Here is a 52,310-nt window from a genome sequence, read left to right on the forward strand (position 1 = left end):
GCGGCAACCGGATTGCGAAAACTTCCGATTGTCCGACCCTGAAATTGCGCGTGGCTCTTGGAAATTTGCTGGGTGAGGGTTTACCGTGTGCACTAGTCGGTTCAAACAGAGGACCACTAGCGTCGGAGGGATTGGATGAATAAGGCAGAGCTCATTGATGTGCTCACACAGAAATTGGACACCGACCGTCGGCAGGCAACCGCGGCTGTCGAGAACGTTGTGGACACCATTGTGCGTGCCGTGCACAAGGGTGACAGCGTCACCATCACTGGGTTCGGTGTGTTCGAGCAGCGGCGTCGCGCGGCCCGGGTGGCCCGCAACCCGCGTACCGGCGAGACGGTGAAAGTTAAGCCGACTTCCGTGCCGGCGTTCCGGCCCGGTGCTCAATTCAAAGCGGTTGTGTCTGGGGCACAGCGTCTCCCGTCGGAAGGACCTGCAGTGAAGCGTGGTGTAGTGGCAAGCGGTGCGGCCAAGAAGACGGCCGCCAAGAAGGCTCCGGCGAAGAAGGCGGCCGCCAAGAAGGCTCCCGCCAAGAAGGCCGCCGCCAAGAAGGCTCCCGCCAAGAAGGCTCCGGTCAAGAAGGCGGCGACCAAGGCCCCGGCCAAGAAGGCCGCAACCAAGGCCCCGGCCAAGAAGACCGCGGCGAAGAAGGTCGTGGCGAAGAAGGCTCCGGCCAAGAAGGCCGCAACCAAGGCTCCGGCCAAGAAGACCGCCGCAAAGAAGGCTCCCGCCAAGAAGGCCACCGCGCGTCGCGGTCGCCGCTGAGGCATCGGTCGAGTTCTAGACGCGAATACCCTTCGGGGCGCAGCGATGCACCCGAAGGGTATTCGCGTGTTATGCCCGCACGTTGGCGGCCAGGGCGCCGCCGATGTGGTCCGCCGACACCAGCCGGCCGCCCGCGAGCGAGAGCACCCAGGTGCTGCCCTTGTGGTTGCGTGACTTGTCCGGGCGTACCCCGTCGCGTTCGCACCACCACGCGATCAAATCCGGGATCACCTTGCCCTGGGTGCAAATGACCGGTGTGCCTTGCTGCTCCGCGATGGCGAGCATCCGGTGCCGGCCGCGTTTGGGGCTCTTGGCGTAGGACTCTTCGGTGAGGGTGGGCTCGTTGTGCACCGGCACACCCAGCTCCTCCGCGAGGGGCTCCACCGTCTGGTGGCAGCGCAGCCGGTCGGCCGCATAGACGTCGGTGGCGCCGAAGGCCAGCAGCTGCGGCACCAGCGCCTCGGCCTGCGCGCGGCCCCGTTTGTCCAGCGGCCGTTGGGTGTCGTCGCCCTTGAAGCGCGATTTACGGCCCGCCGTCCCGTGCCGGACCACCACCACCGTGTGCGTGTCCGCGGGATGTTTGGTGAAGTGGCGCAGCATCTTTCGGTCGTGAGAGTAGCTGATTTTCTTCAGCGCGTCGGAAATCGGTAGCCACACCAATTCGTCGACCTCGTTGCCGGGGGTGAAGTCACCGCCGGTGCTGCGCGCGGCCCAGTAGTAGACCTTCTTGACCCCGGCATCGATCGGGTAGCTCACCATGTCGAGCCGCCTGCCCAGGATGGAGTGGTGCCCCGTCTCCTCGCGTACCTCCCGCACCGCGGCGACGGGCGCCGTCTCGCCCGGGTCGACCTTGCCCTTGGGCAGCGACCAGTCGTCGTAGCGGGGGCGGTGGATCACCGCGATCTCGAGGCCGGGGTTGGTCGAATCGGTCGGCCGCCACAGCACGGCTCCGGCGGCATACACGATCCGGCTTCCCGAACGCGAGCTCTTGGTCGGCAACTCAACTCCTGCAGGTCAATTCGGTGCGGGGTCGCGCGCACGGTCGCGGTGCGGCCGGAGACAACCGTAAAGCACCACGCGGAGGGTTACGGACTGCGGTGCCGCTCCATCAACGACACTTGGTGATCGCGCACGGTGTGGCCCTCTTGCGGCGACGCGGTCCACTGCCCGTCGGGCCCCAGCTCCCAGCATCGAGTGGAGGGGTCGAGTGCGGACTCGAACAGGTCGTCCAGGTATGAGGTGAGCCTCGGATCCTTGACCTGAACCAACGCCTCGACGCGGCGGTCGAGGTTGCGGTGCATCATGTCGGCGCTGCCGATCCAGAACTCGTTGATGCGATTGAAATGCATGATGCGGGAATGTTCGAGGAAACGACCGAGGATCGAGCGGACCGCAATGTTCTCCGAGAACTCTTCGGCGCCGGGGCGCAGCGCGCAGATGCCGCGCACCACCACCTCCACCCGCACGTCCGCCATCGATGCGCGATACAGCGCGTCGATGACCTGTTCGTCGACGAGGGCATTCATCTTGAGCCGGATCCGGCCGCCGCCGTGCTCGCGGTGCGCGGCGATCTCGCGCTCCACACGGTCGATGATGCCGGTGCGAATGCCGTGCGGGGCGACCAGAAGGTTGCGGTAGGAGACCTTGCGCGAGTAGCCGGTCAGCGAATTGAAGAGGTCGGTCAGGTCGGCCCCGATTTCGGGAGACGCGGTCAGCAGCCCGACGTCCTCGTAGAGTCGCGCCGTCTTTCCGTTGTAGTTGCCGGTGCCGATGTGGCAGTAGCGCCGGATCGTCGAACCCTCGCGGCGGACCACGAGGCAGGTCTTGCAGTGCGTTTTGAGTCCGACGTATCCGTAGACGACGTGCACGCCCGCCTGCTCTAGCTCGCGCGCCCAGCGGATGTTGGCCTGCTCGTCGAAACGCGCCTTGATCTCCACGAGCGCCACCACTTGCTTGCCTGCCTCGGCGGCGTTGATAAGCGCTCGAACGATCGGCGAATCACCGCTTGTGCGGTACAGCGTCTGCTTGATCGCCAGCACATTCGGGTCGGCGGCCGCCTGTTCGATGAATCGCTGCACGCTGGTCGAGAACGACTCATACGGATGATGAAGCAGCACATCGCCTTCGCGCAGCGTCGCGAAAATGCTCCTCGGCGTCTCGCGGTCGACGAAGGCGGGGCTGGTGGCGGGGACGAAAGCCGGGTCTTTGAGCGCCGGCCGGTCGATGCTGTAGACCTGCCACAACGACGACAGGTCCAGCAGGCCTGGCACTTCGATGACGTCGCCGGGGTTCACGTCCAGTTCGCGCAGCAGCAATTCCAGCATGCTCTCGGTCATGTCGTTGGCGACCTCGAGTCGCACCGGTGACCCGAACCGCCTGCGCGCCAACTCCCGCTCCAGCGCCTGCAGGAGGTCTTCGTCGCGGTCCTCTTCGACCTCGTAGTCAGCGTTGCGGGTGATGCGGAACGCGTGGTGCTGGACGATCTCCATGCCCGGGAACAACACCGGCAGGAAGGCCGCGATCAACTCTTCCATTGGCAGATAGCGGATTATGGCGGGACCCTCGCCGTCGTCCGGATGTCCGGGGCCGCGCAGTTCGACGAAGCGATCCACGTTGTTGGGCACCTTCACCCGCGCGAAATGCTGGCCGCCCTCCTCGGGTTGGCGCACCATGACCGCCAGGTTCAGGCTCAACCCACTGACGAAGGGGAACGGGTGCGCGGGATCGACCGCGAGGGGGGTCAGGACGGGGAAGACTTGTTCGTGGAAATAGGTCGACAGTTCGTCGCGCTCACCCTGATCCAAATCGGCCCACGTGACTATATGTATGCCTTCCTCGGCGAGCGCCGGTCGCACCGAATCGAGGAAGACCCGCGCGTGCCGGGTCGCGATCCGTTGCGTCTGCTCACCGATGAGGGTCAGTTGCTCGCGCGGGGTCAGTCCGTCGGCGGACCGAACCGACAGACCCATCTCGTCGCGGCGCTTGAGGCCGGCGACGCGGACCATGTAGAACTCGTCGAGGTTGGACGCGAAGATGGCCAGGAACTTGGCCCGTTCCAACAACGGCAACGAGTTGTCGTCGGCCAGGGCCAGCACGCGGGCATTGAAGTCGAGCCAGCTCAGCTCGCGGTTGAGGTAGCGGTCCTCCGGCAGGTCGGTGAGGGCGGACGGCGTCGCGGCGGGCGGCGCTGCCACGGCCGAGTCGCCTTGATGCCACAAGTTCTGGTCGGGGCGTGCCTCAGCTTCGGTTTCAGTCACCCTGCGATCATCGCCTATCACTCGCCGATGCTGCTAGCGCTCGACGGACATCCATTCGCCGTTGGGACGACGTTCACCGCGAGGACAGGTTCGCCGGTCCGCGCCGATGTCACTGATGGGCGAGGGCGCGCGCGGTCGCGGCGCCCACCCCGAGGCGGCGCGCGGCGGCGAGATCGTCGGGAGTGTCGACGTCGCAACGCAGCCCCGGCCATGCGCCGGTCAGTTCGATCGCACCCGAACGTCGATGCCGCGCCGACGAATCGGCGCCGAACTGCGGATCGAGCGGGGCGCCGAACGCGAACAAGGCGGCGGTTCCCGTCGCCAGCCGGTCGGCGACGAAGCTGCGGCGGTGCTGCCGCGCGGCGGCGATCGCCTCGGCCAGCTCCTGTGTCTGCAGCGCGGGTAAATCGCCTTGCAGCACAACGATATTCGGGAAGAATCCGCCCACGGCCCGTTCCGCGGTGGCGATGGCGTTGTTCAGCGGGTCGCCGTGCCCGTCGGGCGTCGGGTCGGCCAGCACCTCGGCCCCCAGCTCCGTGGCCGCCGCGGCCGCGGCGTCATCGGGCGTGACGACGGTGATCGAGCCCAACGCATCAACGCGTCCCGCCGCGGTCAGGGTGTCGATCAGCATGGCGAGCACCACGCCCTCCCTGGTGCGTGCCGAAAAAACGGGGGCCAGCCTGGTCTTGGCCGCGGCCAACCGCTTGACGGCGACGATCAGGGCGACGTCCTTGCCCGCTTCGTCGGCTCGTGTGCCGCTCATGAGATCTCATCCTGCCAGCGACCGCCGACGGCGGACGCGCTAGCTCGCGTGAGCTCCGCTGATCTAGGGTGTAGCGGCTGCAACTCGCTTGGGAAGACAGACGGGGGTGGTGGATGACCGGCTCGCAGGGCGCCGTCGCGGTGATGGGTGCCGGGGCGTGGGGCACGGCGCTGGCCAAGGTGCTCGTCGAGGCCGCGGAGCCGGAATCCGACGTCACGCTGTGGGCGCGCCGGTCCGACATCGCCGACCAGATCAACACCACCCGGTCCAATCCCGACTATCTGCCCGGCGCAACGCTGCCGCCGGGCATCCGTGCGACCACCGACGCGGCGGAGGCGCTGGCCGGCGCCACGACGGTGCTGTTGGGCGTGCCCGCGCAGACGATGCGTGCCAACCTGGAAGGGTGGGCACCGCTGGTGCCCGACGGCGCCACCCTGGTCAGCCTGGCCAAGGGCATCGAGCTGGGCACCCTGATGCGGATGAGTCAGGTCATCGTGTCGGTGACGGGGGTGGACCCGGCTCAGGTCGCGGTGGTTTCGGGGCCGAACCTGGCCAGCGAGATCGCCGAATGCCAGCCCGCCGCCACGGTCGTCGCGTGCAGCGACTCCGGTCGCGCCGTCGCGCTGCAGCGCATGCTCAACACCGGGTACTTCCGCCCCTACACCAATAGTGATGTCGTCGGCACCGAGATCGGCGGGGCGTGCAAGAACGTCATCGCGCTCGCGTGCGGCATGGCGGCCGGCGTCGGGCTCGGGGAGAACACCGCGGCGGCGATCATCACCCGCGGCCTGGCCGAGATCATCCGGTTGGGGATAGCGCTCGGCGCCAAGGGCGCCACGCTGGCCGGCCTGGCCGGGGTCGGCGACCTGGTGGCGACGTGCACGTCGCCGCAGTCGCGGAATCGGTCCTTCGGCGAACGCCTGGGCCGCGGCGGCACCATGGAGTCGGCCATGCAGGCCGGCGGCGGCCACGTCGTCGAGGGCGTGACGTCGTGCGAGTCGGTGCTGGCGCTCGCGTCGAGTTACGACGTCGAGATGCCGCTCACCGACGCCGTGCACCGGGTCTGCCACAAGGGCCTGTCGGTGGACGAGGCGATGGCACTGTTGCTCGGCCGCCGGACCAAGCCCGAGTGACCGCCATCGAAACCGCAGCCAGCGGCGTCGCCCGGCCCGAGCGCCGCGCAACCGGTAGCCTCTTTAGGTTGTGAGTGCCAGCGGGAATCGCGTGCGCGTCGCCGTCGTCTTCGGCGGGCGCAGCAACGAGCACGCCATCTCGTGCGTGTCCGCGGGCAGCATTCTGCGCAACCTCGATCCCGAGCGGTTCGAAGTGCTGGCGATCGGCATCACCCCGGAGGGATCGTGGGTGCTCACCGACGGCGACCCGGACGCGCTGGCCATCAGCAACCGGGAGCTGCCCGAGGTGACCGCGCAGTCGGGCACCGAACTGGCCCTGCCGGCCGATCCGCGCCGCGGCGGCCAACTGGTCGCCCTTTCGCCGGGGGCCGGCGAGGTCCTGGCGTCCGTCGACGTGGTGTTCCCGGTGCTGCACGGCCCGTACGGGGAGGACGGCACTCTGCAGGGCCTGCTGGAACTGGCCGGGGTGCCCTATGTCGGGGCCGGCGTGCTGGCCAGCGCGGCGGGCATGGACAAGGAGTTCACCAAGAAGCTGTTCGCTGCCGAGGGGTTGCCGGTCGGCGCGTACGCGGTTCTGCGCCCGTCGCGGTCGACGCTGCAGCCCGAGGAGCGCGAGCGGCTGGGTCTGCCGGTCTTCGTCAAACCCGCGCGGGGCGGCTCGTCGATCGGGGTCACCCGGGTGGCCAGCTGGGACGACCTGCCGGCCGCCGTGGCGGCCGCGCGCCGGCACGATCCGAAGGTGATCGTTGAGGCGGCGATCACCGGCCGCGAGCTGGAGTGCGGCGTGCTCGAAATGCCCGACGGCACAATCGAAGCCAGCACGGTGGGCGAGATCCGTGTGGCAGGAGTGCGGGGACGTGAGGATTCGTTCTACGACTTCGCCACGAAATATCTCGACGATGCAGCCGAATTGGATGTGCCGGCTAAGGTGGACGACGACATCGCTGATGCCATCAGGGATTTGGCGGTCCGGGCATTCAAGGCCATTGACTGCCAGGGCCTGGCCCGGGTCGATTTCTTCCTCACCGATGACGGACCGGTGCTCAACGAAATCAATACGATGCCCGGGTTCACCACGATCTCGATGTACCCGAGGATGTGGGCGGCCAGCGGCGTGGACTATCCCACCCTGCTGGCGACCATGGTCGAGACGGCGTTGGCCCGCGGGGTGGGTTTGCGCTAACCGGCGGCCGCCGGGTTGATGGGCACCGCCGCGATGGTGCGGTCGATCAGTTCCGAGAGCTGCTGGATCGGCGTCGGGCCCGACCCCGACGGCAGCGTGAGCGCGACATACACCGGCCGATCCACCGTGTACCAGGTCGACCTGCCCGCGTCACCGGCGGACTGCTGTTCGGGATGCACCTCGAACCACTGCACCCGGTCGACGACCTGGATCGGAGAGCCCACCACGAACTCGGCGGGGCGGTCGAGCCCGCAGCGCAGCACCAGGGGCTCGCTGTCCGGTCCGGCCCGCCACGCGGTGGCGCCCTGGGGCGCAGGCTGTGCGACGGGCGCGCGTTGATAGTCGCCGAGCCGCTGAGGCAGCGCCCCGGCCAGCGCCCGGCATGCGGGGCTGTCGGCCTGGGGCGCCGGGGCCGCGGGGACGGCGACCGGTTGCGGCGGCGCCTGGCGGTTGGCCGCGATCACCAGGATCACCCCGATCGCGACGACGGCCACGGCGACCGCGGCGATGATCAGCGCGGGCGGCGGCCCCTCGTCGACGGCGGGGCGGGTATCGGGGTCGGTCGTCACCGCCCGCGCACCTCCTATCTCGGGCCGCGAGCGGTCCGCATCGGGACAGGGCTCTAAACTGGCGCGGGCCGCTCGCGCGGGCAGTAACCCAACTTACCGCAGGTCGGCGGCTCCGATAGTGGCCCGGACAGGGCGGGACGCGCCGGAGGAGGTGGCGTGGGCGACGACGGATCGAATTCCACACTGCAGCAGCTCGGTGAGTTCGCGGTGATCGACCGATTGGTGCGCGGTCGCCGGCAGCCGGCCGCGGTGGTGGTCGGGCCGGGCGACGACGCGGCGGTGATCCAAGCCAGGGACGGCCGCACCGCGGTGTCGACCGACATGCTGGTGCAAGACCGGCACTTTCGGCTGGACTGGTCGAGTCCGCACGACGTCGGCCGCAAAGCCATTGCCCAGAACGCCGCGGACATCGAGGCGATGGGCGCGCGGTCCACGGCCTTCGTCGTCGCCTTCGGCGCCCCCGGCGACACACCGACCGCCGCCGTCGACGGGCTGGTCGGCGGGATGTGGGACGAGGCGCACCGCATCGGCGCGGGCATCGCCGGCGGCGATCTCGTCAGCTGCCCACAGTGGGTGGTCTCCGTGACGGTGCTGGGCGATCTGGACGGGCGCGCTCCGGTGCTGCGGTCCGGCGCCAAGGCGGGATCGGTGATCGCGGTCGCCGGCGAGCTGGGCCGCTCGGCGGCCGGCCTCGCGTTGTTCGGCAAGGGTATTGAAGGTTTCGACTCGCTGCGCCGCCGGCATCTGGTGCCCCAGCCGCCCTACGGTCAGGGCGTCGCGGCGGCGGCCGGGGGAGCGCAGGCGATGATCGACGTCTCCGACGGCCTGGTCGCCGACCTCAGGCACGTCGCCGAGGCGTCGGAGGTGGCGATGGATCTGTCGACCGCTGCGCTGGCCGCGGACCACGACGCGCTGACCGCGGCCGGCAACGCGGTGGGGGCCGACCCGTGGTCGTGGGTGCTGGGCGGCGGCGAAGACCACGCCCTGGTGGCCTGTTTCGCCGGCCCGGCGCCGGCCGGGTGGCGAATCATCGGGCGGGTCCTCGAGGGCAAGGCCGACGTGCTCGTCGACGGACAGGCGTGGACCGGCTATGCGGGCTGGCAGTCATATGACGGTTAGGGTGGCGCGGTGAGCATCGATGCTACGAAAGGACCGGCGATGACGGCGCGGCCGTTGACTGAACTCGTCGAGCGGGGCTGGGCCGCCGCGCTGGAGCCGGTGGCGGATCGGGTGGCCGCCATGGGCCAGTTCCTGCGGGCCGAGATCGCCGCCGGGCGCAAGTACCTGCCGGCCGGCCAGAACGTGCTGCGCGCCTTCACCTTTCCGTTCGACGACGTCCGGGTGCTGATCGTCGGGCAAGACCCGTACCCAACGCCGGGACATGCAGTGGGACTGAGCTTTTCGGTTGCCCCCGACGTGCGTCCGCTGCCGCGCAGCCTGGCCAACATCTTCGACGAATACTCCGCCGACCTCGGCCATCCGCAGCCCTCGTGCGGTGACCTGACACCGTGGGCCCAGCGCGGGGTGATGCTGCTGAACAGGGTGCTCACCGTGCGGCCGAGCAATCCAGCCTCGCACCGGGGCAAGGGCTGGGAAGCGGTGACCGAGTGCGCGATCCGCGCGCTCGCGGCGCGTTCGCAGCCATTGGTGGCGATCCTCTGGGGCCGCGACGCGTCCACACTGAAACCGATTCTGGCCGAAGGCAATTGCGTGGCCATCGAGTCCCCGCATCCGTCGCCGCTGTCCGCCTCTCGGGGGTTCTTCGGGTCGCGTCCGTTCAGCCGCGCCAACGAACTGCTGACGGGTATGGGCGCCGACCCCATCGATTGGCGGCTGCCGTGACCGAGATGACCGCATTGCGGGCCCACCACCGGGGCGGCCCGGAACAACTCGTGGTCGAGCGGGCGCCCGTACCGGTTCCTGCCGCAGGTGAAGTTCTGGTGAGCGTCCACGCCGCGGCCATCACGTTCGACGAGCTGACCTGGGACGAGACCTGGACCCGAGACGGTGTGAGCCGCACACCGGTGATCCCGTCGCACGAAGTCTCGGGCGTCGTTCGCGAGGTGGCCGCGGGTGTGGCGGATTTCGCGCCCGGCGACGAGGTGTACGGCCTGGTCCCGTTCGACCGCGACGGCGCCGCGGCCGAATTCGTCTGCGTGCCCGGGGCCGATCTGGCCGCCAAGCCGTCGTCGGTGTCGCACGTCGTCGCGGCCGCGCTGCCGCTGGCCGGCCTGACCGCCCTGCAGGCGTTGGTCGATCACGCGAACGTGCGGGCCGGCGAGGACGTGCTGGTGCATGGCGGCGCGGGCGGGGTGGGCGCCTTGACCGTTCAGCTGGCCGTGATGCTGGGCGCGCGTGTCACCGCGACCGTGCGCAGCGACGCCGGCGAACTCGTCCGCGGGTATGGCGCCGCCCGGGTGATCGACGTCCGCACCGAGACATTCGACGACGCCGCCTACGACGTCGTGATCGACACCGTCGGCGGTGAGACGTTGGACCGGTCGTTTCCCGTGCTGCGCCCTGGTGGTCGGCTGGTCACTCTGTCGGCGCCGCCGCCGGCGGGCAGGGCCGACGAATACGGCGTCACGGCAACCTTTTTCATCGTCACGCCGGACCGCGACCAGCTGAGGAAGCTCGCCGCGTTGGTCGACGGTGGACGGTTGCGCGTCGACATCGCGGAGACCTTCCCGCTCGAGCGGGGCCGCGAGGCGTTCGAAAGCGGCCGGCGCCCGGGCCATCGCCCCGGCAAGACGGTCATCGTCGTCGGCGACTAGGGCGTTTCGGCGCGATTGCTTTGTAATCCCTTGTGCCACTTTGGTTTCTTTAGTCACAGAGCGGGCTTTTTTGTCGGTGGGGGTTTCTAGAGTTTGAGGTATGGAGGCCAGTCGTGAGGAGATCGTCGACGCTATCGACGCGCTCGACGGCGACGCGGACCGCCTGTGCGCCATGTCTTTTGACGTGCTCACCACCCCGGAACGGTTGCGGGCTTTGGAGCGGGTGGAAAGCGTCGCCCGCCGGCTGCGTACACCCCAGCACGCGTTGATCAACCAGCTCGACGCGCAGGCCAGCCCCGAAGAGGTGGGTGGCTCGCTGCGCATGGGGTTGGCCGACCGGTTGCGCATCACCAAGGCCGAGGCCGCCCGGCGCATCGCCGAAGCCGCCGACCTCGGCGAGCGCCGGGGGCTGACCGGTGAACGGCTGGCACCCAAGCTGACTGCGACCGCGGCCGGCCAGCGCGCCGGGCTCATCGGCGAGGGCCACATCAACGTGATCCGCGGCTTCTTGGCCCACCTGCCGGATGCCATCGACGCGTTGACCCGCCAAGCCGCCGAGGCTGACTTGGCCGCCAAGGCCGCCGGGTATCGGCCCGACGAGCTAGCCAAATACGCCCAGCGGCTGAGGGAGTGGCTGCACCCCGACGGGGAGTTCAGTGATGCCGAGCGGGCCCGCAAGCGCGGGATCGCCCTGGGCGCTCAGGACTTCGACGGCATGTCGCGCCTCAGCGGGCTGGTCACCCCGGAGTTGCGGGCCGCCATCGAGGCCATGCTGGCCAAGCTGGCCGCGCCTGGGGTGTGCAACCCCGACGACGAAATCCCGGTGGTCGACGCGACGCCCGATCAGGACGCGGTGCGCCGCGACACCCGCAGCACGGCGCAACGCCACCACGACGCCTTCCTGGCCGGGCTGCGCGGACTCTTAGCATCGGGGGACTTGGGCTCCCATAACGGGCTGCCGGTGTCGATCGTGGTGAGCACCACGTTGCAGGAGTTGGAGGCCGCGGCCGGTAAGGCCCTGACGGCCGGCGGCACGCTGGTGCCCATGTCCGATGTGATCCGCTGGGCCGGCCACGCCCACCACTATCTGGCGATCTTCGACAACGGGCGGCCCCTGGCGCTGCACCACACCAAACGGCTGGCTTCCCCGGCGCAGCGAATCATGCTCTACGCCAAGGATCGCGGATGTACCAGGCCGGGCTGTGACGCCCCGGCCTACCATAGCCAGGTCCATCACGTCCGAGGCTGGCAAAACACCCGGCGCACCGACATCGACGACCTCACGCTGGCCTGCGGGCCCGACAACCGCCTCGCCGAACAAGGCTGGACCACCCGCACCAACGCCCGCGGCGAAACCGAATGGATCCCCCCACCCCACCTCGACCACGGGCAACCCCGCACCAACACCTACCACCACCCCGAACGCTTCCTCCGCGACACCGACGACGACGACCCCGTTTGACGTCAGGAGGGATCTTGAATGCGGCGACCCGCTTCGCCTTAGGCTGGCATCACCCGGCGTACGTCGGGGCCCCACAGCGGCTGCACGGCGGGCAGCGCCAGCTGCGTGGTGGTGATGACCTCGGCCAGCTCGCGCAACTGCGTGTGCACCGAATCGAGTAGCTCGGCCAGCTCCGTGCGCAGCCCGTCCTCGCCGAACTCTTCCAGCTCGGCGGGATGCGAGCGGCGCAACAGGGTGCCGATCTCGTCCACCAGCCGCTCCGGCCGCGACGATCCCGATGCACCCGGCAGGTCTTTGAGGTTGGCCCGCAGCCGCTCGACCTGGTACAGCAACGAGCGCGGGTTCTGCGCGTCGAACAGCATCAGCTCGGCCACGGCGGCGACGCTCACCTTGCCCACGGTGCGGCGTCGGTAGATCACCGAGGACTCGCACGCCACCAGCGTCGCCTCGATGATCGTCTGCTCGGCGATGGCGCCGCGGACGGCGGTCAGCGTCGCCCGCAGCAGCGCGGTCAGCCACAGGCCGCGTTCGATGCGCTTGCCGATGTCCATCATCGACCAGCCCACGTCGCGCACCATCGACTCACCGGCCACACCCGCAAGGGTCAGCATCCCGGCCAGCGTCTGCGCCTGAGCCGACGCGAGGAGCGCGTCGGCTTCGGCGAGCGAGTCCGGCGGCTCGCGACGCTGCGCCAGCGCTCGTTCCACCCCGGCCAGGACCATCCAGGTGTCGTTCGACATCTGGTCTCGCACCGCCCTGGCGGCCAGCGCCAGACCTTCCACCGACTGCACCAGGGACCCGGGGCGATCGGGGTCCACGGTCAACGACCACAACGTCGAGGGCGCGACTGCGATCATTTCGGCTGCGTCCCTGGCACTCTCGTCGGTCCAGTCGTCGGCGCTCGTGTCGGTCCCGGTGATCAGGCCCAGCGCGGCCATCAGCACCGGCACACACGCGCTCTCCTCGGTGTGCTGCTGATGCCGGTACACGTGGAACCTGTCGCGGGCGACCAGCAGCAGCCGCGCCATGTTCTCCGCGCGCTCGCCGTAGCGGCCGATCCAGAACAGGTCGGACAGCACGCGCGGCGAGCTGACGCCCCAGGTACCGGCCGCGGACTTCGCCGGTGGCGGCGGGGACGGCAGACTCACCGCCTCGGCCCGCGCACGCTCCGTCGGGCGGACCCAGACATCCTTAGCGGCAACGGTTTCCAGCGTGTACGCGGCGGGACCGGGTGCCAGCACGTAGCCGACCCCGCCAATCATGGGGGCGTACCCGCTGCGCTGGGCGACGTTGAACAACCGGATCCCGACGCCGGCCGACGACAACACCCCGGCGTGGTCGGTGGGCGCCGACGAGAACTGTGGCAGCTCCTGGCCGATCCACTGCCACGGCATCTTCTCGATCCGGCCGGCCAGTTGTGTCAGCTGATACGACGAAAGCGTCGGCCCGACAAGGGCTTTCCCGCCGACGGTAGACTTCACCAAAAGTGACGACAGGTTCGCCAGCAGGTGCGAGCGTTCGCTGGCGATGCCGCCCCAATAGACCGGCGCGGTGTGCAGCAGCGGGGCCTCGGACAGCAGGCGCTCGGACAGCTGGGGCAGAAACCGCAGCAGCCCGGGGTTTTCCAGGATGCCGCTGCCAAACGTGTTGACCACGGTCACCGTCCCGCGGTGGCACGCCTCCACCAGACCGGCCACCCCGAGCCGGGAGTCGGCGCGCAGATCCAGCGGGTCGGCGTAATCGGCGTCCACCCGACGCAGGACGACGTCGACCCGTTTCAAGGTGCCCAGCGAGCGCATCCACAATTTGCCGTCGCGCACCACCAGGTCCGCGCTCTCCACCAACGGGAAACCCAGGAGCGTGGCCAGATACGCCTGATCGAAGGCGGTTTCGGAAAAGATACCCGGGCTGAGCACCACCACCACGGGATCCTGGGCAACGTCGGGCGCGGCATCGATCAGCGCCAGCCGCAAGGCCTGGGCGAACGGCGTCGTCGGTCGCGGTGCGATCCGCTCGTAGAGGTCGGGAACCGAGTGCGCGACGACGCGCCGGTCGGCCAGCGCGTAGCCGGCGCCGGACGGTGCCTGCGTCCAGTCGGCGTTGACCTGAAAGGCTCCGTCCGGCAGCCGGCTGACGTCACAGGCGTGCAGGAAAAGCTGGTGATGCCCGGGTATTTCGATGCCGTTGGCGGCCCGCACGTAACCCGGATGGGCGAACAGCAGCTCCGGCGGCAGCACGCCCTCGGTGAGCAGGCTGCGCGATCCGTACAGGTCGGCGAGCACGGCGTCGAGCAGGCGGGACCGCTGCACCAGACCGGCCTCCAGCAACTCCCATTCCGCGGCGGACAGCACGATCGGCAGCGTGTCGAGGATCCACGGCCGAGGCTCCAGGCCGTGCCCGCCGGGTTCGACGTCGGTGTAAGTGATGCCGTCGCTGTCGATCAGGCTGCGCACCACCGACCGCAGCCGGTCCAGCCCCGCCCGGCCGCGCTCGGCGATGGTGTCGGCCAGCTCCGCCCAGGCCGGTCGGACATTCCCGTCCTGATCGACGAATTCGTCGTAACCGGCGGCGGGGCCGTGCCGCAGATCGAACAGCGCCTCCTGGGCGCGTGCGGCGCGATACCCGGCAAGCAGGCGGTCCGCGTCTTCGTAGCGGTCCTCGTGACGCCCGCCAGCGGCCGCCGGGGGTGCACCGGTGCCGAATGTCATGTCCGCAAACGCCATTACTGCTGAACGGTACGCACGCGGCGCAGGTCTAGGATGCCCGGCGCGCCGATGTCGGTGAAGATGCGTGCCTGCTTTTCCCGGATGTCCGACAAGTCGAGCTTGCCGGGGGTGAAGCCGGTGGCCTCGAACCGGCGGGCGCGGCGCGCCTCGGCCTCGACGGCGTTGACGGGCGGTTCGTCGTAGGCCCGCCCGCCGGGGTGCGCGACGTGATAGGTGCACCCGCCGCGCGACGTGCCCGTCGTCAGGTCGATCAACTCGAACTGCAGCGGGACGTCGGTGCTGATCGTCGGGTGCAGCGCGCTGGGCGGCTGCCACGCCTTGAACCGGACCCCGCCTACGTGGATGTCGGGGTTGTCGGTGGCCAGCAGCGGCACCGGGTAGCCGTTGACCGTCACCACGTAACGGTGGCGGTCCGCGCCGATGATCCGGATCTGGATGCGCTCGACCGACGAGTCGACGTAGCGGGCGGTGCCGCTGGCCGTGGCCTCCTCGCCGAGGGTGTTCCACGGTTCGATCGCCCCGCGCAACTCGATCTCGACGCCGTCGAACACCGCGGTGCCGATGCGCGGGAAGCGGAACTCGGTGAACGGGTCCAGCCAGCTGGTCTCGAACGCGATGCCGTGCGCGCGCAGGTCGGCGGCGACATCGGCGATGTCGTGAATCAGGAAGTGCGGCAACAGGTATCGCCCGTGTAGGTTGGCGCCGTGGCGGATCAGCGGGGCGCGCAGCGGCTCGTCCCAGAACCACGCCACCAGCGAGCGCACCAGCAGCGATTGCACCATCGCCATGCGCAGATGCGGGGGCATCTCGAACCCGCGCAACTCCAGCAGGCCGAGCCGGCCGCGGGGGCTGTCGGGGCTGTAGAGCTTGTCGATGCAGAATTCGGCGCGGTGGGTGTTGCCGGTGATATCGGTCAGCAGGTGGCGCAACGCGCGGTCGATCACCCAGGGCCGGGGGGCGTTGCCCCCGAAAGGTCCGGAGAGCCGGGTGATTTCGGCGAACGCGATCTCGAGCTCGTAGAGGGCCTCGGCGCGGCCCTCGTCGACGCGGGGTGCCTGTGAGGTGGTGCCGACGAACCGGCCGGCGAACAGATAGGACAGCGACGGGTGTCGTTGCCAGTACGTCAGCAGCGAGACCAACAGGTCCGGGCGCCGCAGCAGGGGCGAGTCCGCGGGGGTGACGCCGCCCAGCGTGATGTGGTTGCCGCCGCCGGTGCCGCCGTGGGTGCCGTCGACGTCGAAGGACTCGGTGGACAGCCGGGCCAATCGCGCTTGCTCGTAGAGGGTTTCGAGCTGCTGGCTCTGTTCGGCGAAGCTGGCGGTGGGCGCGACGTTGACCTCGATGACGCCGGGGTCCGGGGTGATCGTGGTCGACCTCAGCCGGGGGTCCGGCGGGGGATCGTAGCCCTCGATCACGACCGGGCAGTCAGCCTTGGCCGCGGCGGCCTCGACGCGGGCGATGAGGTCGACGAAGTGTTCCAGTGCCTCGGTGGGCGGCATGAAGAGGTAGAGCAGCCCGTCGCGCACCTCGGCGACCATCGCGGTGGGCGGGGCGGTGTCGGAGTCGTCCACCACCGCCTGGTCCGATTCCGTCGTCAGCGCATCGCCGGCGGCGTGGGGATCGGCGTCGAACGACGGGCGCGGCGGTCGCCAGCTGATCGCGTCCAGGGGCAGGCGCAGACCCGCCGGAGAATCGCCGTGCAGCAGCACGATTCGGCCCCGGCGCAGCCGCCAGTCCGCGCTGGCCCACCCGGCGCCGTCGTCGCGGCGGTGCAGCGGCAGCACGAAAGCCGCCGGGGCCGTTACGGATTCGTCGAGGCGGGCCAGCAGCGCCGCGCGACCGGCGGGGGTGTCCTCCTCGAGGTCGTCGGCCGGGTCCACCGGGTCGCCCTCCGGTTGCCGGACCTTATCCGCCAGCCGGTGCAGCGGGTCCTCGTAGGCGGGCCGCACCTGCGAAAGTGGCAGCCCCAGCCCGTTGGCGAGGCCGGCGAGCACTTGGCGGGCGGCCTCGCCGTCGACTGCTTCCGGCCGGTCCCCCCACGGGTCGGCCAACAGCGCGCCGTCGTTCCACAGCGGCCGCCCGTCGGTGCGCCAGTAGAGCGCAATCTGCCAGCGCGGCAACGGTTCGCCCGGATACCAACGGCCCTGCCCGCGCTGGATCAACCCGTTCGGCGCCCACACCTCCTTGAGGCGCGCGGCCAGGTCGGAGGCGCGCTGCCGCTTGTGCGGCCCGTCGGCGGCGGTGGTCCACTCCTTAGCGACCTGATTGTCCACCGAGACGAAGGTCGGCTCACCGCCGATGGTCAGCCGCACGTCGGCGGCGGCCAGCCGTTCGTCCACGCGCCGGCCGACGTCGCAGATCGTCTGCCACGCCTCGTCGGTGTAGGGCAGCGTGACGCGGGGGTCCTCGTGGATGCGGGTGACGGTGTTGGAGAACTCCAGCACCGATTCGCAGGGCTCGGTGCCGCCGCTGATGGGTGCCGCGGACGCCGGGTGCGGCGTGGCGGCCAGCGGGATGTGGCCCTCGCCGGCGAACAGCCCCGACGTCGGGTCCAGCCCGATCCAGCCCGCACCCGGGATGTACACCTCGGTCCAGGCGTGCAGGTCGGTGAAGTCGGCGGCGGGGCCCGACGGCCCGTCGAGCGCCTCCACGTCCGAGGCGAGCTGCACCAGATATCCCGACACGAAGCGGGCGGCCAGGCCGAGCTGGCGCAGGATCGACACCAGCAGCCACGCGGAGTCGCGGCACGAGCCCACCCCGGTGCGCAGCGTGTAATCCGGTGTCTGGACACCGGGTTCCATCCGCAGGCTGTAGGCGACGTCGGCGTTGACCGCGTGGTTGAGCGCGACCAGCAAGTCGATGGTGCGCGTGCCGTCGTCCACCGAGAAGTTCTCCACCCACGCCCGCGTGAGCTCACCCGGCCCCGATCCCTCGCCCGCTTCGTCGACGGGGCGCAGGTAGGGCTCCAGGTCGTCGGCCAGATCCTTGGGATAGGTCAGCCCGGCCCGTCCGGTGGAGGGGGCCCAGGTCTCGGCCCAGTCCTCGATGAAGAAGTCGAACGGGTTGATCACCTTGAGGTCGGCGATGAGTCCCACCGTGATGGTCAGCCGGCGCATCGGATTCGGAAAAACAAGGCGCGCAAGGAAATTGCCTACCACGTCCTGCTGCCAGTTGATGAAGTGCTCTTCCGGCTCGATGCGCAGCGAGTAGGCCTCGAGGGGCGTGCGGCAATGGGGCGCCGGTCGCAGCCGAACGACGTGCGGGAACACCCGGACCGGCCGGTCAAAGGTGTAGCTGGTGCGGTGCTCCAGCGCGACTTTGATGCTCATAACAAGGTGATTGCATCACAAGCGCCACAAGGCCGCAGCGCACCACAGCCGCGGCTAACAGCGCCGTAACTTCGGGCGTGGCTTTGAGGTCAGACCTGCTGCGGCCCGGACGGTGGGCCCGGCTGGTAGCCCGACTGCGGCACGGGAACAACCTGGCCGCCGGTCAGCTTGCGGTAGGCGTAGGTCAGGATCAGCGCGTCGAGCGGCGCCGTCACCAGCAGGCCGACCCCGCACGCCAGCGCCCCGGCGAAGATCAGGGCCATCACCACCAGCCACACCAGCAGCGCGTTGGCGAAATTCGACCCCACCAGCGAGAAGCTGGAGGTGAAGCCCTTGATCGCCGACTCCGAACGATCGACGACGAACAGGATGGTGAACTGCACGAACAGGCTCAGCACCAGGCCCGGAACGAAGCACAACGAGTAGCCGATCGAGGTGAGGACACCGACGATCAGCGCGGCCAGGAATGCCATCCCCAGGTTGCGGGGCCTGAAGAACGACGCGATGGTCACCGGCCGCCCGTCGGCGATGTCCAGGCAGCCGGACAGGAAGCCGGCCTGGGCGAACGCGGTGACCAGGTAGGTCAGCAGGGTGCCGATGATGAAGACGACCAGGGCGGCGCCGGTGAGGTTGGTCGTGAAATAAAAGCCGTAGTCGTCACTGGTCGCCGTGTTCGGCGACATGTTCTGGCCCGCGATGTTCACCCCGGTGGCCACGCCGAACAACAGGCCGTACACCAGCGCCGGCACGATCAACACCAGCGCGTTCTTGGTGAACGTGTTCCAAGCCCAGCTGAAGGCGTCACCGACGCTGAACCCCGGGGCGGCGGGTGCCCCATAGCCGGGCTGGGGGTAGCCGCCGTACCCCGGCGGGGGCGCGCCATAGCTGGGCGGCGGGCCGTAGCCGGGCGGCGGGGTGCCGTAGCCCGGGGGCGGGCCGTAGAGGATGGCCGACGCCACGCCGGATCCCTCGACCAGGCGGCGCAGCGGCGACCCGGGCGCCAGCAGGTGCTCCTGGCCGACCACCTCGTCCAACGAGGCCGGCCGCATGCGCACGGCCAGCGGCGCACCGGCCGACACGCCCAGGCCGTGATCGCTCGTCGGCGCCGCGCCGGGCAGGTCAAAAAGACCGTCGGACACGGCATCAGGCATACCACGAAAACGAATCCGGGCGCCGCCCCGACATCTTTGCTAAGTTCCCGTGTGCGCGTGCCCACAGGTTGAGTCAACAGCTAGGACGGACATGAGCCAGCCTCCCGAATATCCAGGCACCCCGGCCGACCCGTACGGCAGCGAGCACAACCCTCCGGGCTATCCGCCCCCGCCCGGCTACGGCGCGCCTCCCCCGCAATCACCCGGCTACGGCGCACCTCCCCCGCAATCACCCCTCTACGGCCCGCCCGGCAGCGGCAAGACGACGCTGGCTGCGCTGATCTCCCAGGCGACCGGCCGCCGGTTCGCGGCGCTGTCGGCGCTGTCGGCCGGGGTCAAAGACGTGCGCGCCGTCATCGACCAGGCGCGGCAGGCGTTGTTGCGCGGCGAGCAGACGGTGCTGTTCATCGACGAGGTGCACCGCTTCTCCAAGACCCAGCAGGACGCCCTGCTGTCCGCCGTGGAGAACCGGGTGGTGCTGCTGGTGGCCGCGACCACGGAGAACCCGTCGTTCTCGGTGGTGGCGCCGCTGCTGTCCCGCTCGCTGATCCTGCAGCTGCGCCCGCTCAGCGCCGACGACATCCGCGCCGTGGTGCAGCGGGCGATCGACGATCCGCGCGGACTGGACGGCCGGGTCGCGGTGACGCCCGAGGCCGTCGACCTGCTGGTGCGGCTGGCCGCCGGCGACGCCCGGCGGGCGCTGACCGCGCTGGAGGTCGCGGCCGAAGCCACCGAGTCGGTGAGCGTCGAGACCATCGAGCAGTCGCTGGATAAGGCCGCGGTGCGCTACGACCGGGACGGCGACCAGCACTACGACGTCATCAGCGCCTTCATCAAGTCGGTGCGGGGCTCGGACGTCGACGCGGCGCTGCACTACCTGGCCCGCATGCTCGTCGCGGGGGAGGACCCGCGGTTCCTCGCGCGGCGGCTGATGATCCTGGCCAGCGAGGACATCGGCATGGCCGACCCCAGCGCGCTGCAGATCGCGGTGGCGGCCGCGCAGACCGTGCAGCTGATCGGCATGCCCGAGGCGCAGCTGACGCTGGCCCACGCCACCATCCACCTGGCCACCGCGCCCAAGTCGAACTCCGTGACCACCGCGCTCGCCGCGGCGATGGACGACATCAAGGCGGGCAAGGCGGGCCTGGTGCCGCCCCACCTGCGCGACGGGCACTATTCCGGCGCGGCGGCGCTGGGACACGCGCAGGGGTATCGGTATTCGCACAACGATCCCGACGGTGTCCTGGCCCAGCAATATCCGCCGGACGAGTTGGTGGACGTGGACTACTACCGGCCGACCGGCCGCGGCGGTGAGCGGGAGATGGCCGGGCGGCTGGAGCGGTTGCGGGCGATCATCCGGGGAAAGCGGGGGCGGTCATGAAAACCTTCACCGACGACGAGATGGGCCGGCTGCTGGCCACCACCCAGCCCTACAGCGTCGTCATCCTCAAGCAGGGGCCGCGGTTCGGCGACGAGACGACACCGGGGACCGTCTGGGAGCACGGGCGGCGCAACTTCGGGCTGCGCGACGACGGCGTCATGCCCATCGTGTTGCCGGTCACCGACGGCTCCGAGATCTGCGGGATCGCGGTGTTCGCGGCCTCGGTCGACGACACCGCCGCGATCATGGCCGACGACCCGGGTGTGGCCGCGGGCGTCTTCACCTTCGAGGTGCATCCCTGCCGGGGATTCCCGGGCGACGCGCTGCCCTGAACGCATCGAGCGTCACGCTGGCGTGACACTGGACGGCAGCCGCCACGCTGGCGTGACGCTCGGCGAAAGAAGCGTTCTAGCGCTAGACCAGCTCGGGCACCCGCAGGTGGGCGATCGCCAGCTCGAATTCGGCGACGTCGATCACCTCGGCGCCCAGCTCCCGGACGCGCCTGCTGCGCAATTCGTTCGCCCGGTCGCTGTTGCGGGCCATCGCGTCCATCGAGTCGAACGTCGAGCACGACACCGCCCGTCGGCACGCCGGATGGTCGACCAGCAGGCTGGCGCTGCAGAACCCGTCGAGCTCCTCGAGCTCCGGCAGCACCGACGAGCGGTAGAAGTCCAGGGACCGGGTGAGCTGGTCCGGCACCACCTTGAGCCAGGTGGCCCGCACGCAGGCACCCTGCCGCGACGGATGGTCGCGGTGCAGCAAAGCGATGTCCCACTCCTCGACCCGCGCGCTGCCGTCGAACATCAGCGCGGCCTGATCGCGAATCGGGGCGACCCGTTCGGCGCTGGCGCGCATCGCGTCGATGCTGTCCCACGAGCTGGTGGCGATGCAGGTCCCGGACTGCCGGTCGACCAACAGCGACAGCCCGACACACCCCTCGATCTCGGTGAGGGCGGGCATGACGACATCGCGAACGTGCGCGATCCCGATGTCGACCGACAAGGGTTGCGCCTGGATGGTGGTGGAGCGTGCGTACACGGCCGACCTCCTCTGTAGGGCTTATATCCAAGGAGCCCGTGGCGCCACCGGCCCCACCAGTTACCTTCCTCCTGCCCAATGCGCCCCGCAATGCCCAAATGTGGTCGCGCTCACAATCGATTGGCTGCCCGCAACGTGTGCGCCGTAGGCTGGTTCGGATGCATACCGACGTGCTGGACGTGGACACAACACGACGCCGCATCGTCGATCTGACCGAGGCGGTGCGGGGCTTCTGCTGGTCGAGGGGCGACGGGTTGTGCAACGTGTTCGTCCCGCACGCCACCGCGGGCGTCGCCATCATCGAAACGGGGGCCGGCTCCGACGAAGACCTGCTCGACACGCTGGAACGGCTGCTGCCGCGCGACGACCGGTATCGGCACTCGCACGGCTCGCCGGGCCACGGCGCGGATCACGTGATGCCGGCGCTGGTCGCGCCGTCGGTGACCGTGCCGGTCTCCGGGGGCGAGCCGATGCTGGGCACCTGGCAAAGCATCGTGCTGGTCGATTTGAACCGGGACAACCCACAACGCTCGGTGCGGCTGAGCTTTCTGGAGGGTTAGCGGCCCGGTAGCCAGCTACTCCAGCGAATACGCTGGAATAGACGTTCACGCGACAAAGCAACACGCGACAAAGCAACACGCGACAAAGCAAAAGGAAGAAGCGGACTCCAAGTGCAGACACACGAGATCAGGAAGCGATTCCTTGATCATTTCGTGAAGGCGGGCCACACCGAGGTGCCGAGCGCATCGGTGATCCTCGACGACCCCAACCTGCTGTTCGTCAACGCGGGCATGGTCCAGTTCGTGCCGTACTTCCTGGGGGCGCGCACGCCGCCGTACTCGAGGGCCACCAGCATCCAAAAGTGCATCCGAACGCCCGACATCGACGAGGTGGGCATCACCACCCGGCACAACACCTTCTTCCAGATGGCCGGCAACTTCTCGTTCGGCGATTACTTCAAGCGCCGCGCCATCGAGCTGGCGTGGACCCTGCTGACCAACGGGCTCTCCGAGGGCGGCTACGGCCTGGACCCCGAAAGAATCTGGACCACGGTCTATTTCGACGACGACGAGGCCGTGCAGCTGTGGCAGGAGATCGCCGGGCTGCCGCCCGAGCGGATCCAGCGCCGCGGCATGGAAGACAACTACTGGTCCATGGGGATCCCCGGCCCGTGTGGCCCGTCGTCGGAGATCTACTACGACCGCGGCGAAGAGTTCGGGGTCGGCGGTGGCCCGGTGGCCAACGAAGACCGCTACATCGAGATCTGGAACCTCGTGTTCATGCAGAACGAACGCGGCGAGGGCACTTCCAAGACCGACTTCGAAATCCTGGGCCCGTTGCCCCGCAAGAACATTGACACCGGCATGGGCGTCGAGCGCGTCGCGTTCATCCTGCAGGGCGTGCACAACGTCTACGAAACCGACCTGCTGCGGCCGGTCATCGACGCCGTGGCCGCCCGCGCGCCGCGCGGGTACGACGTGGGCAACCATGAGGACGATGTGCGCTACCGGGTCATCGCCGACCACAGCCGCACCGCGGCGATCCTGATCGGCGACGGCGTCACGCCCGGCAACGACGGCCGCGGCTACGTGCTGCGCCGGCTGCTGCGCCGGGTGATCCGTTCGGCGAAGCTGCTCGACATCGACGGACCCATCGTCGGCGAGTTGATGACCACCGTGCGCGACGCGATGGGGCCGTCGTATCCCGAACTGGTCGCCGACTTCGACCGGATCAAGCGCATCGCCGTCGCCGAGGAGACCGCGTTCAACCGCACGCTGGCCGCCGGCTCCAAGCTGTTCGACGAGGTCGCCGGCACCACCAAAGCCGCCGGCGCCAAAGCGATCTCGGGCTCGGACGCCTTCACGCTGCATGACACCTACGGCTTCCCGATCGAGCTGACCCTGGAGATGGCCGCCGAGGCGGGCTTGCAGGTCGACGAGATCGGCTTCCGGGAACTGATGGCCGAGCAGCGCCGCCGCGCCAAGGCGGACGCCGCGGCCCGAAAGCACGCGCACGCCGACCTGAGCGCCTACCGGGAGCTGGTCGACGCAGGCCCGACAGAATTTACCGGCTTCGACGAATTATCCTCCGAGGCAACGATCTTGGGCATTTTCGTGGACGGCAAGCGGGTCCCGGTCGTCACGCACGGCACCGAGGGGGCGCAGCAGGTCGAACTGGTGCTGGACCGCACCCCGCTCTACGCCGAGTCCGGCGGGCAGATCGCCGACGAGGGCACCATCAGCGGGACGGGCGCCGGCGAGAGCGCCCGGGCGGCGGTCACCGACGTGCAGAAGATCGCGAAAACCCTGTGGGTGCACCGGGTCAACGTCGAATCCGGGGAGTTCGTGGAGGGCGACACCGTGGTCGCCGCGGTCGATCCGGAATGGCGCCGGGGCGCCACCCAGGGCCACTCGGGCACCCACATGGTGCATGCCGCGCTGCGACAGGTGCTGGGCCCCAACGCCGTTCAGGCGGGATCGCTGAACCGCCCCGGCTACTTGCGGTTCGACTTCAACTGGCAGGGTCCGCTGTCCGACGAGCAGCGCACCCAGGTCGAAGAGGTCACCAACCAGGCCGTCCAGGCCGACTTCGAGGTGCACACGTTCACCGAGCAGCTGGAGAAGGCCAAGGCGATGGGCGCAATGGCGATGTTCGGCGAGGCCTACCCGGACGAGGTGCGGGTGGTCGAGATCGGCGGGCCGTTCTCGCTCGAGCTCTGCGGCGGGACCCACGTGCACAACTCCGCTCAGATCGGGCCGGTGACGATCCTGGGCGAATCGTCGGTCGGCTCCGGCGTGCGCCGGGTGGAGGCCTACGTCGGGCTGGACTCCTTCCGCCACCTGGCCAAGGAGCGCGCGCTGATGGCGGGGCTGGCCTCGTCGCTGAAGGTGCCGTCCGACGAGGTGCCCGCCCGGGTGGCCGGACTGGTGGAGCGGCTGAAGGCGGCCGAGAAGGAACTCGAACGGGCCCGGCTGGCGAGCGCGCGCGCCGCCGCGACCAACGCGGCGGCCGGCGCGGAGCGTATCGGTAACGTCCGTGTGGTGGCGCAACGCATGTCGGCGGGGATGACGGCCGGCGACCTGCGCTCCCTGGTGGGCGACATCCGCGGCAAGCTGGGCAGCGACCCCGCCGTGGTGGCGCTGATCTCCGAGGGCGAGGGGGGCAGTGTGCCGTACGCGGTCGCCGCCAACCCCGCCGCCCAGGACCTCGGGCTCCGCGCCAACGACCTGATCAAGCAGCTCGCCGCGACGGTCGACGGCCGCGGCGGAGGCAAGCCGGACCTGGCGCAGGGTTCCGGAAAGGACCCCAGCCGCATCGACGCGGCGCTGGAGGCGGTCCGCTCCGAGATAGCGCGGGTCGGCTGAGTGGTCCCCGCACAGCATCGCGTGCCCGACCGGCCCGGCGACCCTGACCAGGATCCCGGCCGGGGGCGGCGGCTCGGCATCGACGTCGGCAGCGTGCGCATCGGCGTCGCCAGCAGCGACCCCGACGGCATCCTGGCCACCCCGGTGGAAACCGTGCGCCGTGACCGCGCCGGCAAGCACGTGCGCCGACTGGCCGAGCTGGCCGCCGAACTCGGCGCGGTCGAGGTGGTCGTCGGGCTGCCACGCACGCTGGCCGACCGCACCGGTCCGTCGGCGATCGACGCGATGGAGCTGGCCGACACGCTGGCCCAGCGGATCGCCCCCACGCCCGTGCGCCTGGCCGACGAGCGCCTGACGACCGTGAGCGCGCAGCGCTCGCTGCGCGCGGCCGGCGTCCGCGCCCGCGAACAGCGGGCCGTGATCGACCAGGCGGCCGCGGTGGCCATCCTGCAGAGCTGGCTCGACCAGCGCCGCGCCGCCCTGACGGCGGGGGAGCCCGCCGATGGTTGACAGCGCACGACGGCAACGCGCCGAGCCCGAGGCGGTCGGCACGTCGCGGAAGCGCAGCCGCGTCGCCCGGAACCGGGCCGAACGGGGCCGACGCCAGCGGCGGTTCGCCGGCAAGATCGTGCTCGCGGTCGTCGCCGTCGTCGTGCTGGTGGCCGTGTTCGTCGGCGCCAAGCTGTGGCACACGGTGTTCGGAGCCGGCGACGACTACGCCGGAAATGGCAAGCAGGACATCGTGATTCAGATCAAGGACGGTGACTCGACCACCAACGTCGGGGAGACGCTGCAGCACGAGCAGGTGGTCAAGACCGTCCGGGCATTCGTCAACGCCGCGCACGGCAACAGCAAGATCTCCTCGATCCAGCCCGGCTTCTACCGAATGCGCACCGAGATCCCGGCGGCCGACGCCGTCGCACGGCTGGCCGACCCGAACAGCCGGGTGGGCCGGCTGGTCATCCCGGAGGGCCGTCAGCTCGACGACACCACCGACATGAAGACCAACGTGGTGACCCCGGGGATCCTGACGCTGATCTCCCGCGCCACGTGCGTGACCCTCGACGGCAACCAGCACTGCGTCGCGGTGGAGGAGCTGCGGGCGGCGGCGACCAACAGCGCGCCCGCCGCGCTCGCGGTGCCGCCGTGGGCCGTCGAACCCTTCACCGAGCTCGGCAAGGACCATCGCCGGATCGAGGGGCTGATCGCGCCGGGAACCTTCAACGTGGACCCGTCCGCCTCTGCCGAGACCATCCTGTCGAGCCTGATCAGCGCCGGGGGCGTCGAGTACATGAAGTCCGGGTTGGTGGACACCGCCCAGTCCATGGGCCTGTCGCCGTACGACATCCTGGTGGTGGCGTCGCTGGTGGAGCAGGAATCCAAGTCGCAGGACTTCGCGAAGGTCGCGCAGGTGATCTACAACCGCCTGCACGCCCACCACACGCTGGAATTCGACTCGACGGTCAACTACCCGCTGGATCGCCGGGAGGTGGCCACCACCGACGCCGACCGCGCCCAGAAGACGCCGTGGAACACCTACGTGTCGCAGGGGCTGCCCGCGACGGCGATCTGTTCGCCGGGCGTCGACGCGCTGCGCGCCGCCGAGCATCCCGAGCCCGGCGACTGGCTGTACTTCGTCACCATCGACGCCCAGGGGACGACGCTGTTCACCAAGGATTATCAGCAGCATCTGGCCAACATCGAGCTGGCTAAGCGCAACGGTGTCCTCGATAGCGCGCGCTGAGGGCGGACCCCGGAAAGCGGCGGTGCTCGGCAAGCCGATCGCCCACTCGAAGTCCCCGCAGCTGCACCTGGCCGCCTACCGGGCGCTGGGCCTGCTGGACTGGACCTACGACCGCATCGAATGTGACGCCGAGCGGCTGCCGGCCGTCGTCGGCGGCTTCGGGCCCGAATGGGTCGGGGTGTCGGTCACCATGCCGGGCAAGTTCGCGGCGCTGCGCTTCGCCGACGAGCGCACCGAGCGGGCCGAGCGGGTGGGGTCGGCCAACACCCTGGTCCGCACGCCCGCCGGCTGGCGGGCCGACAACACCGACATCGACGGCGTCGCGGGGGCGCTTTCGTCGGCCACCGGGCCCGCGCTGGTGTGCGGGTCGGGCGGCACCGCGCCGGCGGCCGTCCTGGGCCTGGCGCAGCTGGGCGTCCCCGCCATCACCGTCGTCGCGCGCAACCCCGACAAGGCCGCCCGGCTGGTGGAGTTGGGCACCGGAATCGGGGTCCGGACGCGGTTCGTGAACATCGACGACGACGGCCTAGGGACCGCGGTGGCCGCCGCCGAGGTGCTGGTCAGCACGATCCCCGCCGACGTCGCGGCGCGGTACGCGGGCACCCTCGCCGCGATCCCGGTCCTGCTGGACGCCGTCTACGACCCGTGGCCCACGCCGCTGGCCGCCGCGGTGGCCGCCGCCGGCGGCCGCGTGATCAGCGGCCTGCAGATGTTGTTGCACCAGGCGTTCACCCAGGTCGAGCTATTCACAGGGCAACCGGCGCCGCGAGAGGCCATGGCCGCCGCTCTGGGCTAACGTCCCGCACGTCGGATGCCCCAGGTCAACAACCGAGCGTGGGGCCTAGGGACGACATCGCCACCGTTTTCGTACCTAGCCCCACACTCGCGGCGCACACAGGAGAACCCATGCGGCTTGGAGCGGTTGTGGCGGTGCTCGCGTGGCTGTTGCTGCTGAGCGGCTGCGACGTCCGCGAGCGCCGGTTGCCGAACGTGCTCACGCTGCCCGGGGCCGGGGTGATCCTGCTGACGGCAGCGGTGGCCGGGCGCGGCTGGGCCGCGCTGGCCGGCGCGACGGCGCTGACCGCGATCTATCTGCTGGTGCACTCGCTCGCCCCGGCCGGGATGGGCGCCGGGGACGTCAAGCTGGCGATCGGCCTCGGGGCGCTGGCGGGCTGTTTCGGGGTCGGGACGTGGTTCCTGGCCGCGCTGGCCGCGCCGCTGCTGACGACGGTGTTCGCGGCGCTGTGCGGCGCGCGGGCGGTGCCCCATGGCCCGTCGATGTGCCTGGCCACCGCCACCGCGATCGGCCTGTTTCTCGGGATTTAAGCCCGCGCCGGACCCCATGGGAGAATGGCCGGGTGTTGCGTTGGATCACCGCCGGGGAGTCGCATGGCCGTGCGTTGGTGGCCATGCTCGAGGGCATGGTCGCCGGCGTGGAGGTCACCTCCACCGATATCGCCGACCAATTGGCCCGCCGCCGGCTCGGGTACGGGCGCGGCGCGCGGATGAAGTTCGAGCGCGACGCGGTGACCGTGCTGTCCGGGGTCCGCCACGGCATCACGCTGGGCGGCCCCATCGCCATCGAGATCGGCAACACCGAGTGGCCCAAATGGGAGACCGTGATGGCCGCCGACCCGGTGGACCCGGCGGAGCTGGCCAACATCGCGCGCAACGAACCGCTCACCCGCCCGCGGCCCGGGCACGCCGACTACGCCGGCATGCTCAAGTACGGCTTCGACGACGCCCGCCCGGTCCTGGAGCGCGCCAGCGCCCGGGAGACCGCCGCCCGCGTCGCGGTGGGCACGGTCGCGCGGTCCTTCCTGCGCCAGGCGCTCGGCGTCGACGTGCTCTCCCACGTCATCGCGATCGGCCCGTCGGCGCCCTACGACGGCCCCCCGCCCCGCCCCGAAGACCTGCCCGCGATCGACGACAGCCCCGTGCGCGCGTATGACGAGGAGGCTGAGAAGTCCATGATCGCCGAGATCGAGGCGGCCAAGAAGGACGGCGACACCCTCGGCGGCGTGGTCGAGGTGGTGGCGACAGGCCTGCCGGTGGGCCTGGGCTCGTTCACCAGCGGCGACAACCGGCTGGACAGCCAGCTCGCCGCCGCGGTGATGGGCATCCAGGCCATCAAGGGCGTGGAGATCGGCGACGGCTTCGAGACGGCGCGCCGCCGCGGCAGCCGCGCGCACGACGAGATGTATCCCGGCCCCGACGGCGTGGTCCGCTCGACGAATCGCGCCGGTGGGCTGGAGGGCGGCATGACCAACGGCCAGCCGCTGCGGGTGCGGGCCGCGATGAAGCCGATCTCCACCGTGCCGCGCGCGCTGGCCACCGTCGACATGGCGACCGGCGACGAGGCCGTCGCCATCCACCAGCGCTCGGACGTGTGCGCGGTGCCCGCCGCGGGGGTGGTGGTCGAGGCCATGGTGGCGCTGGTGCTCGCCCGCGCGGCGCTGGAGAAGTTCGGCGGCGACTCGCTCACCGAAACCCGGCGCAACATCGAGGCGTATCAGCGCGCGGTCGCCGACCGGGAAGCGCCGGCCGCCCGGGGGACCGCTTGATGGCGCCCAAGGCGGTACTCGTCGGGCTGCCGGGTTCGGGCAAGTCCACCATCGGGCGGCGCCTGGCCAAGGCGCTCGGCGTCGAGTTCCTCGACACCGACGCGGCGATCGAGCAGCGGACCGGGCGCAGCATCGCCGACATCTTCGCCACGGACGGCGAGCAGGAGTTCCGCCGCATCGAGGAGGACGCGGTGCGTGCCGCGTTGGCCGACCATGACGGCGTGGTGTCGCTCGGCGGCGGCGCGGTCACCAGCCCCGGGGTCTGCGAGGCGCTCGCCGGCCACACGGTCATCTACCTGGAGATCAGCGCCGGCGAAGGCGTGCGGCGCACCGGCGGCGGCGCAGTGCGCCCTCTGCTCGCCGGCCCCGACCGCGCCGAGAAGTTCAAAGCGCTGATGGCCAAACGGGCCCCGCTGTACCGCCGTGTCTCGACGATCCGCGTCGACACCAACCGCCGCAACCCCGGGGCGGTGGTGCGCTACATCGTGTCCCGGCTGCAGACGCCGGAGAACGCTCACGCGGAGGCCACCACATGACCGCGCCCGTCACCGTCGAGGTGGCCGTCGAACCGCCCTACCCGGTGGTCATCGGCACCGACCTGGGCGACCGGCTGGTCGAACTGCTCTGCGACCGGCACCGGGTGGCGGTCGTACACCAACCGGTGCTGGCGCACACCGCGGAAGCGATCCGAAGCCGCTTGGCGGACAAGGGCGTTGACGCCCATCGCATCGAAATCCCGGACGCCGAGGCCGGCAAGGACCTACCGGTCGTCGGATTCCTCTGGGAAGTGTTCGGCCGCATCGGCATTGACCGCAAAGACGCGGTGGTGAGCCTGGGCGGCGGCGCCGCCACCGACGTCGCCGGGTTCGCGGCGGCCACCTGGCTGCGCGGCGTCGACGTGGTCCACATTCCCACCACGCTGCTGGGCATGGTCGACGCGGCCGTCGGCGGCAAGACCGGCATCAACACCGACGCGGGCAAGAACCTGGTGGGCGCGTTTCACCAGCCGCTGGCGGTGCTGGTCGACCTGGCGACCCTGGAAACGTTGCCGCACAACGAACTCGTCGCCGGGATGGCCGAGGTCGTCAAGGCCGGGTTCATCGCCGACCCGGTGATCCTCGACCTCATCGAGGCCGACCCGCAAGCCGCCGTGGACCCGACCGGTGACGTGCTGCCGGAACTGGTCCGACGCTCGATCGCCGTCAAGGCGAACGTGGTCGCCGCCGACGAGAAAGAGTCGGAGCTGCGCGAAATCCTCAACTACGGCCACACCTTGGCGCATGCGATCGAACGCAGGGAACGCTACGAGTGGCGCCACGGCGCCGCGGTGTCCGTGGGCCTGGTCTTCGCCGCGGAGCTGGCCCGCCTCGCCGGGCGCCTCGACGACGCCACCGCGCAACGCCACCGCACCGTCCTTTCGGCGCTGGGCCTGCCGGTCGCCTACGACGCCGACGCGCTGCCGCAGCTGCTGGAATACATGGCCCAGGACAAGAAGTCGCGGGCCGGTGTGCTCAGGTTCGTGGTCCTCGACGGGCTGGCGAAGCCGGGGCGGCTGGCCGGGCCCGACCCGTCGCTGCTGGCGGCCGCGTACGCGGGGCTGTCGGAGGAAGAAGGGGCCCGATGACCACCACCGTCAACGTCATCAACGGCCCGAACCTGGGCCGGCTGGGCCGCCGCGAGCCCGACGTCTACGGCGACACCACGCACGACGAACTGACCGCGCTCATCGAGCGGGAGGCCACCGCTCTCGGGTTGAAAGCCGTTGTGCGCCAAAGTGATAGCGAAGGGCAGCTGCTGGACTGGATCCATGCGGCCGCCGATGCCGGCGAACCGGTGATCCTCAACGCCGGCGGCCTCACCCACACATCGGTGGCCCTGCGCGACGCGTGCGCGGAGCTGCGAGCGCCCCTGATCGAGGTGCACATCTCCAATGTGCATGCCCGCGAGGAGTTTCGGCGCCACTCGTACCTCAGCCCCGTCGCGACCGGGGTGATCGTCGGGCTGGGAATTCAGGGCTACCTGCTCGCCCTGCGCTACCTGGCGGACGCCGCCAAGGCCTAGTCCTTCTTGGGTTCCTTGCCCGGCTTCGTGGCGTCGTCACCGCCGTCGGTGCGGATCACCTCGGTCTTCGGCTCGTGGTCGGCCGCGGTGTGGATCGTCTCGGTCGGCTCGTCACGCTCGGCCGTGGCGACCGAAGCGGTCCGCTCCTCGTGCTGGGCGCCCGCGGTGGGAATCTCACCGGTCGGCGCGTCGTCACCGCGCACCGCGGAGAACACGTCGGTGTCGGCGCGCTCCTCGTCCGCTCCCTTCTGCCGGGGCGGGGGATTGCGGTCCACCCGCCAACGGCCGATGGTCACGCCGATGATCCCCGGCAGGAACACGCAAAGGGCGGTGAACGCCGCGAACGTCGTCACCTCGTTGATCAGCCCACCCGTGTAGAGGCCGTTGTACACCAGCGAGATGAGCCAGGACACGGCCCCGCTGAGGATGCCGGCCACCAGGCCGGCCAGCAGCCACGTCATCGCCAGGTCGCGCCGCCGGTCCGGGTCGGGGTTCGCGATGGCGTCGGCCCGGCCGTCGACCACCCCCCATACGGCCACGCCGATGACGAACAGCAGGAGCAGCACCACGCTGAACAGCCCGGCCTGCGTCTGCCACGCGTTGATCAACGCGCCTTGAACCAAGCGAACGACAACCATCGCCGCGGCGTAGACCAATCCGCGCAGCATCCAGGACCTCATGGGCAATCAGCGTAGCGAGTACCGTCAAGGGTCGTGACACATTCTCAGCGTCGGGACAACCTGAAAGCGCAACTCGGTGCCAGTGGACTGGACGCGATGCTGGTCAGCGACCTGAACAACGTGCGCTACCTGTCGGGGTTCACCGGATCGAACGGCGCGTTGCTGGTCTTCGCCGACGATCGCGGCCCCGTGCTGGCCACCGACGGCCGGTACCGCACCCAGGCCGCCGAACAGGCGCCGGGGCTCGAGATCGCCATCGAACGTGCCCTCGGGCGCTATCTGGTCGGCCGCGCCGCCGCGGACGGGGTTTCGAAGCTGGGCTTCGAGAGCAATGTGGTGACCGTCGACGCCTTCGACGCCCTGACCAGCGAACTCGGCGAGCGCAGCGCGGCCACCGAGCTGATGCGCGCCGCCGGGACCGTCGAGGCGCTGCGGGAGATCAAGGACGACGGCGAGGTGGCGCTGCTGCGGCTGGCCTGTGAGGCGGCCGACGCCGCGCTCGCCGATCTGATCGAGCGCGGCGGCCTGCGGCCGGGCCGAACCGAACGCGAGGTGAGCCGGGACCTGGAGGCGCTGATGCTCGACCACGGCGCCGACGCGATCTCGTTCGAGACCATCGTGGCCGCCGGGCCGAATTCGGCGATCCCGCATCACCGCCCCACCGATGCGGTGCTGGCCACCGGTGACTTCGTCAAGATCGATTTCGGCGCGCTGGTGGCCGGCTATCACTCCGATATGACCCGCACGTTCGTGCTCGGCAAGGCCGCCGACTGGCAGCTGGAGATCTACCAGCTGGTCGCCGATGCCCAGCGGGCCGGCCGCGAGGCGCTGCGGCCGGGCGCGAGCCTGCGCGACATCGACGGCGCGGCGCGTCAGCTGATCGTCGACGCGGGCTACGGCGAGCAGTTCGGCCACGGCCTGGGTCACGGCGTGGGGCTGCAGATTCACGAGGCACCGGGAATCGGCGCCACGTCCACCGGCACCCTGTTGGCGGGTTCGGTGGTGACCGTCGAGCCCGGCGTCTACCTGCCGGGCCGCGGCGGCGTGCGCATCGAGGACACCCTGGTCGTGCCCCACGAGGAGGCGGCGGCCCGCGGGCACGCGCCGGAACTGCTGACCCGGTTCCCCAAGGAGTTGGCGGTCCTCAGCTAGGTCACGTGCGCCCTGTGGCCGGCGGGCGCCCCGGGGTAAAGTCGGGTGGCGTGAACGGGGTGGAGCCAATCGAACGTGGCCTGGCGCGCCTGCGGGACTTCCGGTGGGACCTGAACGCCCAGCCGCTGCGGGAGCTGCGGCTCGAGGTCGACATCGTGTATTTCACCGTCCCGGTGCCGTTTTCCGGCGGGAGGAAGCTCAGCGTTCCCTTCTTGACGATGATCAAGCGGGTACCCCCTTCGCCCACCGGGCCGGCCGAGACCGGCCCGTAACGCGAGAGCGGAAGGCAAGCTTCCCGCCGGTCATGGGCCACCCGACGCGGGGGCACCGGCCGACTCCCGCTCTAGACTGACGAACAAGTTGCAGACAGTCGGCGAACGACTGTCCATCCCCTAGGAGATACACCGAACCGTGGCAAGCACCGCCGATTTCAAGAACGGACTGGTGCTGGTGATCGATGGCCAGCTCTGGCAGATCGTCGAGTTCCAGCACGTCAAACCCGGCAAGGGACCCGCCTTCGTGCGCACCAAGCTCAAGAACGTGCTTTCCGGCAAGGTCGTCGACAAGACGTACAACGCCGGCGTGAAGGTGGAGACCGCCACGGTCGACCGGCGCGACACCACCTACCTGTACCGCGACGGCTCGGACTTCGTGTTCATGGACAGCCAGGATTACGAGCAGCACCCCCTGCCGGAATCGCTGGTCGGCGACGCCGCCCGGTTCCTGCTCGAGGGCCTGCCGGTCCAGGTGGCGTTCCACAACGGGGCGCCGCTGTACATCGAGCTGCCGGTGGCGGTCGAGATGGAGGTCACCCACACCGAGCCGGGCCTGCAGGGCGACCGGTCGAGCGCCGGCACCAAGCCCGCCACCGTGGAGACCGGGGCGGAGATTCAGGTGCCGCTGTTCATCAACACCGGGGACAAGCTCAAGGTGGACACGCGCGACGGCAGCTACTTGGGGCGCGTCAACGCGTGAGCAGGCCCGTCAGGGGACGCCATCAGGCCCGCAAGCGCGCCGTTGACCTGCTGTTCGAAGCCGAGGCCCGCGGGCTGGGCCCGGCCGAGCTCGTCGACGTGCGAACCGCGCTGGCCGAGACAAACCCCGACGTGGCGCAGCCGCAGCCCTACACGGTCGCGGCGGCCCGCGGGGTCGGCGAGCACGCCGCCCACATCGACGACCTGATCAGCTCGCACCTGCAGGGCTGGACGCTGGACCGGCTGCCCGCCGTGGACCGCGCCATCCTGCGGGTGGCGGTATGGGAGCTGCTCTACGCCGACGACGTCCCGGAGCCGGTCGCCGTGGACGAGGCCGTGCAGCTGGCCAAGGAACTGTCCACCGACGATTCGCCGGCCTTCGTCAACGGCGTGCTGGGCCAGGTCATGCTGGTGACGCCGCAGATCCGGGCGGCCGCCGCGGCGGTCCGGTCCAGCGCGGCGCACGCGCCGGAGAACGAGGAACCGCAGGGGTGACCCGGCTGGAGCTGCGCGCCGTCATCGCGGGCTTGCTGGCCGCGACCGTGGTGCTGGGCGCCGTCGTCTGCGCGGCCTTCGGGTGGACCATCGTCGCCTCGGCCCTGTCGATCTACGGGCTCGCGGTGGGCGCCTGGCTGTACCACTGCGTCGAACGGCTGATCGTGGCCCGCCGCATCAGCACGGTTCGCAGCGCGGCAAAGCCGCTGCAACCCCTGCTGCCGGTGATGGCGGCGATCATGGGCCTGACGCAGGCCGTGGTGCGATCGCTGTCCGACGTCACCGAGCTGCCGGCACGTCGCTGGGATCTCCCGGTGCTGCGCTGGGTGGACGGCACGCGCGCCAACCGGCGCGTGGTGGACGCCGACGACGGTGACGACGGGATCACCGAATCGACCTGAGGCGAAACGATCACGTGGGCGGCGCGGCGGGGTGAGAATACAAGTCGCTCAGAAGAACAGGTGAGATCATGACTCGATACACCACCCAGCCGCGACGACTCCGCGTCTCCGCGCTCGCGGCGGTGGCCAACCCGTCCTACGCCCGCATCGACACCTGGAACCTGCTCGACGACGCGTGCCGCCACCTCGCCGAGGTCGACCTGGCCGGGCACGACAAGACGCACGACGTGGCCCGGGTGAAACGGTTGATGGACCGCATCGCCGCCTACGAGCGGTATTGGCTGTACCCGGGCGCGGCGAACCTGGCGACCTTCCGCGCGCACCTGGAGAGCCTGTCCACGGTGCGGCTCACCGAAGAGGTCTCGATGGCCGTGCGGCTGCTGAGCGAATACGGCGACCGCGCAGGGCTTTTCGACACCTCCGCGCCGCTGGCCGACCAGGAGCTGGTGGCCCAGGCCAAGAAACAGCATTTTTACACCGTGCTGCTCGCCGACGACGCCCCCGCGACGGCCCCCGACTGCCTGGCCGAATGCCTGCGGGCGCTGCGCAACCCCTCCGACGACGTGCAGTTCGAAATCCTGGTGGCGCCCAGCGTCGAGGACGCCATCGCCGCCGTCGCCCTGAACGGCGAGATCCAGGCCGCGATCATCCGCGACGACCTGCCGCTGCGCTCCCGAGACCGGCTGCCGCTGATGAACACCCTGCTCGGGGCCAACGAGGACGTGGACATCCCCGACCGCGCCAACGACTGGGTGGAGTGCGGCGAATGGATCCGCGAGCTGCGGCCCCACATCGATCTGTACCTGCTCACCGACGAGTCGATCGCGGCCGGCGACGACACCGAGCCCGACGTATACGACCGGACGTTCTACCGGCTCAACGACGTGACCGACCTCTACAGCACCGTGCTCGCGGGGCTGCGGAACCGTTTCTCCACACCGTTTTTCGACGCGCTGCGCGCGTACGCGGCGGCGCCGGTGGGGCAGTTCCACGCGCTGCCGGTCGCGCGCGGTGCCAGCATCTTCAACTCGAAGTCCTTGCAGGACATGGGCGAATTCTACGGCCGCAACATCTTCATGGCCGAGACCTCGACCACCTCCGGCGGCCTCGACTCGCTGCTCGACCCGCACGGCAACATCAAGAAGGCGATGGACAAGGCCGCGCACACGTGGAATTCCAACCACACGTATTTCGTCACCAACGGCACCTCGACGGCCAACAAGATCGTCGTGCAGTCGCTGACCCGGCCGGGCGACATCGTGCTGATCGACCGCAACTGCCACAAGTCGCACCACTACGGGCTGGTGCTGGCCGGGGCGTACCCGCTGTACCTGGACGCATACCCGTTGCCGCAGTTCGCCATCTACGGGGCGGTGTCGCTGCGCACCATCAAGCAGACGCTGCTCGACCTCGAGGCGGCCGGCCAACTGCACCGCGTGCGCATGCTGCTGCTGACCAACTGCACCTTCGACGGGGTGGTCTACAACCCGTTGCAGGTCATGCAGGAGGTGCTGGCGATCAAGCCCGACATCTGCTTCCTGTGGGACGAGGCGTGGTACGCCTTCGCCACCGCGGTGCCGTGGGCACGGCAGCGCACCGCCATGGTGTCGGCCGAGCGCCTCGAGCAGATGCTGGCCTCCCCGGAATACGCCGCCGAATACCGGAAATGGGCGGCCGAAATGGAACGGGTGCAAAACGGGGGGGACCGGTCCGACTGGGTGGATCGCCCGCTGCTGCCCGACCCCGCCAAGGCGCGGGTGCGGGTCTACGCGACGCACTCGACGCACAAGTCGCTCTCGGCGCTGCGGCAGGCGTCGATGATCCACGTCCGCGACCAGGACTTCAATGCCCTGAACCGGGATGCCTTCGGTGAGGCGTTCCTGACCCACACCTCGACGTCGCCGAACCAGCAGTTGCTGGCGTCGCTGGACCTGGCGCGCCGCCAGGTCGACATCGAGGGTTTCCAGCTGGTCCGGCAGACCTACGACATGGCGCTGGTATTCCGGCATCGGGTGCGCCGAGACCGGTTGATCAGCAAGTGGTTCCGCATCCTCGACGAGTCCGACCTGGTGCCCGAGGAATTCCGGGCGTCGTCGGTGAGCTCGTACCGCGAGGTCAGGCAGGGCGCGCTGGCCGAATGGAACGAGGCGTGGCGCTCCGATCAGTTCGTGCTGGATGCGACGCGGGTGACCCTGTTCGTCGGCAAGACCGGGATGAACGGGTATGACTTCCGCGAGAAGATCCTGATGGAGCGATTCGGCATCCAGATCAACAAGACGTCGATCAACAGCGTGCTGTTGATCTTCACCATCGGCGTCACGTGGTCCAGCGTGCACTACCTCCTGGACGTATTACGCAGGGTCGCAACCGATTTCGACCGCGCCGAGAACGCGGCCAGCGTCGCCGACCGGGCGTTGCAGGAGCGTCACGTCGAGGAGATCACCCAGGACCTGCCGCACCTGCCCGACTTCAGCGAGTTCGACGTCGCCTTCCGGCCCGTCGACGCGTGCGTCTTCGGTGACATGCGGTCGGCCTTCTACGCCGGCTACGAGGAGTCCGATCGCGAGCACGTCCTGATCGGCATGGCGGGGCGGCGGCTGGCCGAGGGCAAGACGCTGGTGTCCACCACGTTCGTCGTGCCCTACCCGCCGGGATTCCCGGTGCTGGTGCCCGGGCAGGTGGTCTCCAAGGAGATCATCTACTTCCTGGCCCAGCTCGACGTCAAGGAGATCCACGGGTACAACCCAGACCTCGGGCTGTCGGTCTTCACCGAGTCCGCGCTGGCGCGGATGGAGGCGCAGCGCAACGCGGCGCTGGCCGCGGTCGGTACCGCCTATCCGTCTTTCGAGTTGCCGTCGGACGCCACCGGCATGAACGGGGCCCGCAACGGTGATCGCGCCGCCGTGAGCGAAGACGCCTGAGTTAGCCGGCCTGCCGACCCGGATCCGACGTGGGCTGCGCGGGCCAGCCGAGCTCCCCTCGCAGGAGCCCGCGCGCGATCGCGTCGTGCCGGGCCGGGCTGCCGGCCGGAGCGCTCGTGGGGCAGGTGCAATTGAGGGTGTTGAACGGGCTGGGATCGGCGTTGGCCGGCGCGGCCGCCAGTAGGGCGGAGCCGAGGACCGTGGCGGCGAAAATCAGCAGTTGGGTGAGCGCGCCGTTCTGACGACGCGCGGGGCGTGCGGTATCAGACATGACAACTTAAGCGTAGGTCGCGGAGCTGGGAAGCCGCTGAGAGCGGTCAGGCGTCTTCCCGGGCCGCACTGGGGTGGCGTCCCGGCCGCTGCGGCAGCACGACGAGCAGGGCCACGATGACCGCGGCGAGCACCGCCGAGGCCAGCGGGCGGCTCAGGGCCAGGCCGCCGTCGGCCACCGGCTTGTCGATGAAGTCGCCGACCGTCGCGCCCAGCGGCCGGGTCAGGATGAACGCGACCCAGAACAACGCGACGCGCGAGATGCCGGTCCAGTAGTAGAGGGCGATCACCACGGCCAGGCCGGCCGCGAACACCAATGCGCCACGCTCGTAACCGAATCCGCGGGTGTCGGCCAGCCAATCGCCGAGCGCGGTGCCCAGGGTCTGCGAGAAGGTGATAGTCGCCCAATAGAAGGCCTCGACCTTCGGCGTCGACACGGTGGTGACCGATACGGTCCCCTCCGTCCAGCGCCAGAGGCCCAGGGTGGCCATCAGGCAACCCAACAGCAGCAGCGACCCTCCGGTGTACCCGATGCCCAGCGACCGGTCGGCGAAGTCGGCCAACGTCGTGCCGAACGTCGTCGACGCCACGATCGTCGCCCAGTACAGCGACGCATGGAAGCGCTTGGCCAGGATCTGTGCGGCAACCAGCACCACCAGCGCGACACCGAAGAGCGCGACCCCGGCGGCATAGCCCCAGTTCAGCGTCATCGTGACGGTATCGCCGCCGGTCTCACCCAAGGTGGTGGCCAAGATCTTGATGATCCAGAACCCCAGGGTTACCGCCGGAACCTTGGTCAACGCCTGCCGCGAAACGTCACTCATCCACAGTCCAGTTCGTGTCGGTGGTCATGCGCTTCGAGGGTAGCCGCGCTGAGAAAACGCCGTATTGACGCATAAGAAAAGGCTATGTTCACGCTGTGAATCGCCCTGGTGACGAGGTGGTTGCACCGCGTGGCCAAATGATCACGCACACAACGCAATTCGCAAATTCTGTCCCCTTGGACCGGACGTGAATGCTGAGCTCTTGTTATCAAATACCTTAGGGTTCAATAAGTTACGGTGTCGCCGCGGCGCCGAGGTGCCCGGCGAACGATGAAGCCCGTGCCACCATGGATTGCATGCTTACCGAGGCCGGCGGCGCACACCAACTCGGCGCGGGCGCGCGCTGGTCGGTCATGGCCGTCTCCCTGGGGGTTACGGCGACCTCGTTCCTGTTCATCAACGGCGTTGCGTTCCTGATCCCTTCGCTGCAGGGGCGCAGGGGCATTTCGTTGACCGAAGCGGGCCTGTTGTCATCGATGCCGAGTTGGGGCATGGTCGTCACGCTCGTGCTCTGGGGCTGGGTGCTGGACCGCGTCGGTGAGCGGGTCGTGCTGACCGCCGGTTCTGCGCTCACGGCGGTGGCGGCGTACGCGGCGGCGTCGGCCCACTCGATGGTGGCCGTCGGGGTCTTCCTGTTTCTCGGGGGGATGGCCGCCGCCAGCTGCAACACCGCCGGCGGCCGGCTGGTGTCCGCCTGGTTCCCGGCGCATCAACGGGGCCTGGCGATGGGCATCCGCCAGACCGCGCAACCGTTGGGGATCGCCCTGGGTGCGCTCGTGATACCGGAGCTGGCCGAGCGCGGTCCCCGTTCCGGGCTGATGTTCCTCGCGCTGATGTGCACGGTGGCCGCGATGGCCAGCGCGCTCGGGATCGTCGATCCGCCGCGAAAATCCCGCAAGATAGCCACCGAGGCCGAGCTGGCCAGCCCGTATCGCGGATCGTCCGTGCTCTGGCGAATTCACGCGGTGGGCGCCCTGCTGATGGTGCCGCAGACGGTGACCGTGACCTTCATGCTCGTGTGGCTGATACACCACCACGGGTGGTCGGTCGCCGCCGCCGGCGGCCTGGTCACCGTGTGTCAATTGCTGGGCGCGGCGGGCCGAATCGCCGTCGGGCGCTGGTCGGACCGCGTCGGCTCGCGGATGCGGCCGGTCCGCACCATCGCGGTCGGCGCCGCGCTGACCCTGTTGCTGCTCGCCCTCACCGACGGCACCGGTTCGGGTTACGACGTGTTGCTCATGGTCGTCATCTCGGTGCTCGCGGTGCTCGACAACGGGCTCGAGGCCACCGCCATCACCGAGTTCGCCGGACCGTTCTGGAGCGGGCGCGCGTTGGGTCTGCAGAACACCACCCAACGGCTGACGGCCGCCGCCGGGCCCCCGCTTTTCGGTGCGCTGATCATGGCCGCCGGATACCCGCCGGCCTGGGCGCTGTGCGCGTTGTTTCCGTTGGCGGCCGTGCCATTGGTGCCCGCGCGGTCGCGCCCTGCCGGATCGCAAGGTGTACCGCCTGGGCCCGGCCGCGATCCCGAGATGGTCAGCGCTTCGCGATAGCCCGTGCCCCAAACGGTTCCGCTCACCGCGATCGGAACCACGACGGCGGCGCCGGGGTGGCGCAATGGTGCGCCGGCTCCCGGTTTTGGCTGGTCGCCGATGAAAGCGCCCCGGCGCAATGCCCCGAGGCGCCGGCGGGGGCCCTCGTCGCTTGGCCGAAATGCGCCCCTGAGCCGCGTTAGCGTGGCCGCGTGGCGCAACCGATCAGCAGCGAGCCCAGGGCCGACCGCGCCCGCCGGGTCGCCGACGTGTTGCGCCAACAGATCCACGCCGACGCCTATCCCGCCGGGTTGCCGGCCGAACACGACCTGGCGGCCGAATTCCTGGTGTCGCGCAACACCGTTCGTGAGGCGCTTGCGCTGCTGAAGCACGAGGGGTTGATCGAGCGCGGGCCCAAGGTCGGCACGCACGTCGCCCAGCGCAAGTACTCGCACGGGCTGGACGCGTTGCTGGGGCTGAAGGAGACTTTCAAGAACCTGGGTGAGGTGCGCAACGAGGTGCGCGCCGCAATGCCCGTCGCCGCGCCGCCGTCGGTGGCCCGCCGGTTGGGGCTGGCGCCCGGCGAACAGGCGGTCTTCATCGAACGCCTGCGCTACCTCGGCGACCTGCCGCTCAGCCTCGATCTGACCTACCTGGCCCCGGGTATCGGGGAGCAGGTGCTGCGCCATCCGCTGGAGACCAACGATGTGTTCGCGCTCATCGAAGAGGTCAGCGGGCAGCGGCTGGGCTCGGCGTCGCTCGCGCTGGAGGCCATCCCCGCCGACGCGCATTCGGCGGCCACCCTGCAGGTGCCCGACGGGGCCGCACTGCTCATGCTGGAGCGGCTCACCAGTCTCGCCGACGGCACACCCGTTGACTTGGAGTACATCCGGATGCGTGGCGATCGAATCACCATGCGCGGCAGCCTGACAAGGAGCGATACATGACGCTGGTCAACAACACCCGGGCCGACGTGCCGGTGACGATCGACGAGTCGTTGTGCATCGACGGCTGCACCCTGTGCGTCGAGGTCTGTCCGCTGGACGCGCTGGCGATCAACCCCGACACCGGCAAGGCATTCATGCACGTCGACGAGTGCTGGTACTGCGGCCCCTGCGCGGCTCGGTGTCCGACCGGCGCCGTCACCGTGAACATGCCCTATCTCCTCCGCTGAAACCCGATGCCATCATGAAAAAGCATGCCCTCCGGCTGCTTTCGGTGGCGAGCGCGCTGGCCGTGTTCGCCAACGGGTGCTCGCTGGAATCGTTCTCGCAATCCTCCGGCGTGGTCAACGTCGTGGTGGGATACCAGTCGAAGACCATCAACACGGTGACCGCCGGCACGCTGCTGCGTGCGCAGGGCTACCTCGAGCGGCGGCTCGCCGACATCACCACCCGCACCGGCACCAGATACGCCGTGCGCTGGCAGGATTACGACACCGGCGCCCCGATCACCGCCCAGATGCTTGCCGAGAAGATCGACATCGGATCGATGGGCGACTACCCGATGCTGATCAACGGGTCCAAGACCCAGGCCAACCCGCTGGCCCGCACGGAAATGGTGTCGGTCACCGGCTACAACCCCAAGGGCGCGCTGAACATGGTTGTGGTGGCGCCCGATTCGCCGGCGACCGCGCTCGCCGACCTGGCCGGCGCCAAGGTGTCGGCCAGTGTGGGCTCCGCGGGCCACGGCACGTTAGTGCGTGCGCTGGGCAGGGCCGGCATCACCGGCGTCGAGGTACTCAACCAGCAGCCCCAGGTTGGCGCGTCCGCGCTGGAATCGGGTCAGGTGAACGGGCTTTCGCAGTTCGTCGCGTGGCCCGGGCTGCTGGTGTACCAGGGCAAGGCCAAGCTGCTGTACGACGGGGCCGAGCTGAACCTGCCGACGCTGCACGGCGTGGTGGTGCGACGCGCATATGCGTCCTCGCACCCGGAGGTGCTGGCGGCGTTCCTGCAGGCGCAACTGGACGCCACCGACTTCCTCAACGATAAGCCGCTCGAGGCGGCGCGCATCGTCGCCCAGGCCAGCGGTCTGCCGCAGGAGGTGGTGTACCTCTACAACGGCCCCGGCGGGACGTCGTTCGACACCACGCTCAAGCCGTCGCTGATCGGCGCGCTGAAAAGCGATGTGCCCTACCTGAAATCGATCGGTGACTTCGCCGACCTCGACGTGGGGAAGTTCGCGGTGGACGATCCGCTGCGCGCGGTGTTCGCCGCCCGCGGGCTGGACTACGCCGCCACCCGGGCGCGGGCCACCAACCCGTCCCTGCTCTCCGGCGACCCCGCGCTGACCAGCGAGCTGTGGTTGGACGGCGCCGACACGACGCAGACGGTCGCGAACCCCACCGGCTTGCTGCGGGCGGTCGCCGAGGCCACCGCCCGCGGCGGGAAAATCCGCGCGGCCTACGTTCCCGACGCCGAGCTCGGCACCCGGTGGTTCGCCGACAAGGCGGTGTGGGTGAAAGACGGCCGAAACTATCTGCCGTTCGGCACGCAGGCCGGGGCGCACCGGTACCTGGGGGCCCACCCGGGCGGCGTCGTGATGAATTACCAGCAGGCACTGGGAGGTTCGGTATGACCGTCGAAGCAGTGGCCGACCGGGCGCCCGGCGTGATCCCGACGCCCGCGCTCGCGCATACGCGGCGGCGCACCTCCGCCTGGGGGTCGCGGCTGCTGCGGCTGGCGTCGGTGCTGGCCGCAATCGGGTTGTGGCAGTTGCTCACCGCGGGCAAGGTGCGGCTGCTGCTGCGGTTCGACACGTTGCCCACCGTCACGCAGATCGTGCACGCGCTGCAGCGGCGGCTCGGTGCCGGCGAGTACTGGCTCGACCTGGCGCAGTCGTTGATCCGCATCCTCACCGGCTTCGGGTTGGCGGCCGTGATCGGCGTGGCGACCGGTGTCCTGCTGGGCCGTTCGCGCCTGTTCGCCGACCTGTTCGGTCCCCTGGCCGAGTTGGCGCGCCCCGTCCCCGCGATCGCGATCGTGCCCGTGGCGATCCTGCTGTTCCCGACCGACGAGGCGGGCATCGTGTTCATCACGTTCCTCGCCGCCTACTTCCCGATCATGGTCAGCACCCGGCACGCCGTGCGGGCGCTGCCGACCCTGTGGGAGGACTCGGTGCGCACGCTGGGCGGTGGCCGGTGGGCGGTGCTGACCCAGGTGGTGCTGCCGGGCATCTTGCCGGGCGTGTTCGGCGGCCTGTCGGTCGGCATGGGCGTGGCCTGGATCTGCGTCATCTCCGCCGAGATGATCTCGGGCCGCCTCGGCGTCGGCTACCGCACCTGGCAGGACTACACCGTGCTGGCCTACCCGCAGGTGTTCGTCGGCATCATCACCATCGGCGTCCTCGGGTTCGCCACGTCGGCGGCCGTCGAGTTGGTCGGCCGGCGGGTGACGCGCTGGTTGCCCCGAGCACAGGAAGGCTTGCGATGACCACTGCGGCACAAACCGGAACCAGTCTTGAGCTCGAAGCGGTTCGGTTGTCCTACACCGGGACTCCGGTCATCGACGGGCTGAGCCTGACGGTGCGCCCCGGGGAGATCCTGGTGCTGACCGGGCCGTCGGGCTGCGGCAAGTCGACGCTGCTGCGCGCCCTGGCGGGGCTGCTGCGGCCCGACGCGGGCCGGGTGCTGGCCGACGGCGCGGAGGTCACCACCACCTCGGGTGACCGCGGCATGGTGTTCCAGGACAACGCGCTGCTGCCGTGGCGAACCGTGCGGTCCAACATCGAGCTGGCGCTGCGGCTGCGCGGCGAGCCCCGGGCCACCCGTCGCGCGCAGGCCGAGCGCTGGATCGACGAACTCGGGCTCGCCGGTTTCGGCCACTTCCTGCCCAAAAGCCTCTCCGGCGGGATGCGCCAACGGGTCCAGCTCGCCCGCGGCCTGGCGGGTGCGCCCCGCGCGGTGATGATGGATGAGCCGTTCGGCGCGCTGGATACTCAAACCCGGGCGGCCATGCAGCGGCTGTTGATCGACACCTGGCGCACCCATCCCACGACGATCGTCTTCGTCACCCACGACGTCGACGAGGCGCTCGCGCTGGGGGACCGGATCGTCGTGCTGGGCCGGGCCGGGGAGCCGCCCCGCGCATCCATCGACGTGCCTGATCCGCGCGGAGAGCTGCCGAGGGACGGGTTGCGCGCCGAAATCATTGCCGCCCTGGGCAACTTGGTGGCGGCATGATGGAGATCCCGGACCCGGCGACCCCCCTCCGCCTCGACTGCGACGTGCTGGTCATCGGCGGTGGGACCGCCGGCACCATGGCGGCGCTGTCGGCCGCCGAGCACGGCGCCCAGGTGCTGCTGTTGGAGAAGGCCCACGTCCGGCACTCCGGCGCGCTGGCGATGGGCATGGATGGCGTGAACAACGCCGTCATCCCGGGCAAGGCCGAACCCGAGGATTACGTCGCCGAGATCACCCGCGCCAACGACGGAATCGTCAACCAGCGCACCATCTATCAGACCGCCAGCCGAGGATTCGCGATGGTGCAGCGGCTGGAACGCTACGGGGTGAAGTTCGAGAAGGACGAACACGGCGAGTACGCGGTGCGCCGGGTGCACCGCTCCGGCTCCTACGTGCTGCCCATGCCGGAGGGCAAGGACGTCAAGAAGGCGCTGTACCGGGTGCTGCGGCAACGGTCGATGCGCGAGAAGATCCGCATCGAGAACCGGCTGATGCCGGTGCGGGTGCTGACGTCCGATGGCCGCGCCGTCGGCGCGGCGGCGCTGCACACCCGCACCGGTGAATTCGTCGCGGTCGGGGCGAAGGCGGTGATCCTGGCCACCGGAGCGTGCGGGCGGCTGGGGCTGCCCGCGTCGGGCTATCTGTACGGCACGTACGAGAACCCGACGAATGCCGGCGACGGGTACGCGATGGCCTTCCACGCGGGTGCGGAGCTGTCGGGAATCGAGTGTTTCCAAGTCAACCCGTTGATCAAGGATTACAACGGGCCGGCCTGTGCGTACGTCGCGAACCCGTTCGGCGGCTACCAGGTCAACGCACACGGTGAGCGGTTCGTGGACTCCGACTACTGGTCGGGTCAGATGATGTCGGAGGTGAAGAGCGAGATCGATTCCGCCCGCGGGCCCATCTACCTCAAGGTCTCCCACCTGCCCGACGAGACGCTGACCGCGCTGGAGAACATCCTGCACACCACCGAACGGCCGACGCGGGGCACCTTCCACGCCAACCGCGGCCACGACTACCGCACCCACGACATCGAGATGCACATCTCCGAAATCGGTTTGTGCAGTGGGCATTCGGCTTCCGGGGTCTGGGTCGACGAACACGCCCGCACCACGGTGCCCGGGCTGTACGCCGCCGGCGACCTGGCCTGCGTCCCGCACAACTACATGATCGGGGCGTTCGTCTTCGGCGATCTCGCCGGCACCGACGCGGCCGCGGCCTGCGCGGAAAGCACTGCGCCGCAGGAGCTTCCGGGCGAGCAACTGCGCGACGCGCACGAGCTGATCTACCGCCCGCTGCGGCATCCGGACGGCCCGCCGCAGCCGCAGGTCGAATACAAGTTGCGCCGGTTCGTCAACGACTACGTGGCACCGCCCAAGACGGCGGCCAAGCTGTCGATCGCCGTGCGCACCTTCGACCGCATGCGGGCCGAGATCGCCGAGATGGGGGCTCGCAATCCGCACGAGCTGATGCGAGCCGTCGAGGTGTCGTTCATCCGGGACTGCGCCGAGATGGCCGCCCGATCGTCGCTCACCCGCACCGAATCGCGCTGGGGCCTCTACCACGACCGCGCCGACCTGCCCGGCCGCGACGACAGCGAGTGGGGCTACCACCTCAACCTGCGCAAGGGCGCCGACGGCGAGATGGTGTTCCTGAAGCGGCCGGTCGCCCCGTACTTCGTGCCGGTGCCGGAACTGGACGGCCTGCCGCCCGCAGACCAGACCGTGCGGGCGGTCGAGGAGCCGCCGCTCGTCGGCGGCCAGGCCCCGGCCACCACTGCGTCCCGGATCGCTTCGGCCGCAACGTCATTCGAGCCGCCCTCGCCGCGCATCGCCGAAGTCCTGGCCCTCGAGGAGCCGACGATCGCCGGGCTGCGGCCGTACCTGAGCGACCCCGACCCCGGCGTGCGCCGGACGGCGGTGGCCACCCTCACCGAACACATCCCCGAGGGCTATGCGCCCGCGTTGGTCGCCGCGCTGGACGACGCCGACGCCGCCGTGCGCCGCACCGGCGCCGAGGGGATCCGCGAGCTCGTCGAGGTGCTACCCGAGCCCGACGCCGTCCAGCCGCGGCTCAGCTCGGGCGACGTGGTGGTGCGGGCGGCCTCGCTCTACGTGCTGGCCGCGCGCCGGGTCGGCGACCCCGAGGACTACCGCCGCGCGCTCACCGATCCCGACCACCGGGTGCGCATCGAGGCCGTGCGGGCGCTGGTGTCCGTCGACGACGTGGCCGGGGTGGTCGCCGCCACCGGTGACGAGAGCCGCGAGGTGCGGATCGTCGCGGCCGCCGGGCTGGCCACGCTGCGCGGCGGCGGCGAGGCGGTCAGCGCGCTGAGCACGGACCCGGACCCGTTGGTGCGCGCGGCCGCGCTGGCCGCGCTCGGTGAGCTTGGTTGCCGCCCAGCGGATCTCGCCGCCGTGAAAGCGGCGTTGCGGGCCCCGGCGTGGCAGGTGCGGGAGGGGGCGGCGCGCGCGCTGGCGGGCGCGCCGGCCGACGTCGCGGTGCCGGCGCTGGCCGAGGCGCTCGCCGACGCCCATCTCGACGTGCGCAAGGCGGCCGTGCTGAGCCTGACCCGCTGGGCCGGCGAACCCGCCGCGCGCGATGCGCTGAGCATCGCCCTCAAGGACGGCGACGCCGACGTGCGGGCCTACGCGCGCCGCGCGCTCGACCACGCGCGATCGACTGTGCGCTGAGGGCTTTCAGTGTGCGCTCAGGGCGGCGACACGGCGGTAAGCCCCGCCTTGGCCGCACACCCGTTCAGCGCAGGATCCTCGCGTAGAGCAGGCTGTCCTGCGGTTCGAGCCCCAGGTTGGGGTAGACCGCGTGGCGGGCCAGGCGCCCCTCCAGCACGAACCCGGCGCGCTCCAGCAACCGGGCCGAGCGCTCGTTGTCGACGTTGCACGTGGCCCACACCCGATACACGGCCCGGTCGCTGTCGAGCGCGGTCAGCAGCATGTCGAGCACCTCGCCCATCAGGCCCTTGCCCCACCATCGGCGGCCGAGGCAGTAACCGATCTCCACCGAGTGCGGCACCGGGCGCCGGCAACTGGTCAGCCCGACCACCTCACCGCTGTGCCGCAATTCGATCGCCCACGTCCGCTCGTCGGGGGTGGCGTTGAGCTTTTCGGTGATCACCCGCCGCGTCGCCGCCACGTCGGGATGCGGCGCCCACATCAGGTACCTGGTGACCTCGGGATCGCGGGCGACCCGCTGGAACAGCGCGCCGGCGTCCTCGAGCACGGGCCTGCGCAGCACGAGGCGGGGTCCGGTGATGCGGTCGGGCGGGTAATCGACCACGTCAGAGGCCGAGCGCTTGATAGGTCCGCCGGACGAATTTCGGTTGCGCCGATTGCAGTTTCGCCAGCGACGTGTTGCCGGCGATCGCCGCCGCCACGTCCGCGGACATGTCGGGCAGGTTCTGCACCAGGTACAGCAGAACCAGGTCGGCGGTCGGGTCGGCCTGCCACCACGTCCCGTAGGCGCCCGGCCAGCTGAACGTCCCGAGCCCGCCCGGCCCGAACAGCGGCGCGCTGCGGGCGGGGTCGGTAACCACCGACAGGTTCAGTCCGAAGCCGCGGCCGACCCAATAGGGCGCCCCGAGGAAGTCGTGGCGCTTCTGTTCGTCGGTGAGCCGGTCGGTCCGCATCAGGCGGGCCGACTCGGGGGAGAGCACCCGTACGCCGTCGATCGTCCCGTCGCCCAGCAGCATCCGCACGAATCGCAGGTAGTCGTCGGCGGTCGACCACAGCCCGCCGCCGGCGTTGCAGAAGGACGGCGGCTTGATGTGTGGCGGCCCCATCGCGTCATGGTGCAGCCGGCCCTGCCCGTCGAGCCGGTACATGGTCGCCGCGCGGCGGCGCGCGTCGGGGGACACGAAGAATCCGGTGTCGGGCATGCCGACCGGACCCAGGACCCGTTCGTCGAGCACCTCGTTGAACGGTTTGTCCTCGATGCGCGACGCGATCACGCCGAGCAGGTCGATGGAGTGGCTGTAGGTGAGCCGGTCACCGGGCTGATGCACCAGCGGCAGCTTGGCCAGCTCGGCGAGCCAGGCGTCCGGGCCCTGGTTGAACGGCAGCCGCACGTAGGCCTTCGCGATCGGCCCGGACACCGAGAAGCCGTAGGCCAGGCCGCTGGTGTGGGTGAGCAGGTCCTCGATCAGGATGGCGCGCCCGAGCGGGTGCGTGCGGTCGAGCGGGCCGTGCGGGTCGTCGAGCACCCGCACGCCGGCCAGCTCCGGCGCCCAGCGCACGACCGGGTCCTTCAGCGTCAGCTTGCCCTCGTCGACCAGGCTCATCACCGCTGCGACGGTGACCGGCTTGGTCATCGACGCGATCCGGAACAGCGTGTCGCGCTGCATCGGCAGGCCGGCGTCCACGTCGCGGTAACCGATTTCGTTGACCTGCAGGATTTCTCCGCGCTGCCAGATCAGCGTCAGCGCGCCGGCGAGCAGCCCCGCGTCGACCACTTCGCGAATGGAGGCCGCATTGACGTCGAGATTCACCCGGTCAGGTTAGCTCCGGGCCGCGGGGAGCCCCGGCCAAGGCCTCGTCCACGGTGGGGTAGAGGTCGATGAACTCGTCGAGCCCGACGATGCGCAGCGGCCGGCTGGTGGCCGAACCGTCGGCCGCGACGCGCAGCGAGGTCGGGCTGTTCTCGGTCAGCCGATGTACCTCGACCAGCACGGTGATGCCCGCGGAGGACAGGAAGTCGACCTCGGTGAGGTCGATGACCAGCACCGCGGGCGTGCCGGCCAGGGCGACGTCGATGTGGGTGGCCAGCGACGGTGCGGTGATGATGTCCACCACGCCGCTGACCTGCAACACCACCGCATCCCCGGCTTCGCGGCGGGTTACCCAGAACTCCTCGCTCACGCTCCGAACGTACTTTCTTCTCGGCGGCGGCCGACCACCCGGGCCGAAAACCCGCGGTCGCGACGAGCGGCCGGTTCGGTCAGCGCCGTCGCGCCCGGACGTACCAGAACGCCATCTCGACTTCGGCGCCGTCCACTTCCCGGCGCATCGTCGCGGGCTGAAGCGACTCGATGTCCCACCCCGCGCCGCCGAGCACGTCCCGCAGCGTCTGCTCCGAGACCGCCGGCCGGGGCCAGCGCTCGTCGGGGGCGTTCGCGTCCGAGAAGCAGCTCATCAACAACGTGGCGCCCGGTCTGGTCGCCCGGTGTACCGCGGCGGCGTAGCTGCGTTTGCCGTCGTCGTCGAGGCAGTGGAACATGCCGCTGTCGATCACGGTGTCGAAGGCGTCGGAATAGCCCTCCAGGTTGGTGGAGTCGGCCACCGCGAACGTGACGTCGGCTCCGGCGTCATTTGCACGGCGCTGGGCGGTCAGCAGCGCGGCGGGCGAGATGTCCAGCCCGGTGACTCCGAAGCCGTTGCGAGCCAGATAGATGGCGTTGTCGCCGAGCCCGCAGCCGATGTCGAGGACCTCGCCGTGGATCCAGCCGCCGTCGTGCCAGGCGACGACGCTGTCTTTGGGCGCCTTGGTATCCCAGGGGGGTGTGGCCATCGGTGGGATGCCTTCGCCGGGGCTTTCGCCGCGGTAGAGCGCGTCGAAGTCCATTCGCTGCATTCGGGAGAATCCAGAGCCCGTCATTTTCGCCAGGGTAGCGCGACACGGCGTCGCCGCGAGGCGGGCACGAACCGCCCCGGCCGCGTGGCAACGCGGCGTCGTATCGAGGCCAAAATTTCATGACGGTTTCGGTTGGGCAAAGGTACTGCAGCGTGCCGCGATGCGCCGGTCGATAACGCCCGCTTGCCTTTAATGTGGGCCGCATGGCCGAACTGAACAAATGCGTGAAGCGCTGGCGCACAGCCCTTCACGTATCCGTGTCGGCATTGCTGGTCGCCACCTTCGGACTCGCCGTCATCCCGGCGGCTCATGCGGCCGCGCCCGCCTCGGCGACGCTGTCGGTGGAACATGCGTGGCAGACCGGTTTCATCGCCAACTTCACCGTCACCAACTTGAGCCTGGTGCCGCTCACCGATTGGCGGATTGACTTCGACATGCCGGCCGGACAATCCGTCCTGCACACCTGGAACAGCAACATCACCCAATCGGGCACCCACTTCACCCTTACCCCCGCGAACTGGAATCGCAGCATCGCACCCGGCGGTTCGGCGACGGGCGGCATGAGGGGCGCGCTGACCGGTTCCTTCACACCCCCGTCGAATTGCGTGCTCAACGGGCAAGTTCCCTGCACCTAGGGGCGGTCTCGCGGCCCTCGCCGCGGTAGAGCCGGAGTCCGTTCGCCCCTCCCGGGCGACGGCTGAGCCCGTCATACCCACGCCGTGAAGCGCAACGAGTTGTCGCTACGAGGCGGGCACAGCGGGCGCCGACTCCCGGCGAGACGCCTGGGACGGGTGGGGCACGGCGGGCGATCCGGGATTGCGCACTCGTGCCCCGCGCCGGCGCTCCGCCAGAGAGGTGTTACGCTGCCGGGCAGTCGACATCCTTTAACGATCCGTCCCGCGAGGCGGAGAAGGAGGTCAAGTCTCGCATGGGTGCTGTGGACGAGAGCGGCTCAAGCCGCGGGTCCCGGGAACTGATGTCGGCGGCCGACGTGGGCCGCACCATTTCCCGTATCGCACATCAGATCATCGAAAAGACCGCGCTGGACGGACCCGACGCGCCGCGGGTGGTGCTGTTGGGCATCCCGACCCGCGGCGTGATCCTGGCCGAGCGGCTGGCCACCCACATCGCCGAATTCAGCGGCGTGGAGGTGGGCCACGGGGGCCTCGACATCACGTTGTATCGCGACGATTTGATGCAGAAGCCGCCGCGGCCGCTGGAGGCCACCTCGATCCCGGCGGGCGGCATCGACGACGCGCTGGTGATTCTCATCGACGACGTGCTGTACTCCGGGCGCTCGGTGCGTTCCGCGCTGGACGCACTGCGCGACGTCGGCCGCCCCCGGGTGGTGCAGCTCGCGGTGCTGGTCGACCGGGGCCACCGCGAGCTCCCGCTGCGCGCCGACTACGTCGGCAAGAACGTTCCGACGTCGCGCAGCGAGAGCGTGCACGTGCTGCTCAGCGAGCAGGACGGGCGCGACGGGGTGGTGATCTCCCGATGACCCGGCACCTGCTGGCCGCCGGCGACCTGAGCCGCGACGAGGCCACCGCCATCCTCGACGACGCCGACCGCTTCTCCCAGGCGCTGGTCGGCCGCGAAATCAAGAAGCTGCCCACGCTGCGCGGGCGCACCGTCATCACGATGTTCTACGAGAACTCCACCCGCACCCGGGTTTCGTTCGAGGTGGCCGGCAAGTGGATGAGCGCCGACGTGATCAACGTCAGCGCGGCGGGATCGTCGGTGGGCAAGGGTGAGTCGCTGCGCGACACGGCGTTGACGCTGCGCGCGGCCGGCGCCGACGCGCTGATCATCCGGCACCCGGCCTCCGGTGCCGCGCACCTGCTGGCCGAATGGACCGGCAGCGCGAACGACGGCCCGTCGGTGATCAATGCGGGCGACGGCACGCACGAGCACCCCACCCAGGCGCTGCTGGACGCGCTGACCATCCGCCAGCGCCTCGGCGGCATCGAGGGCCGGCGCATCGTGATCGTCGGCGACATCCTGCACAGCCGGGTCGCCCGTTCCAA

47 protein-coding genes and 3 pseudogenes are annotated in these 52,310 nt (G+C 70.0%); 35 read left to right on the forward strand and 15 right to left on the reverse strand.

Annotation, left to right across the window (positions count from 1 at the left end):
- The first annotated feature begins 135 nt into the window (after positions 1-135).
- Positions 136-765 (forward strand): HU family DNA-binding protein, encoded by a 630-nt coding sequence (locus tag A5704_RS00900; RefSeq protein WP_067758352.1) that lies wholly within the window; start codon positions 136-138, stop codon positions 763-765.
- Between the two features lie 69 nt (positions 766-834).
- Here the strand turns inward: A5704_RS00900 and A5704_RS00905 are convergent, their stop codons facing one another.
- The 3 genes from A5704_RS00905 to cofC all read right to left on the reverse strand — a co-directional run bounded on the left by A5704_RS00905 (position 835) and on the right by cofC (position 4,785).
- Positions 835-1,764 carry an NUDIX hydrolase gene (locus A5704_RS00905; RefSeq protein ID WP_067886950.1) on the reverse strand — a complete coding sequence of 310 codons (930 nt, stop codon included), beginning with the start codon at positions 1,762-1,764 and terminating at the stop codon, positions 835-837.
- Positions 1,765-1,850: 86 nt separating this feature from the next.
- Positions 1,851-4,043, reverse strand: coding sequence for an RNA degradosome polyphosphate kinase (locus tag A5704_RS00910; RefSeq protein WP_067886953.1), 2,193 nt, complete (start codon positions 4,041-4,043; stop codon positions 1,851-1,853).
- Positions 4,044-4,131: 88 nt separating this feature from the next.
- A complete protein-coding gene (gene cofC, locus A5704_RS00915; RefSeq protein WP_067784706.1) occupies positions 4,132-4,785 on the reverse strand; it encodes a 2-phospho-L-lactate guanylyltransferase in 654 nt (217 codons plus the stop codon).
- Between the two features lie 113 nt (positions 4,786-4,898).
- Between cofC and A5704_RS00920 the strand changes: the two genes are divergently transcribed.
- Together A5704_RS00920 and A5704_RS00925 are read left to right on the forward strand one after the other, a co-directional pair.
- Positions 4,899-5,918: an NAD(P)H-dependent glycerol-3-phosphate dehydrogenase gene (locus A5704_RS00920; RefSeq protein ID WP_067886956.1), complete on the forward strand. Its 1,020-nt coding sequence runs from the start codon at positions 4,899-4,901 to the stop codon at positions 5,916-5,918.
- A 70-nt stretch (positions 5,919-5,988) separates the two neighbouring features.
- Positions 5,989-7,101, forward strand: a complete 1,113-nt coding sequence (locus A5704_RS00925) for a D-alanine--D-alanine ligase family protein (protein ID WP_067784709.1) — start codon at positions 5,989-5,991, stop codon at positions 7,099-7,101.
- Here A5704_RS00925 and A5704_RS00930 read toward each other — a convergent pair.
- On the reverse strand, positions 7,098-7,670 hold the full coding sequence (locus tag A5704_RS00930) for a DUF3515 domain-containing protein (RefSeq protein ID WP_067886959.1): 573 nt from the start codon (positions 7,668-7,670) through the stop codon (positions 7,098-7,100). The two genes, A5704_RS00925 and A5704_RS00930, sit on opposite strands and share 4 nt — an antisense overlap.
- Positions 7,671-7,826: 156 nt before the next feature.
- On the opposite strand from A5704_RS00930, the gene A5704_RS00935 reads away from it, so the two are divergent.
- The 4 genes from A5704_RS00935 to A5704_RS00950 all read left to right on the forward strand — a co-directional run bounded on the left by A5704_RS00935 (position 7,827) and on the right by A5704_RS00950 (position 11,906).
- Positions 7,827-8,789, forward strand: coding sequence for a thiamine-phosphate kinase (locus A5704_RS00935; protein ID WP_067886962.1), 963 nt, complete (start codon positions 7,827-7,829; stop codon positions 8,787-8,789).
- 39 nt (positions 8,790-8,828) lie between these two features.
- On the forward strand, positions 8,829-9,512 hold the full coding sequence (locus A5704_RS00940) for a uracil-DNA glycosylase (RefSeq protein ID WP_067784719.1): 684 nt from the start codon (positions 8,829-8,831) through the stop codon (positions 9,510-9,512).
- 5 nt (positions 9,513-9,517) lie between these two features.
- Positions 9,518-10,444 carry an NADP-dependent oxidoreductase gene (locus A5704_RS00945; protein ID WP_067886990.1) on the forward strand — a complete coding sequence of 309 codons (927 nt, stop codon included), beginning with the start codon at positions 9,518-9,520 and terminating at the stop codon, positions 10,442-10,444.
- Between the two features lie 100 nt (positions 10,445-10,544).
- Positions 10,545-11,906, forward strand: coding sequence for an HNH endonuclease signature motif containing protein (locus tag A5704_RS00950; RefSeq protein ID WP_067886964.1), 1,362 nt, complete (start codon positions 10,545-10,547; stop codon positions 11,904-11,906).
- A 38-nt stretch (positions 11,907-11,944) separates the two neighbouring features.
- Here the strand turns inward: A5704_RS00950 and A5704_RS00955 are convergent, their stop codons facing one another.
- The 3 genes and pseudogenes from A5704_RS00955 to A5704_RS28670 form a co-directional block, all read right to left on the reverse strand.
- On the reverse strand, positions 11,945-14,629 hold the full coding sequence (locus A5704_RS00955) for a circularly permuted type 2 ATP-grasp protein (RefSeq protein ID WP_067886967.1): 2,685 nt from the start codon (positions 14,627-14,629) through the stop codon (positions 11,945-11,947).
- Positions 14,629-17,961 carry a DUF2126 domain-containing protein gene (locus A5704_RS00960; protein ID WP_067886970.1) on the reverse strand — a complete coding sequence of 1,111 codons (3,333 nt, stop codon included), beginning with the start codon at positions 17,959-17,961 and terminating at the stop codon, positions 14,629-14,631. Before A5704_RS00960 ends, A5704_RS00955 begins: the two co-directional genes overlap by 1 nt.
- Before the next feature lie 929 nt (positions 17,962-18,890).
- A pseudogene (locus A5704_RS28670) lies at positions 18,891-19,112 on the reverse strand (replication-associated recombination protein A); the annotation flags it as partial.
- Positions 19,113-19,347: 235 nt separating this feature from the next.
- On the opposite strand from A5704_RS28670, the pseudogene A5704_RS00970 reads away from it, so the two are divergent.
- Both A5704_RS00970 and A5704_RS00975 read left to right on the forward strand, forming a co-directional pair.
- A pseudogene (locus tag A5704_RS00970) lies at positions 19,348-20,493 on the forward strand (replication-associated recombination protein A); the annotation flags it as partial.
- Positions 20,490-20,825 carry a hypothetical protein gene (locus A5704_RS00975; protein ID WP_067886973.1) on the forward strand — a complete coding sequence of 112 codons (336 nt, stop codon included), beginning with the start codon at positions 20,490-20,492 and terminating at the stop codon, positions 20,823-20,825. The pseudogene A5704_RS00970 and the gene A5704_RS00975, both read left to right, overlap by 4 nt.
- A gap of 82 nt (positions 20,826-20,907) precedes the next feature.
- Here the strand turns inward: A5704_RS00975 and A5704_RS00980 are convergent, their stop codons facing one another.
- The gene (locus A5704_RS00980; protein ID WP_067752779.1) at positions 20,908-21,531 is read right to left on the reverse strand and encodes a hypothetical protein; all 624 of its coding nucleotides are present in this window, start codon (positions 21,529-21,531) and stop codon (positions 20,908-20,910) included.
- Between the two features lie 170 nt (positions 21,532-21,701).
- On the opposite strand from A5704_RS00980, the gene A5704_RS00985 reads away from it, so the two are divergent.
- The 10 genes from A5704_RS00985 to aroQ all read left to right on the forward strand — a co-directional run bounded on the left by A5704_RS00985 (position 21,702) and on the right by aroQ (position 31,265).
- Positions 21,702-22,091 (forward strand): secondary thiamine-phosphate synthase enzyme YjbQ, encoded by a 390-nt coding sequence (locus tag A5704_RS00985; protein ID WP_197499176.1) that lies wholly within the window; start codon positions 21,702-21,704, stop codon positions 22,089-22,091.
- A 111-nt stretch (positions 22,092-22,202) separates the two neighbouring features.
- On the forward strand, positions 22,203-24,896 hold the full coding sequence (gene alaS / locus A5704_RS00990) for an alanine--tRNA ligase (protein WP_067886976.1): 2,694 nt from the start codon (positions 22,203-22,205) through the stop codon (positions 24,894-24,896).
- On the forward strand, positions 24,897-25,406 hold the full coding sequence (ruvX, locus tag A5704_RS00995) for a Holliday junction resolvase RuvX (protein ID WP_067886979.1): 510 nt from the start codon (positions 24,897-24,899) through the stop codon (positions 25,404-25,406). It begins immediately after the preceding gene.
- Positions 25,399-26,640 (forward strand): endolytic transglycosylase MltG, encoded by a 1,242-nt coding sequence (mltG, locus tag A5704_RS01000; protein ID WP_067752790.1) that lies wholly within the window; start codon positions 25,399-25,401, stop codon positions 26,638-26,640. Before ruvX ends, mltG begins: the two co-directional genes overlap by 8 nt.
- Entirely contained in the window at positions 26,627-27,436 is an 810-nt protein-coding gene (locus A5704_RS01005; protein WP_369828411.1) for a shikimate dehydrogenase, read from the forward strand. The genes mltG and A5704_RS01005 overlap by 14 nt, the downstream gene beginning before the upstream one ends.
- A gap of 110 nt (positions 27,437-27,546) precedes the next feature.
- Positions 27,547-27,966 carry an A24 family peptidase gene (locus A5704_RS01010; protein WP_067752803.1) on the forward strand — a complete coding sequence of 140 codons (420 nt, stop codon included), beginning with the start codon at positions 27,547-27,549 and terminating at the stop codon, positions 27,964-27,966.
- 32 nt (positions 27,967-27,998) lie between these two features.
- Complete coding sequence (gene aroC, locus A5704_RS01015; protein WP_067752806.1) at positions 27,999-29,204, forward strand: chorismate synthase; 1,206 nt, start codon at positions 27,999-28,001, stop codon at positions 29,202-29,204.
- Complete coding sequence (locus A5704_RS01020; protein ID WP_067752809.1) at positions 29,204-29,740, forward strand: shikimate kinase; 537 nt, start codon at positions 29,204-29,206, stop codon at positions 29,738-29,740. The genes aroC and A5704_RS01020 overlap by 1 nt, the downstream gene beginning before the upstream one ends.
- Positions 29,737-30,828, forward strand: a complete 1,092-nt coding sequence (aroB, locus tag A5704_RS01025) for a 3-dehydroquinate synthase (protein WP_067784198.1) — start codon at positions 29,737-29,739, stop codon at positions 30,826-30,828. The genes A5704_RS01020 and aroB overlap by 4 nt, the downstream gene beginning before the upstream one ends.
- Entirely contained in the window at positions 30,825-31,265 is a 441-nt protein-coding gene (gene aroQ / locus A5704_RS01030; protein ID WP_067752822.1) for a type II 3-dehydroquinate dehydratase, read from the forward strand. Before aroB ends, aroQ begins: the two co-directional genes overlap by 4 nt.
- Here aroQ and A5704_RS01035 read toward each other — a convergent pair.
- Positions 31,262-31,945, reverse strand: a complete 684-nt coding sequence (locus tag A5704_RS01035) for a B-4DMT family transporter (protein WP_067784200.1) — start codon at positions 31,943-31,945, stop codon at positions 31,262-31,264. The two genes, aroQ and A5704_RS01035, sit on opposite strands and share 4 nt — an antisense overlap.
- A gap of 33 nt (positions 31,946-31,978) precedes the next feature.
- Between A5704_RS01035 and A5704_RS01040 the strand changes: the two genes are divergently transcribed.
- From A5704_RS01040 to A5704_RS01065, 6 genes are all read left to right on the forward strand, one after another.
- The gene (locus A5704_RS01040; RefSeq protein WP_067784202.1) at positions 31,979-33,097 is read left to right on the forward strand and encodes a Xaa-Pro peptidase family protein; all 1,119 of its coding nucleotides are present in this window, start codon (positions 31,979-31,981) and stop codon (positions 33,095-33,097) included.
- A gap of 50 nt (positions 33,098-33,147) precedes the next feature.
- Positions 33,148-33,369, forward strand: coding sequence for a hypothetical protein (locus A5704_RS01045; RefSeq protein ID WP_067752831.1), 222 nt, complete (start codon positions 33,148-33,150; stop codon positions 33,367-33,369).
- A 139-nt stretch (positions 33,370-33,508) separates the two neighbouring features.
- Positions 33,509-34,072, forward strand: a complete 564-nt coding sequence (efp, locus tag A5704_RS01050; RefSeq protein WP_067282552.1) for an elongation factor P — start codon at positions 33,509-33,511, stop codon at positions 34,070-34,072.
- Positions 34,069-34,566, forward strand: coding sequence for a transcription antitermination factor NusB (nusB, locus tag A5704_RS01055; protein ID WP_067784204.1), 498 nt, complete (start codon positions 34,069-34,071; stop codon positions 34,564-34,566). Before efp ends, nusB begins: the two co-directional genes overlap by 4 nt.
- Positions 34,563-34,967 carry an antitermination protein NusB gene (locus tag A5704_RS01060; RefSeq protein ID WP_067752838.1) on the forward strand — a complete coding sequence of 135 codons (405 nt, stop codon included), beginning with the start codon at positions 34,563-34,565 and terminating at the stop codon, positions 34,965-34,967. Before nusB ends, A5704_RS01060 begins: the two co-directional genes overlap by 4 nt.
- 68 nt (positions 34,968-35,035) lie before the next feature.
- The gene (locus tag A5704_RS01065) at positions 35,036-37,888 is read left to right on the forward strand and encodes an aminotransferase class I/II-fold pyridoxal phosphate-dependent enzyme (RefSeq protein WP_067752842.1); all 2,853 of its coding nucleotides are present in this window, start codon (positions 35,036-35,038) and stop codon (positions 37,886-37,888) included.
- Position 37,889: 1 nt separating this feature from the next.
- Here the strand turns inward: A5704_RS01065 and A5704_RS01070 are convergent, their stop codons facing one another.
- Together A5704_RS01070 and A5704_RS01075 are read right to left on the reverse strand one after the other, a co-directional pair.
- Positions 37,890-38,159, reverse strand: a complete 270-nt coding sequence (locus A5704_RS01070) for a hypothetical protein (protein WP_067752845.1) — start codon at positions 38,157-38,159, stop codon at positions 37,890-37,892.
- Positions 38,160-38,205: 46 nt separating this feature from the next.
- Positions 38,206-38,982 carry a hypothetical protein gene (locus tag A5704_RS01075; RefSeq protein WP_067784049.1) on the reverse strand — a complete coding sequence of 259 codons (777 nt, stop codon included), beginning with the start codon at positions 38,980-38,982 and terminating at the stop codon, positions 38,206-38,208.
- A gap of 296 nt (positions 38,983-39,278) precedes the next feature.
- Here A5704_RS01075 and A5704_RS01080 point away from each other — a divergent pair, with 296 nt between their 5' ends.
- From A5704_RS01080 to A5704_RS01110, 7 genes are all read left to right on the forward strand, one after another.
- Positions 39,279-40,535 (forward strand): MFS transporter, encoded by a 1,257-nt coding sequence (locus A5704_RS01080; RefSeq protein ID WP_067886995.1) that lies wholly within the window; start codon positions 39,279-39,281, stop codon positions 40,533-40,535.
- Positions 40,536-40,726: 191 nt separating this feature from the next.
- Positions 40,727-41,461 (forward strand): GntR family transcriptional regulator, encoded by a 735-nt coding sequence (locus A5704_RS01085; protein ID WP_067784051.1) that lies wholly within the window; start codon positions 40,727-40,729, stop codon positions 41,459-41,461.
- Positions 41,458-41,688 (forward strand): ferredoxin family protein, encoded by a 231-nt coding sequence (locus tag A5704_RS01090; RefSeq protein ID WP_067752861.1) that lies wholly within the window; start codon positions 41,458-41,460, stop codon positions 41,686-41,688. Before A5704_RS01085 ends, A5704_RS01090 begins: the two co-directional genes overlap by 4 nt.
- A 14-nt stretch (positions 41,689-41,702) precedes the next feature.
- The gene (locus tag A5704_RS01095) at positions 41,703-43,091 is read left to right on the forward strand and encodes an ABC transporter substrate-binding protein (RefSeq protein ID WP_067886982.1); all 1,389 of its coding nucleotides are present in this window, start codon (positions 41,703-41,705) and stop codon (positions 43,089-43,091) included.
- Positions 43,088-43,945, forward strand: a complete 858-nt coding sequence (locus A5704_RS01100) for an ABC transporter permease (RefSeq protein ID WP_067886984.1) — start codon at positions 43,088-43,090, stop codon at positions 43,943-43,945. The genes A5704_RS01095 and A5704_RS01100 overlap by 4 nt, the downstream gene beginning before the upstream one ends.
- Positions 43,942-44,694 carry an ABC transporter ATP-binding protein gene (locus A5704_RS01105; RefSeq protein WP_067752871.1) on the forward strand — a complete coding sequence of 251 codons (753 nt, stop codon included), beginning with the start codon at positions 43,942-43,944 and terminating at the stop codon, positions 44,692-44,694. Before A5704_RS01100 ends, A5704_RS01105 begins: the two co-directional genes overlap by 4 nt.
- Positions 44,691-47,390 carry a fumarate reductase/succinate dehydrogenase flavoprotein subunit gene (locus tag A5704_RS01110; RefSeq protein WP_067886987.1) on the forward strand — a complete coding sequence of 900 codons (2,700 nt, stop codon included), beginning with the start codon at positions 44,691-44,693 and terminating at the stop codon, positions 47,388-47,390. The genes A5704_RS01105 and A5704_RS01110 overlap by 4 nt, the downstream gene beginning before the upstream one ends.
- A 64-nt stretch (positions 47,391-47,454) precedes the next feature.
- On the opposite strand, the gene A5704_RS01115 is transcribed toward A5704_RS01110, so the two are convergent.
- The 4 genes from A5704_RS01115 to A5704_RS01130 all read right to left on the reverse strand — a co-directional run bounded on the left by A5704_RS01115 (position 47,455) and on the right by A5704_RS01130 (position 50,283).
- A complete protein-coding gene (locus A5704_RS01115; RefSeq protein ID WP_067752877.1) occupies positions 47,455-47,994 on the reverse strand; it encodes a GNAT family N-acetyltransferase in 540 nt (179 codons plus the stop codon).
- 1 nt (position 47,995) lies between these two features.
- A complete protein-coding gene (locus tag A5704_RS01120; protein WP_067783382.1) occupies positions 47,996-49,201 on the reverse strand; it encodes a serine hydrolase in 1,206 nt (401 codons plus the stop codon).
- A gap of 4 nt (positions 49,202-49,205) precedes the next feature.
- On the reverse strand, positions 49,206-49,571 hold the full coding sequence (locus tag A5704_RS01125; protein WP_067752883.1) for an STAS domain-containing protein: 366 nt from the start codon (positions 49,569-49,571) through the stop codon (positions 49,206-49,208).
- Positions 49,572-49,650: 79 nt separating this feature from the next.
- On the reverse strand, positions 49,651-50,283 hold the full coding sequence (locus A5704_RS01130) for a class I SAM-dependent methyltransferase (RefSeq protein WP_082954737.1): 633 nt from the start codon (positions 50,281-50,283) through the stop codon (positions 49,651-49,653).
- A gap of 203 nt (positions 50,284-50,486) precedes the next feature.
- Between A5704_RS01130 and A5704_RS01135 the strand changes: the two genes are divergently transcribed.
- The 3 genes and pseudogenes from A5704_RS01135 to A5704_RS01145 form a co-directional block, all read left to right on the forward strand.
- Positions 50,487-50,918: a cellulose-binding domain-containing protein gene (locus A5704_RS01135; protein ID WP_067783392.1), complete on the forward strand. Its 432-nt coding sequence runs from the start codon at positions 50,487-50,489 to the stop codon at positions 50,916-50,918.
- A 293-nt stretch (positions 50,919-51,211) separates the two neighbouring features.
- Complete coding sequence (gene pyrR, locus A5704_RS01140; protein WP_067752892.1) at positions 51,212-51,784, forward strand: bifunctional pyr operon transcriptional regulator/uracil phosphoribosyltransferase PyrR; 573 nt, start codon at positions 51,212-51,214, stop codon at positions 51,782-51,784.
- Positions 51,781-52,310, forward strand: a pseudogene (locus A5704_RS01145) (aspartate carbamoyltransferase); the annotation flags it as partial. The gene pyrR and the pseudogene A5704_RS01145, both read left to right, overlap by 4 nt.

The sequence above is a fragment of the Mycobacterium sp. E735 genome, assembly GCF_001666955.1.
Taxonomy (GTDB): Bacteria; Actinomycetota; Actinomycetes; order Mycobacteriales; family Mycobacteriaceae; genus Mycobacterium.

Bases quoted from the DNA above. Each gene is read 5' to 3' on its own strand.
- A5704_RS00945 (WP_067886990.1), top strand. From the start codon at position 9,518: ATGACCGCATTGCGGGCCCACCACCGGGGCGGCCCGGAACAACTCGTG.
- A5704_RS01075 (WP_067784049.1), bottom strand. From the start codon at position 38,982: ATGAGTGACGTTTCGCGGCAGGCGTTGACCAAGGTTCCGGCGGTAACC.
- A5704_RS01080 (WP_067886995.1), top strand. From the start codon at position 39,279: ATGCTTACCGAGGCCGGCGGCGCACACCAACTCGGCGCGGGCGCGCGC.
- aroB (WP_067784198.1), top strand. From the start codon at position 29,737: ATGACCGCGCCCGTCACCGTCGAGGTGGCCGTCGAACCGCCCTACCCG.
- A5704_RS01135 (WP_067783392.1), top strand. From the start codon at position 50,487: ATGGCCGAACTGAACAAATGCGTGAAGCGCTGGCGCACAGCCCTTCAC.
- A5704_RS00920 (WP_067886956.1), top strand. From the start codon at position 4,899: ATGACCGGCTCGCAGGGCGCCGTCGCGGTGATGGGTGCCGGGGCGTGG.
- A5704_RS00960 (WP_067886970.1), bottom strand. From the start codon at position 17,961: ATGAGCATCAAAGTCGCGCTGGAGCACCGCACCAGCTACACCTTTGAC.
- A5704_RS01110 (WP_067886987.1), top strand. From the start codon at position 44,691: ATGATGGAGATCCCGGACCCGGCGACCCCCCTCCGCCTCGACTGCGAC.
- cofC (WP_067784706.1), bottom strand. From the start codon at position 4,785: ATGAGCGGCACACGAGCCGACGAAGCGGGCAAGGACGTCGCCCTGATC.
- A5704_RS00940 (WP_067784719.1), top strand. From the start codon at position 8,829: ATGACGGCGCGGCCGTTGACTGAACTCGTCGAGCGGGGCTGGGCCGCC.
- A5704_RS00955 (WP_067886967.1), bottom strand. From the start codon at position 14,629: ATGGCGTTTGCGGACATGACATTCGGCACCGGTGCACCCCCGGCGGCC.
- A5704_RS01095 (WP_067886982.1), top strand. From the start codon at position 41,703: ATGAAAAAGCATGCCCTCCGGCTGCTTTCGGTGGCGAGCGCGCTGGCC.
- A5704_RS01065 (WP_067752842.1), top strand. From the start codon at position 35,036: ATGACTCGATACACCACCCAGCCGCGACGACTCCGCGTCTCCGCGCTC.
- A5704_RS00900 (WP_067758352.1), top strand. From the start codon at position 136: ATGAATAAGGCAGAGCTCATTGATGTGCTCACACAGAAATTGGACACC.
- A5704_RS01010 (WP_067752803.1), top strand. From the start codon at position 27,547: ATGCGGCTTGGAGCGGTTGTGGCGGTGCTCGCGTGGCTGTTGCTGCTG.
- A5704_RS01020 (WP_067752809.1), top strand. From the start codon at position 29,204: ATGGCGCCCAAGGCGGTACTCGTCGGGCTGCCGGGTTCGGGCAAGTCC.
- A5704_RS01035 (WP_067784200.1), bottom strand. From the start codon at position 31,945: ATGAGGTCCTGGATGCTGCGCGGATTGGTCTACGCCGCGGCGATGGTT.
- aroQ (WP_067752822.1), top strand. From the start codon at position 30,825: ATGACCACCACCGTCAACGTCATCAACGGCCCGAACCTGGGCCGGCTG.
- A5704_RS00975 (WP_067886973.1), top strand. From the start codon at position 20,490: ATGAAAACCTTCACCGACGACGAGATGGGCCGGCTGCTGGCCACCACC.
- A5704_RS01090 (WP_067752861.1), top strand. From the start codon at position 41,458: ATGACGCTGGTCAACAACACCCGGGCCGACGTGCCGGTGACGATCGAC.
- A5704_RS01100 (WP_067886984.1), top strand. From the start codon at position 43,088: ATGACCGTCGAAGCAGTGGCCGACCGGGCGCCCGGCGTGATCCCGACG.
- A5704_RS01130 (WP_082954737.1), bottom strand. From the start codon at position 50,283: ATGCAGCGAATGGACTTCGACGCGCTCTACCGCGGCGAAAGCCCCGGC.
- A5704_RS00950 (WP_067886964.1), top strand. From the start codon at position 10,545: ATGGAGGCCAGTCGTGAGGAGATCGTCGACGCTATCGACGCGCTCGAC.
- A5704_RS01105 (WP_067752871.1), top strand. From the start codon at position 43,942: ATGACCACTGCGGCACAAACCGGAACCAGTCTTGAGCTCGAAGCGGTT.
- mltG (WP_067752790.1), top strand. From the start codon at position 25,399: ATGGTTGACAGCGCACGACGGCAACGCGCCGAGCCCGAGGCGGTCGGC.
- A5704_RS01070 (WP_067752845.1), bottom strand. From the start codon at position 38,159: ATGTCTGATACCGCACGCCCCGCGCGTCGTCAGAACGGCGCGCTCACC.
- pyrR (WP_067752892.1), top strand. From the start codon at position 51,212: ATGGGTGCTGTGGACGAGAGCGGCTCAAGCCGCGGGTCCCGGGAACTG.